Below are 57671 nucleotides of genomic sequence, written 5' to 3' on the forward strand. Positions count from 1 at the left end.
AGTGATGGGAGAGAATGTTCAAGAGTGGATTCTAAATGTTCAGATAAAGACATAAAAAAATGAGCGTATTTACATACACTCTTTTTTACTACATTTTACTAAAATTTGCTTAACTGACTGGCATTACTTTGATGAGGAGCTTTTTTATTTTATTCAAACTTTTAAATCTGATATGGGACATTAATCTTTGCGGTAGCAGGATAGTCCAGAAATTTTTCCTGCACCTGGGTTTTTAGATATTCTGAGCGCCATTGTTGTGGTGTTTGAGCCGTCCACTGCTTGAAGGCACGCTGAAATGCGCTCTGCTCAGAATAGCCAAGCAGCATGCTGATTTCCTGCAGACTCAGATGAGGGTCTTTCAGATATTGCATGGCCATCATGCAGCGGATTTCCTGCATACGCTGCTGATAGGTCTGACCCTGTTTTTGCAGGTAACGTTGTAGCTGACGTACAGAAAAATTCATCTGTTTGGCGATATGTTCAATCTGGAACATATTTTTCTGCAGACCCACCAGAATCGCCTGTTGCAAGCGTTGATCAATCTGGGTGGAGTTCGGGAGTTTTTCCAGCACCGCTTCTGCCTGTTGCATCAGTAATTTCTGTAAGGTCTGATCACCTTTCTTTAAAGGCGTAGACATTTCACTCACAGGAATCAATACCTGATTTTTGGCCTGACCAAAACGGACCTTGCAGCGGAAATACTGTTCATAGACCGCAATATTTTTATTGACCGGATGTTGAAAATGGACTTCATGCAGATGCAGTTGATGCTGGTCAAGAATGCTTGAGCGAATAAATTCTGTCATGAGCGCGATAGCAATCTCATCTGTGAGTTGCGTACTCACTTTAAACGGAATCTCGCTCCAGGAAATAGACAGGTAATCTCGATCCAGACTGACCTGTAAAGGACTGCCATCATAGATCAGGCGATGATAGTCATGATAACGCATAAAGGCTTCGCCCAGCGTTTCACTGGATAATGCCAGATAGCCAATAATACCCAGATGCTTGGCTTGCACCAGTTGCGCGATTTCCAGGCCGAGTGCTGGCCGCTGCAACTCCTGGTCCAGCTGGCTGAGCAGATCACGCCAGAGAATATAATCAAAACGCTCCAGGTTCTGGATCGCAAACAATTTCTTGGGAATGTCCAGTTGTTTGAGCTGGTAATAGTCCAAAAGCAAATGTCCTAAACCACCATATACCGAACCGACATAATCTTGGGGAACGTGCATTTTTTAATTCTTTTGTTCTGTCGTTTTTTGTCAATGATATTGAAATTATCGGTCAATATCTAGCCCTTTGTTTGACCTATAGTGTAAACAAACAGGGAGGAAAAGATCATGTGGAAAGGCTTTCTAGCAGGACTGGTCGTAGCCAATGGCTTTGAATGGTTTGCGCATAAATATGTGCTGCATGGTACGCATCGAGCAGGGCAGACGCGTTATAGCCCAGTGCCGGACAGCATGCGTTCACATTGGGAACATCATCGTGAAGTTCGCAAGACCAGATTTTCTGATTATGCCTATGTGGAAGGTTTGAAAAACTGGCGAATCCGCAATGAAATCGGTTCACTGGCCGTCGCAGCAAGCGTATTCGGGCTGGCTTTTTATCCCTTGTCCAAAGGTATGTTTTTGGCCACGCTGTATAGTGCAGGCAATTATTTCTATATGCATCGGCGAGCACATCTGGAGCCAGAATGGGCCAGAAAAAAAATTCCTTGGCATTATGATCACCATATGAATAGTAACCAAGACGCCAACTGGTGTGTAACCAAGCCCTGGTTTGATTATTTGATGGGAACCCGGGTGATTTCCTCAGCAGATTTACAGGAAAAAAATCCCCTTGGTATTGTCTTGCCGGAACAGATCTCTATGCGCTTAACCCACTTAACCCAGCGTTATTTCCCGGCTAAATGGGCTAAAGATCGTGATTAAATAACTTAAAATTCGAGTAATCTGCCACATAAAATGTTAACCATTTCTCACTTTGGTTAACCCTGTCGTGATTTGTCAATAAATTCTGCATATATTGTCAATATTGCGCTCAGGATTTCACCTATATTTGCGTCTGTTGATGATTGAAAGTCTTATCAACCTGCATACAGATTGAGTTATATTGTAAATGTCAAAGATACCAAGTGCTGTAGTTCTTCTTGGTTTTTATAGGGAGTCGCAAGACTCCTTTTTTTTTGTCCAGAATTTAAATGATTTCTAAGAATAATGCATAAAAAAAGAGCGTGATATTCACGCTCTTTTTCATTTGAAGGCTGTCGTTTAAAGACGCATTTCAATACCTTGAGCAGCTAGATAAGCCTTGGCCTCAGGAATGGTATGCTGGCCAAAGTGGAAAATAGAGGCGGCAAGTACTGCATCGGCACCACCATGGATAATCCCGTCAGCCAGATGCTGCAAGTTGCCTACGCCACCAGAGGCAATCGTTGGTACAGTGACGCGGTCATTGATAGCACGCATGAGTGGAATGTCATAACCTGCTTTGGTGCCATCGGCATCCATAGAGGTAATTAACAGTTCGCCTGCGCCGTAGCTGGCCATTTTTTCTGCCCATTCCAGGGCATCAATGCCGGTCGGTTTGCGTCCGCCGTGGGTAAAGATTTCCCATTTATTCTCGCCAGTTTTTTTGGCATCAATCGCTACCACGATACATTGCGCGCCAAAACGCTGTGAGGCTTCCTGTACAAACTCAGGGTTGAAGACGGCTGCCGAGTTGATGCTGACTTTGTCTGCACCTGCATTTAATAGTAGACGAATATCTTCGACTTTACGCACGCCACCGCCTACGGTAAGCGGTACGAATACAGATTCAGCCATACGCTCAACGGTACGGTAAGTGGTGTCGCGTCCATGATGTGTAGCGGTAATATCAAGGAAAGTAATTTCATCGGCACCTTGTTCATTATAACGGCGTGCCACTTCTACCGGGTCACCCGCATCACGAATATCAAGGAACTGAACACCCTTGACTACGCGACCGTTGTCGACGTCCAGACAAGGAATAATACGTTTAGCTAGCATAAATTTTTCCAATTATTACAGCCGATTATGAAACTCACCCACGCAAGCGCTACACCTTGGTAGATGGAAACGGTATTCTAGCAAAAATATGTAAGTTTTTTCGCAGGTTTTCTATGTCGGTTTATACCACTTTGACTTTAAAGGAAGTTCAGGATTTCGCAGCACCTTATGGACTTGAGGTGATTGATCTGATTCCCATTCAAGGAGGTATCCAGAATACGAACTATTTTCTGGTCTGCGAAAACCAGCAATATGTGCTGACCGTTTTTGAAGATATGGATGAACAGGCCGCTGGAGAACTGGTGCCGGTCTTGCAGCATCTGGGTCAGGCAGGTCTGGCCGTACCTGTGCCTTTATCCCACTCAGGCAAAGCCATTCATACGCTAAAAAATAAGCCGGCACAAATTGCACCACGCATGATGGGCGAGCATCCGATGCCATCTACCGTTGCGCAGGCGGAAGCGATTGCCATTGCTCAGGCCAAAATGCATGTCGCACTGAAAGATTTTAAACTTGAGCGCGCCTTTGTCCGTGACCATGCCTACTGGTATAACGTAGCACAGGAAATTAAACCGAGTCTGAACGCAGCAGATAAAGTCTTACTGGGTAAACTTCTGGGCCTGTATGAAGCTTTAACCGCAGTATATCCGGATCGTCCACGTGGCTTTATCCATTCGGATCTGTTCCGTGACAATACCCTGTTTGAGGGTGACCAACTGAAAGGTATTCTGGACTTTTACGAGCTGAATAAAGATGAATTCCTGTTTGATATTGCAATTACTTTAAATGACTTCTGTACCAATTATCCGGAAGTTACTTTAAATGAAGAAAAGGCCAATGCCTTTTTAAAAGCCTATGAAACTGTGCGTCCATTGACTGAGGATGAAAAATCATGTCTGGAGCTTTACCTGGCAATGGCTGCGGGCCGTTTCTGGATGATGCGTTTACAGGTGGCACAGAAAAATGCTGCTGAAGGCCGCACCGGTGAAGATATTCTGCAAAAAAATCCGGAAGAGATGCGTAACATGCTGATTGAACGTTTAAAATTTGTGACAGCTTAAATTAAAAATAAACAGGAACAGGCAAAATGCGCGATCAGGGACGTTTGGTAGAATGGTTTGATGACAAAGGCTATGGCTTTATTCAGCCCAATGATCCGGCCAAAGATCGCGTGTTTTTGCATATCAAAGATTTTGCCCGTCCCGGTCCACGGCCAATTGTTGGTTGTGCGCTAGATTATCTGGTGATTCTAGATGAGCAGGGACGTTATCGTGCCCAGCAGGTTATGTACCTGAAAGCATCACAAACCAAAACGGCAAAAACAAAAACTAAAACATCAGGCCGAAGCCAGCCAGAAAAACTACAGCCGATGCAGGTTGCTTCTGTGGCCTATATTTTGGTACTGGCAGGACTCAGTTTAGCCGGCTTATTGAGTGGAATGATCCTGTTACTGGTGAGCCTGATGAATGTCCTCAGTTACTGGCTATATGCCCAGGATAAGGAAGCGGCACAACTGGGCAATCGCCGTATTCCTGAAAACACCCTGCATTTGGTAGCTTTTCTGGGAGGATGGCCGGCAGCCTGGCTGGCACAGCAAAAATTACGTCATAAAACACAAAAACAACCCTTCCGGCAAATTTATTTTTGTACTATAGCTTTTAACATCATTTTGATTATATGGCTGATTTCTCCCTTTAACAGCCTGAATATCTAGAAACAACCACAGGAGCGTAGATGAACTATTCAATTGATAAAGACTCAAATCGCACGCTAACCCTGATTCTTTATATCTTATATATCGTGGCCATTTTTAGTGGTGGCTTGCTGGCAGTGATTGCACTGATTATTAACTATGTGAAGCGCTCGGATGTACGAGGCTCGATTTTTGAAAGCCACTTTACCTGGCAAATCCGCAGTTTCTGGTGGTATCTGTTCTGGAATATTGTAGCCTTTGTGCCGTTCCTATTCCTGTTCTTTACCCATGAAGATCCGGACCTGTTTGCAGGGGTTGCTTTTGGTGCATCCACTTTCTGTCTGGTTGTGGTCTTTGTTTCCTGGATCTGGATTGTCTATCGCGCGATTCGCGGCATTATGCGTCTGAATGACAATCGACCGATGTATACCAAATAAGATTAGCTATATTTATTTCTCTAGATAAAAAACTCTCCCTTTTCTAAGAGGGGGAGTTCATAAGCTTAGGAAAGATCTTCCTTCAACTCTTCTATTTTTTCTTTTCTAAAAAACTTTGGCTTCCATTCGCTGGCAATCACCCCAAGTACCACCATCAATCCGCCTAGAAGTGCCAGCGCAGGCAAACGTTCTCCCGCCATACGTCCAAATAAACTTGCCCAGATTGGTTCACCGGCATAAATGATCGCAGCTTGAGAAGGATCTACCATTTCCTGTGCCCAGTTCATTACCAACTGAATACAGGCACTGGCAATACCGAGACCGACCAGAATACCTGCCAGATGCCAGTGAAAGTCAGGTAACTGAGATTCACCCAGTATCGGTGCCATCAGAAAACAAAATAACGAGGCAAAAATGAGTTGTAGCACGGTGACACGCCGAGTATTCACCTTCGGAGCAAAATGACTGATAAAAATAATCTCAAGCGCAATGGCAATCGAGCCGAGCAAAGTCAAAGCCTGACCAAAATTCAGCTGAATGGCACCAAAGCCATTACCGGTTAAAAACACCAGACCGAGAAAGGCAAACAGGGCACCGACCCAGGTCATGAAATATGGTTTTTTACGGAACAGTAGCCACAGCAGTAGAGGCACTAAGGGAACATATAGCGCAGTCAAAAAGGCCGATTCACTGCTGCTAATCGTTTGCAAGCCCACCGTTTGTGTTCCATAACCGATCGCAATCACAGCCCCAATGATGGCACCCGCTGCCACTTCTTTAAGCGTCATGCCTTTCAAGTGCTTCAGCGACAGCAGAGTTACGGCAATTGCCGCCGCTGCAAAGCGTAATCCGACAAAGATCACCGGACTACTAAAATTCAAACCATATTGTACGGTGATAAAACTGCCGCCCCAGATAATCGTAATCAGGATCAGAGCAAGTTGAGGAACTTTCGTCCTCCAGGTAGAGGATGTTTGGGAAACAGATGTCGACATGGGAGAGAGGATCAAAAAAATTGAACAATAAAAAAAGAGGTCCACAGACCTCTTTTTCAGCAGACGCTATTATAGCGCTTCTTGTTCATCCAGCAATAATTGTGCTTCACGTAGATTTAAAGTGCCTTCATAGATCGCACGACCGGTAATCGCACCTAAAATGCCAGGCTGATCTTTCAGGTTACGCACGTCATCCATATTGGTTACACCACCTGAAGCAATTACAGGCAGACCTGAATATTGTGCCAGATGTACAGTTTGCTCAATGTTGACACCCTGCATCATGCCATCACGGGCAATATCGGTATAAACAATACTAGACACGCCAGCATCCGCAAAACGTTTTGCCAGATCAGTCGCTTTTACATCAGTCACATTCGCCCAGCCATCGGTTGCTACCATGCCGTTCATGGCATCGATACCCACAATAATATGGCCTGCAAATTTTTTGCATGCTTCTTCCACAAATTCAGGATTTTGCACTGCTTTTGTACCAATAATCACAAAAGATACACCTGCTTCCAGATAATGCTCGATAGTTTCCAGTGAGCGGATTCCGCCACCAATCTGGATAGGCAATTCTGGCTGTGATTTGGCAATGGCTTCTACCACTGGCTTATGAATCGGTGTACCTGCGAAAGCACCATTTAAATCTACTAAATGCAAGCGGCGAGCGCCTTCATTTACCCAATGCTGTGCTGTTGCCACCGGATCGTCAGAAAATACGGTATCGTCTTCCATACGACCTTGTTTTAAACGGACACATTTGCCATCTTTCAGGTCAATTGCAGGGATGATCAGCATGCTTTCGCTCCTTGCTTAATCTTTAGAATGAATTTCAGTGAGTTCATCTTAGCAAATAAAGTCGAAATTTCTAACTCTTAAACGGTATGAAAAAAGAAAACCTGTCTGAAGATATGCTGGAGTGACAGGATTTTATTCTTCAATTTTTTTATTCTTTGCAATACTCCTGATGGAGTCTGATATCAAAATGATATTTCGCTAGAAAACTGATCTTCTGTTTGTTCAAATTTTTGAATGCGGGCGAATTTTCAATTTTAGTGAAGTATTGGGAACTTCCTTAGGACCCAAGCCACGGTGCAGCAATTCTTCAAAGACCAGTAAAGGTGCATAGGCATCTGCAGCCGCATATTCAATTTGTGCCTGACTGAGATGTTTTTTCGCCCAGTTCGATGTCGTAACCCGTTTTGATTTAGGAAAATTCACCTGAAATAGCAAAGCCATCGCATTTTTTAATCCAAGAGGATTTTTAATGCCGAACGCACCAAAGCACTTTGACAGTTCAATCACACTGTTCAGCTCAATGCCTCTTTTACGGAAAAGATGCGCATCATTTTTCAGGCCAAAACCAACTTTAATCTGGTCTCGATTGGCAAAAATCGGTTTCAGAAAATCCCAAATGGCAGCATTCATCTGAAACAGGTAGGCCTTTTCCAGAGTGGCCAGCTGAATCAGATGCGGACCAGTAGAAACTTCACCGACCTTGAATGTGGGTTTAGATTCAGTGTCCAGACCAAAGACCGCGATCTGCTCAAGTTCTTCGCGTAGAGCTTCACATTGCTGAATGCTGTTAATCACCGCAATATTTTCAGGCGCGATATTTTGAAAAGGTGGAAAAGTCGCTATTGCCTCTTTACTCGGCAGAATATCGTTAAGCTGGGTATCCATGATTAAAGCATCTTCCATTGATGAATATTCAGGTTGAATAGAGCATACCTTAGAGAAGGAAGCTTGGATGTGAATTATTTTTCAAAAATAAAATTTTAAGCTGTAGCCCATAAAAAAGCCCGCATGATGCGAGCTTTTTGAATGTATTGGATTAGATATTCCAATCCACAAAGTTTTTTAGCAATTGAAGGCCTGCAGTATGGCTCTTTTCCGGATGGAACTGGGTCGCAAACAGGTTGTCTTTATGCAGGGCAGTACAGAAATCAATACCATAGTTACAGGTCGCTGCCACGATGCTTGGATCTTGTGGTTCCACATAGTAACTGTGCACGAAATAGAAACGTGCATCCTGAGCAATGTCTTTCCACATTGGATGGCTTGGATCGGCCTGATGTACCTGGTTCCAGCCCATATGCGGTACTTTTAAACCTGCCATTTCCGGGAAGTGTTTGACTTCACCGGCAAAAATGCCCAGTGCATCCGCACCGCCATTTTCTTCGGAACGTTGCATCAGGGCCTGCATACCGACACAGATGGCCAATACCGGTTTGTTGAACACGGCATTACGTACGACTTCATCAATTCCAGCTTCATGCATGCCTTGCATACAGTCACGCATTGCACCTACACCCGGAAAAACGATTTTGTCGGCTTGGGCAATCAGTTTTGGATCATTGGTTACATCTACCGTTGCACCGACGTGTTCAAGTGCTTTGGCTGCTGAGTGTAGGTTTCCCATGCCATAGTCAAGAAGGCCAATACGGGTCATTACAAGGTACCTTTGGTTGAAGCAACAGTATTCGCAGCACGTGGATCAACTTCACATGCCATACGCAGTGCACGGGCAAACGCCTTAAATACACTTTCGATCTGGTGGTGACTGTTTTTACCTTTCAGGTTATCAATGTGTACAGTCATCAGCGAGTGGTTGACAAAGCCCTGGAAGAACTCAGAGAACAGGTCTACATCAAAACGGCCAATCATGGCGCGGGTAAATGGAATGTCCATAAACAGACCCGGACGGCCAGACAGATCCACCACGACACGGCTTAAAGATTCATCAAGCGGCGCATAGAAGTGTCCATAACGACGTAGGCCCTTTTTATCACCCAAAGCCTGAGCGAAGGCCTGACCTAAGGTAATACCACAGTCTTCTACGGTATGATGGTCATCAATTTCCAGATCTCCATCACAATGAATATCAATATCGAACAGACCATGTCGCTTGATTTGATCAATCATATGATCTAAAAATGGAATACCAGTGTTTAAAGTGCCTTGACCAGTACCATCGAGGTTCAAACGAACTCGAATTTTGGTTTCGTTGGTATTTCTTACCACTTCACTGATACGATCTGTCATAGACACGTTCCTCAAATACGTCAAAATGATTGATGTAGAAAATATTTTCGCCGTGACGACGTCACCGCATATTAGATTGCTCAGGAGGGTTTATCAATGCCTATTACCGTACATGCTTATACTTCTCTAGAAAACGACGAAGTGCGCAGCCAGCTTGAGCGACTGTATGACACTAGCCCTGAATTTAGTGATGGGGCAGATGCCATTGAACATCTAGAGCAAAACCTTGCACAGTATACCTTACTTTATACCGCAGAATTTAACACCAAAATCATCGGCGCCATCTGGTGCACAGGACAAGGCGAAAGTCGAACCCTGGAAAACATTGTGGTGCATCCGGCCAACCGTGGACGCGGGGTTGCAGAAAGGCTGGTGAGTGAGGCATGCCGCATGGAAGAGGAAAAAGGAGTAAAAGCATTCGTACCGGGATGCGGGGCCATTCACCGATGTCTGGCAAATCTTGAAAAAATTTAAATATAGATAAATTTCAAGCAGCCTTCGGGCTGCTTTTTTTGTAAATACCAGATTCAATTTGTTTTATTAGTCAGGTATTTGCTGAAAATATTGCTGTATAAATACGCAAATCGATGGAAAAGTAAACATTTGATGATTTTTATACGTTATGTACTTGACGATTAAGAGCTGAAACTGTTTAATACGCGACATCGGCGTGATAGCTCAGTTGGTAGAGCAACGGATTGAAAATCCGTGTGTCCCCAGTTCGATCCTGGGTCTCGCCACCATATTCAAAACGATTTTAAAGTTTTCAATCCCTGATCCCATCAGGGATTTTTTTTAGGCCAAAATTCAGACACTCAATCTTTTTTTTCATAATTTCGATTGACTAATGTGTCCAGATACGGCTTAATACACCGCATCGGCGTGATAGCTCAGTTGGTAGAGCAACGGATTGAAAATCCGTGTGTCCCCAGTTCGATCCTGGGTCTCGCCACCATATTCGAAAAAACCTCAAACAATGTTTGAGGTTTTTTTTCGCCTGTGATTTTTGATTCAGCCTAAGAATTAACTTGTTTTGCCATTCATCTGAGCAGGAATGAGTTCTCAAAATAATCAAGGTAATCTAATAGATAATTAAATACAGACTTTAGCAACCGATAAAGGCACTCAGGTTGTGAAATTTGAAGTAGGGGGAAAGCCCATGAATAGTCTAAAAACATCTTTATTTGGGATTCTGTTAGGTACATTGAGCATAGCAGTACATGCAGAAGAACAGAAACCGGTACTTACCTTACCGACGATGACCATTATGGCTGAACCTGAAATGAGTAATGAGACTGGCTATGTCCCGTTTATTGAGAATGAAGCCAATCGTCTTGCCTTGCAGCATCAGGTAATCCGGGGAACTAAGGATGCAGAAAATTTTATGGTCAATCCAAATGTGCTGGCAAACCTCGATATTAAGCCGACCCAAGCTCCAGATTTGAGTTTACTGTCACCTGCACTGCAACAGTATGTGATGACCATTGCCCAGGGCTTACAATCTGGTGATCCAACCCAGGGGCTATATACACTGCTGGAGAATGTCGGGATCGATCGTAGCAGCAGCTTGCAACCAGGACGCGGTCTTCAACTACAGATTAATCTGGACAAGGTGAATCTGGGCTTATTAGAAAACTACAACAATCCATCTCCTGTAGCGCAATTTCCAAGATCTCCTTAAAGGATGAGCCAGTAATGCAAATCAATCCCCATATTGGGGATTTTTGCTTTTTTAAATCTAACTTCTGAATAATTCATATTTTTTAGGAGCTTTGCTCCTGATTTGCTGGTTGGCTTTATGAGGGTGTAATGGATTCGATTGACCGTTTATCAAACTTAACAATAAGAAGCTGTATTACTTGTAAGATTTAATCTGACGCTTTCCCTTTTCCAACCGAGGGGTAATAAGATGAATCTCCTAAAATCCATTCAAAGCTTGGGCCTGATGCTGACCTGTACTGCTTTTACTCTCCCTGTACTGAGTCATGCAGCTCCTGCTCATTCTGAAGCAACCATACTTCCCACCTTAACTGTCATGGCAGAGCCTGAAATGCGGGCTGTAACTGAAATCACGCCTTATCAGGAAGGTGCCAGCCAGCGTAAGGCTTTGCAGATGCGCCTGATGAAAATTGAACGCGATATCCAGGCTTATAGTGTCGATGGTGATGTCGTTGCAAATATTGACATGGGGGCAGCAGCGCCTAATCCAGATCTGGACAGTCTGCCTACTGTGTTCCGGGAATATGTACTGGCAGTAGCGCAAGGCTTGCAGTCCTCAGATCCAAGAAACGGAATCTATGTGATTTTGCAACCTTTCGGTATTGACCGGAATGCAACCAATGTCCAGATCGTCCGGGAACAGTTTGATCCGAATCGGCTTGAGCTCAGGCTGCCTTTTGGTTCACGCTAGCACACAATCCGATGGGCCAGGCTGATCAGGTCAGTCAGTTTCGGTATAGCCAGATCACGTCATGAAGAAAGGGTGGGTTAAAAACTTATTTCCTTTCTTCAGGCTTTTTACTGGATTCATTTTTTCAGTATTGAGGAAGCACGTTCACAAATGTGAAAAGCTCTATGTCTTGAATTATGCTGGAAAAATAAGCATAGTGTAAAAAATCAACAAGATCTGGATGACAGACCTGGAGCGTGTAGATGCCCCGTGTTTTTATGATTATCGCTGGAGTGGTACTGGCAATTTTGATCTGGTTATTTTATCAAAATTCTGTAGAGCAGAAACAGCAGGCCGATTTGCAAGAATATGAAACGGTACTGGAAGAAAAAACTGGATCTATTTTGCAACAGGCACAGGATTGGTCTAAACCGATTCAGATTGATCTGGAAGATGATCGTCTGGATGGGGATTATGCCGTGATGGCCCAATTTATTCTGGGTCAGATGCGTGATCGTGCCGAGGCTCGCAATCAGTATTTACGTGACCTCAAAGCAGCGGACTGGGATCGTTTTCTGGACATTGACCGTTTAGCCAAAGATCAAGCCCAAGACTATAAAGAAACCGAAGCCATGCTGAAGCGTGTGCATGAAATTGTCGATGGTTATGAACAGACAATTCAACAGCGGGCAACCCAGCAGTTAGAGCAGGTGAAACAGCTGGACATTAAAAACCGCTATCGTCAGCAGCTGGCAGATAATCTGAAAGCCAATCAGCAGCAGGATAATGCCCATGCAATTTTTGAAATTGAAAAACAGAGTCTGGCCAAAGCAGACCAGCTATTTCTGGTGCTGAAAAACAATAAATGGGAAAAGAAAAACCAGACCTTTATGTTCTATGAAGATGCACCCTTAAAGCAATTCAATAAGCTGTATCAGGAAATAGTGCAGCTCAATCAGCAAATGACTCAAGTGGATCAGCAGGCACTTAAAGAGGCAGAGAACAAACTCTAAGTATAAGGATCTTATGATTTCTTATCTCTAAATGACATGATGTTTTTCTGTCAGAATTAGTCTTGTTGCATTGCTTACATCAAAGATGTGCCAGTTCTCATTGGTAAGAGAACCAGCTATGCTTAAGAAAAATGAATATCCAGAAGCATGTTTGCAGACGGAAAGCGAGAAGAGGGAGCACAATCTTTTATGCAACAATTGAAATGTTATAAAGAATTTCCGGTCTGGATGCAGCAAGCTATCCCACAAGGATTCAAGCAGCCACACAATACCAAAGCGGGCACTTGGGCAAAGCTGACTGTGCTCAAAGGTGAGCTGCATTTTGCCATGCTGGATCCGTCAGGTCATATACAGTCTCAACATGTATTTACGCCAGAGCAGCAACCACCGTTCATTGAGCCACAGGCATGGCATAAGATTATTTCTGCCAGTGAAGATGCAGAATGTCAGCTGCGTTTTTACTGCAAACCTGAGGATTACTTTAACAAGAAATATCAGCTAAGCCCGACCCATTCGGAAATTCTGGCAGCTATGCCGTATTTAAAGGGTGGTCGTGTGCTGGATGTCGGTTGTGGTTCAGGCCGCAATTCGTTGTATTTGAGTCAGAACAGTTTTGAAGTCGACGCCTGGGATGTGAATGAAAATAGTCTACAGACCTTAAGACAGATCATTCAGAATGAAGAAATCGGGAATATTCAGGTTCAGCAACGGGATTTAAATCTTGACCCCAGTATTCAGGGTCAATATGACTTCATTTGCTGTACAGTGGTGATGATGTTCCTGCAGGCCGATACCATTCCACCACTTATTGCACAGATGCAGCAGGCGACAGTGCCGGGCGGTTATAACCTGATTGTCTGTGCGATGGATACCGATGATATTCCGGTACAGCCAGACTTTCCGTTTAGTTTTAAGCCGGGACAGCTTAGTGCCTATTATGAAGGCTGGAATCTGGTGAAATATAATGAAAATGTCGGTGAATTACACCGAGTAGATGAGCAGGGCAACCGGATCAAGCAGCATTTTGCGACTATGCTAGCCCGAAAGGTCTAATAAGAGATTTATAGGTCTTTATATTTTTGACTTTAAATCTGAAAGAGCCAAAAAACAAAAAAAAGATGTCACTCGGACATCTTTTTTTATGGATTTAAAATATCTTAAGCAGATTTTTTAAACCAAGAGAACCACCCTTTTTTCTCGGCTTTTACAGCTGCTTCGGCAGGTGCTGCTTTTACTTCTTCAGCTTTTGCTACAGTTGCTTCTTTTACTTCAGCAGTTTTTACAGCTGCATCAGTTTTCACGGCTTCTACTTTAGAATCCGCTACTTTTTTCATATCTGCAGGTGCAGCTTTTGCAGCTTCTACTTTTTGAGCCGCTTCAGTTTTTGCTGCTTCTTTAGTTTGAGCAGCTTGTTGTTGAGTTGCTTCTACTTTAGCGACAGCCGCTTGTTTCTCAGCAGTAGCTTTGGAAGCAGAGTCTTGTGCTTTAACAGTCGCAGTCGCTACTTTTGCTTGTGCAGGCGCAGTTGCTTGTTGAGCAGTTTGAGCGGCAACAGTTTTTGCTTGTTCTTTCATTGCAGCAACAGGAGAAACTGTTGCAGAAGCCATAGCAGAAGCTGAAGTTGCAACGATTGCAGTTGCTAGAAGTGTTTTAAGCATTTTCATGCATAACCCCATAAATAAAGGAGAGAAATGTGGGGTTATGATACGCCTGTCAAATATAAGTGGCTGATGGATAAGTTTTTATTGGTTGAATATTCAACTAAATTTACAAAGGGATAACATTCTTTTAAATAAAAAACCCTGTTATTAAACAGGGTTTTTTATTTATTTCTATTTTAAAGACCCAAAGGTTTTAGCATATTTGGTGTCGTTACGCTAACTGGGCCGGTCTGATAAAGTTTTCCATCGAATTTTTGATGCTTAGACCATAAAATTTGTTTCTTATCCAAATCAACATAAGAAAGTACATAGTATTGGCCTTCTGTAGGTACTGGATCATCTGCTACAACTACACCCATTGTTAAAACTGCGAAAGCAGCTGTGCCGGCAATATTACCAATCCGTTTTCCTAAAGAAGGCTGTTGTCCTAAGACCTGGATGACCAGAACCTTAGATGTGCCTAACACAGGCTTGAGATGGTCAGTTAGGCGATCTGTAATATCAATATCTACAGGTTGATAGTTATTGCTTAACGCATAACGCCCATGGCTGGCTTTAAAACTCTTTTGAAGCAGCAGTTGGATACTTGCACCATCCAGATCAGTAATTGCAGGTTGGTTGGCTGCCAAAACAGGATAAGTGCCTAAATATTCAGGTTGCGACTCTAAAGTATTACGTTTTTTATAAGTCTGAATGGTACGCTTTTCAAAGAAACCGCAATGTGTTGGCTGGAAGGTTTTGGTCACTTGAACCGCATTCTGGTTTAACTGTTTTACCAATGATTGAGATATTGCTTCGGCAGTACGATTAGATTGATCCAGTAAAATATGACTGTCACCAAGTTCTTTACGTAGTAGGCAGGCATCTGTCAAGATAGCCACAGGTTGGGTTTTAAATTCTTTTTGAATTCTTGCAAAGTAATCAGATTGTGGTGCTTTTGGTGTGCTGGCACATCCTACCAAGCTTAGACTCAGAACTGTAAATGCTAAATATTTTTTCATAATTATTTTAAATTTATATTTAATATTCAACTTTATCATAAATAAGGCTATGTGTATTTTACAAAACTTTGAATGAATAGTTCGCAATAAAGAAACCCCGCAATAAGCGGGGTTTTCTGTCTCGAATTATTTAAGAATTAAACACGTTCGATCACTGTTGCAATACCTTGACCTAGGCCGATACACATCGTCGCAAGACCGATTTGCGTATCTTGTTGCTCCATTACGTTTAGCAATGTCGTCGTGATACGCGCGCCAGAACAACCAAGCGGGTGACCCAACGCAATCGCGCCACCGTTATGGTTCACGATGTCTTGCTTGTCATAAATGCCTAAGCCTTTAAGAACAGACAGACCTTGTGCAGCAAAAGCTTCGTTTAACTCAACAGTTTGCATATCTTCAATGGTCAGACCAGCACGTTTCAACGCTTTTTGAGTTGCTGGAACAGGGCCATAACCCATGATCGCAGCGTCACAACCTGCAACCGCCATAGAGCGAATCACAGCACGTGGTTTCAAACCAAGCGCTTGAGCACGTTCAGCAGACATTAACAGCATTGCAGATGCACCGTCAGACAATGCTGAAGATGTTGCAGCAGTCACTGTCCCGCCTTTAGGGTCAAATACTGGACGTAAAGCACGGAAAGTTTCGATGTTGGCATCCGGACGGATCACTTCATCGATATCGCACAGAACTTTATAACCGTCAGCATTATGACCTTCAATGCCTACGATCTCGTTCTGGAACAGACCATTTTCAGTCGCAGCCCAGGCACGGCGGTGAGATTCCACACCAAACGCATCCTGTTCTTCACGAGTAATGCCGTTCATGCGACCTAGCATTTCAGCAGTCAGGCCCATCATATTTGATGCTTTTGCGTAGTGCTTAGATGCAGCAGGGTTCAGGTCGATGCCGTGCATCATACCTACGTGGCCCATATGCTCTACACCACCGATGATGAAGATATCACCCTGGTTAGTCGCAATCTGTGCAGCCGCAGTGTGGATTGCCTGCATAGAAGAACCACACAGACGGTTAACCGTTTGACCTGCAACAGTCTTAGGAAGATCAGCTAACAATGCGATGTTACGCGCAATGTTCATCCCTTGTTCCAGAGTCTGGTTCACACAGCCCCAGATTACATCTTCAACTTCATTCGGGTCGAATTCGTTACGAACCATCAACGCACGGATAAGTTCAGCTGACATGCTGTCGGCACGTACATTGCGGAACATACCGTTTTTCGATTTGCCCATGGCAGTACGTACGCCATCAACAATCACAACGTCACGTGGATTTAAAGTAGCCATTCACGTCACTCCTTAACCGTAGAATTTTTTGTTGTTAGCAGCCATGTCGCGCAATGATTGCGGCGCTTCATAAGCCTTACCTAAGTGCGCGTATTTGTCGCAAAGTGCAACATACTCAGCTACACCAGTTTGGTCGATATAACGGCATGGACCACCACGGAATGGAGGGAAGCCTACACCCATGATCATCGCCATATCTGCTTCAGCCGGAGTTGCAACAATGTTGTCTTCCAGGCAACGAACAGTTTCGTTACAGAAAGCCAGCATCATACGGTCAATGATCTCTTGAGGATCAAATTCACGTTTTTCAGCAGTTGCAACAGATGCCACAAGTTCGTATGCGGTTGGATCAACCACTTTGGCTTTTTTGCCTTTACGGTCAAGTTCGTATTTGTAGAAACCAACGTCATTCTTTTGACCCAGACGGTTGTTTTCGTACATCACTTGGATCGAACCTTTGAAATCAGGTTTCATACGATCCGGGAAGCCTTCAGCCATCACTTCTGCACCGTGAACGCCAGTATCGATACCAACCACGTCCATCAGGTAAGCAGGACCCATAGGCCAGCCGAATTTTTCCATCACTTTATCGATTTGCTGGAAGTCAGCACCATCTTTCAGTAACAGGTCAAATGCACCGAAGTAAGGGAACAGTACGCGGTTTACCAGGAAGCCCGGGCAGTCATTCACTACGATTGGTGTTTTACCCATTTTCTGAGCAAGAACAACAGTCGTTGCAATCGCTTCAGCAGAAGTCTTCTCACCACGAATCACTTCCACCAGTGGCATCATGTGTACCGGGTTAAAGAAGTGCATACCCACGAAGTTCTCTGGACGTTCCAGATTTTCAGCCAGACGCGTGATTGAAATCGTAGAGGTGTTTGACGCAATGATCGTGTTTTCACGTACTTTAGATTCAGTTTCTTTCAGTACGATGCCTTTCACTTTCGGGTTTTCAGTTACTGCTTCGATCACGATGTCGACTTCTTTAAACTCGTCATAGCTTAAAGTAGGACGGATGCGAGCAAGGGTTTCACCCATTTGCGCTGGCTTCATCTTCTTGCGTTCAACCTGCTTGGTCAGCAGTTTGTTTGCTTCAGACATACCCAGTGCAAGTTGCTGGTTACCGATGTCTTTCATGATGATTGGAGTGCCTTTGCTTGCCGCCTGGTAAGCAATACCACCACCCATGATCCCTGCGCCTAGAACGGCAGCCTGGTTCACTGGATGTGCACCTTGTTCATATTTCTTAGAAGTTTTCTTCACAACCTGGTCGTTCAGGAACAGACCGATTAACGCACCTGCTTGTGGAGTTACCGCAGCTTTCGCAAAGCCTTGAGCTTCAACTTTTAACGCTTCATCGCGGTGTAAGCTTGCACCTGCCTGAAGAGAATCAAGCAATAGTTTTGGCGCTGGGTATTGAGCAGGGTTTGCTTTTGCAAGAACCGCACCTTTCGCCGTATTGAACGCCATCATTTGCTCAAGCATGTTCAGCTTGATTGGATCCAGTTTTTCCTGGCGTTTTGTTTGCCAGTCTAAACGACCGTGAATTGCCTGTTTCAACAGGTCAATCGCAGCATCTTTCAGTTTGTCTGCAGCCACAACCGCATCAACAGCACCATCTTTCAGTGCAGCAGCCGGTTTTTTCGGAGTAGCCATGGCCATCCATTCAACTGCATTGTCGATACCGATCAGACGGCTTAAACGAACCGTACCACCGAAACCAGGGAAGATACCAAGTTTGATTTCAGGCAGGCCGACTTGCGCCTGTTCTGACATCACACGGTAGTCACAGACTAAGCACATCTCGAAACCGCCACCCAGCGCCATACCGTTAATCGCGGCAACTTTAGGAATGTCCAGGTCTTCGAAGCTGTTAAAAATTTCATGAACTGGTAGTGCCCAGTCAACAATTGCCTGTTCGCCTTGAGCAAAGTTATCGCCGAATTCAGTAATGTCAGCGCCTACAATAAATGTAGACTTGCCTGAAGTCACGATTAAACCCTGAATGTCAGCAGCGGAAACTGCGTCAATCGCAGCCTTGAAATCTTCAATCGTTGCACGGTTGAATTTGTTAACCGACTCACCTTGTAAGTCAAAGCGGAATTCTGCAATTCCGTCCTCAAGCATTTGGACGGTAATGGCATTGCCAGCGTGGATCATGCCCTGATCTCCTTTATTTTGGAGGACTTCTAAGTTGATGTTGTGAAGCAAGCGCGCATTTCCCGCGCACTTTTTTACTTCGCTAATCTTACGATAACTATATCCAAAAAGAACAACACAAGTTGTATCAAGCCGTGACGCAAGGGTCATCAATTTTCATCGCTCAATCAAGGCGTTGTCATGTCCGGAATACAGTGAGCCGTTATCGCAGTGTAATGAAGTTATTGTTTCAATTTCACTTTTTTATTGCTGTTGCGCTTTTTTTATAACGCAAATTGACCAGATAGGGAATGTTTGCTGTGTGGTGTTTTGGTCAAAATAGTCAATTGAGATTCAAATCATCCGCTATGGATGTAAGAAAATGTATGCAACGCTGTGTTCTACAAGCGGGTAGGAAGAGCAAAAGCAGCTTTGTTATAATGCGGCCCAGATGTGACTTTTTTATTTTTCCCCGTTCTTTTTGGGGCTAGGATTTTTGGGTATTGATATGCTTAAGTGGATTATTTTGGCCATCTTTGTCATTTCAGCGTTATATATTCAGCGACGTGGCACAGTTCGGCATTCTTTTTATCGCCAGTTTTTTGACCATTCAACCTTGTTTGCACCAATCAATTTTTTAATGTACGCCTTTTCACGCGTACCGAATCAGCCTTATATCGATACGCAGCATTTTAAAGACCTAAAAGTGCTGGATGAAAATTGGGAAATGATTCGTGACGAAGCACAGGCACTCTATCAGAAAGGCGGGATCAAGGCTTCGAGCAAATATGATGACCTGGGGTTTAACTCATTTTTTAAGACTGGCTGGAAACGCTTCTATTTAAAATGGTATGACTCGGCGCATCCCTCTGCAGCAGAGCTCTGCCCAAAAACTACCGCCTTGCTCAAAACTTTGCCTACCATTAAAGCGGCCATGTTTACCGAGCTGGCACCCGATAGCCGTTTGGTCCGTCATCGTGACCCTTATGCCGGTTCATTGCGTTATCACTTGGGCTTAATGACCCCGAATGATGACCGCTGCTTTATCGATGTCGATGGCCAGCGTTATTCTTGGCGCGACGGCGAGAGCGTGGTATTTGATGAAACCTATATTCATTATGCCGAAAACAAGACTGACCAGAACCGGATCATTTTCTTTGCTGATGTCGAGCGACCTTTAAAAACCCGCTGGATGGAACGCTTCAATCACTGGTTTGGTAAAAAAGTGATGACAGCAGCCAGTTCACCGAATGAGGTTGGGGATCAGACTGGTGGCTTAAACAAAGTCTTTGGTTATGTCTATCAACTCCGGGTAAAAGCCAAAGCTTTAAAAGCACAGAACCGCCAGCTGTACTATTTCCTGAAATGGTTCCTGATGCTGGGTATTTTCTTCCTGATCTTTATTCGTCCTTATCTGTTTGCCTAAGCTGCAACATAAAAAATAAAGCGCCCACATGGGCGTTTTTTATTACTTGCAGAGATTCACCACATCATTCTGATTTTGTGTAAGATAAAACAAAATAGGGGGAAGATGATGCGTGTATTTCGTTCCAAAAAAGACTGGTGGCTGCTGGCATTTTTGATCTGTATGAGCGGTTTGTTATTGCAATTATTACTGACCATGCAGGCCAAAGGGACGATGGCTCAATATCCGGTGCATACCGCAGTCTATATACTCACAATCCTCTTGGTCTGGTGGCCGGTCTGGAGTACCCGTTATATCGTCCAGGATGGGCAATTGACCATTAAAAGCCTATGGCTGACCTGGCAAATTCCGCTCAGCTCAATTCAGAATATCCAGCCTACAGATCATTCAGAAATTGCACCTGCTTTGTCTTTCAAGCGTTTAAAAGTCAGCTATACATTGGCAGATCAGCAAAAATATATCCTGATTTCACCTAAAGACCCGGATGCATTGATTCAGGCGATTCAAGCACATCAAACAGTTTAATTGGAATCGGAGGCTTGAGGCTGAACTAGCAATTGACCATTAATGCAGTCCAGATGGAGTTGCAGTTGTTCTGGATGGTTCAGGAAATAAAGCGCTAAGATCGGTTCCAGTTCAGTCCGTATTTTTCGGCCCAGATGACGGGCGCCATAACGGATGTCATGACCCTGATAAAAATGGGCCTTGGCTGCATCAGTGAGGTGAATCTGTCGTTTCTGATGTTGCAGACGTTGATTTAATTTATCCAGCTCAATCTCAACCAGTCGTGGCAGGGCATCATTTTGGACAGCCTGATAGTGCAAGGTACGGTCAATCCGGTTTAAAAATTCAGGATCGAACTTGCGCTGCATGACTTTTTCAATAATCTGCTGGGTCGGTACTTTTTTCAGACATAGTTGCTGCATTTTTTGCGGCAGATAGCTGAGCTTTTCCAGATATTGTTGCGCGGCTTGTGCACCGACATTACTGGTCATAAAAATCATGCAATTACGAAAATCGATGGTTTTGGTACCAGCAGTCAACGTCAGTCGACCGGTATCCAGGACATTCATCAGACCACGAATCACTTCAGTACTGGCTTTTTCCAGTTCATCAAACAGCATGATGCCGGGACGGGTATGGCTTCCGGCAATAGCGGTTTCATCAAACAGGCTATGGCCTTCTTTAGAGCCCACATAACCCGGAGGCGCGCCAGTCAGGGCAGCTGCATAATGTTCCTGCGCCAAAGTATTCATATCAATCCGGCAGAAAGCATCAGGACGGCCATAAATTGCTTCGGCAATCAGATGCACGGTCTCGGTTTTGCCGACACCGGTCGGGCCAAGCATTAAGGTAACCGAAAGCGGATGTTCAGGACTGGAAAAGTCAGCCTTGACCACATGCAGCATTTTTTCAATTTCATTTAAGGCGGCATCCTGACCGATGATCCGTTCCCGTAGCAACTGCATCACAGCCAGAGGTTCAAAATGAAAACGCGGTTTCCCAATTAAACGGTCACGCTCAGACTGGCTATGGCTAGAAGTGGCAGGTTGCACAACATGAATACCGGATTGGGAACTTGTCATCTTGGATCATCTCGAGATTGAACCTGTCGAGCATAGCAAAGTTAGTTCAGGCGACTTATAGCTTTTAGCAATCAGACCATATTGGGTTGCTTATAAATACGGCGGTCTGGGCATAACCTGTTTCACTTTCGATGACAGTTCGGGTGAATTTTGTGTCATCGCTTGAAAATGACACATTAAACATCACATATATCTGCATATTGCAGGTGAAAAATAGGTTTTAGGTGAACGAGAACGCACGCCCTCATATTGAAAAAATCTTGGCCAATATGACCACCTTACCCGGGGTCTACCGGATGTATGGCAAAGATGGCGAACTCTTATATGTGGGAAAAGCCAAGAACCTGAAAAATCGGGTATCTAGTTATTTTGTCAAAACCCTTGATCATCCCAAGACTCAAGCTTTGGTGGCACGGATTTATGACATTCAGACCTTGGTGGTGCGTTCAGAAACTGAAGCTTTATTGCTAGAGCAAAACCTGATCAAGCTGCATCGTCCACCGTATAACATCATGCTGCGTGATGACAAATCCTATGTCTATATTTTTGTCTCTGCAGACAAGCCCTATCCGCGGATTGCCAGCGGTCGTGGCAAGGGCAAACATCAGGTCGGCAAGTTCTTTGGACCTTATCCGAGTGCTTACAATGCCCGCGATACTTTGGTTATTCTGCAAAAATTATTCAATGTACGTTCCTGTGAGAATGGTTTCTTTGCCAATCGTACTCGACCTTGTTTGCAATATCAGATCAAGCGCTGTTCCGGCCCTTGTGTCGGCCTGATTTCACCTGAGGATTATCAGGAAGATGTCAATAATTCGATTCGCTTCCTGCAAGGCGATACCAAAGAGTTGAATCAGGAACTGATTGCCAAGATGGAAGCAGCCGCAGAAAATCTGGAATTTGAAAAGGCGGTATTTTATCGTGACCGGATGGCATTACTGCGTGATGTACAGGCCCAGCAGGCGATTTATAAAGTCAAAGGTGAGGCAGATATTCTGGCGATTGCCTACCAGGCAGGAGTAACTTGTGTGCAGATCATGCATGTGCGTAATGGCAAGATGCTCGGCGGTAAAGGCTATTTTCCGGATATGCTGAGTGACGATCTGGGACAAATGCTCTCGGATTTTATTGCCAACTTCTACTTCCAGGTTGCCGATGAAATTCCTTCTGAACTGATCGTAAATATTGAAATGCCAGATCGGAAGGAGCTGGAAGCCGCACTTTCTCAACATTTTGACAAGAAAATTCAGATCAAATCCAAAGTTCGGGAAACCCGTGCCGAATGGCTGGAACTTGCACAGATGAATGTGCAACATGCCATTCAGGGCAAGCTGGCCAATCACTTTGAGCTGAATGAACGTTTCCATCAGTTAGAGGAGGTCGTAGGACGGCCGGTAGATCGGATTGAGTGTTTCGATATCTCGCATACCATGGGTGAAGATACGGTTGCTTCTTGCGTAGTCTTTGATAGTGGAGGCGCGCGCAAACGCGATTATCGCCAGTTTTCTATCAATGATATTCAGGCGGGTGATGACTATGCCGCGATGCGTCAGGCCTTAACCCGTCGTTATAAAAAAGCCATGCTGCCAGATTTGCTGCTGATTGACGGTGGTAAAGGGCAATTGCATATGGCGATGGAAGTCATGCAGGAACTTGGGCTGGATGCCTTTATGGTCGGTGTGTCTAAAGGCGAAGGGCGTAAGCCGGGTCTGGAAACCCTGCATTTTACCGATGGCAGCAAGATCCAGCTTCCAGAAGATCATAAGGCCCTGCATCTGATCCAGCAGGTACGTGATGAAGCTCACCGTTTTGCCATTACCCGCCATCGGGCCAAACGCGATAAAAAACGGGGTTCATCCGTATTGGAAGTGATCCCAGGATTAGGGCCGAAGCGCCGTCGTGATTTATTGACCCATTTTGGTGGGATTCAGGGTGTGCTTAAAGCTTCAGAAAAAGATCTGCAACTGGTACCGGGTCTGGGTTCGGTCATGGCCCGGATGATTTATAAAGTTCTGCATGAGTAATCGTTTTATATCAATTACAAGTGCAAAAATGCACATTGACCTTCGAGTCAAAGGTCATTTCTATTCATAGATTTTTCCAGCAATATATCGGTTCATCAGACAAAGTTGAAGGATCGATATGTCTTTGCAAACACTGTACGCACAAATTGCGCAGCAAGAATGGATTGAAATGCCGCCAGGCTGGGGACAAGGAAGAACCATCTACGGTGGACTTGCAGCTGCAGTCATGATGCAAAAAGCCGTGGTAATAATCAATGATCCTACTAAACGTTTGCTGAGTACCAGTGTGACTTTTGTTGGCCCGGTACAGGAAGGCAAAGCACGCCTAACTGCGGAAATTCTGCGTGAAGGCAAATCGGTCACTACCATCGAAGTGCGTCTATGGCAGGATGAGGCTGTTCAGAGCATTCTGATTGCCAGTTTCGGCGTAGCGCGCGATTCTAGCATTCAGGTACATCAGGAAATCCAGGCTCCGGATTATGCTCCTCCTGAAACCCTGTTCCAGATTCCTGCACAGTTCAAGCTTCCAAAGTGTTTTGATCATTTTGAACTCAGATGGGCGGATTTGAATCTGCCGTGCAGTTCAAGTGTACGTCCTGATTTTGAAGGCTGGTGCCGCTTCCATCCAGATCAACATTCTGACCGTGAATTTCAGTTAGCTGACCTGATGGCCATTTTTGACATCTGGCCACCTGGGGTGTTACCGATGTTTCAGACACTGGCCCCAGCGAGCAGCCTGACCTGGACTGTAACCTATGTGCATCCAGTGCAGCATCAGCTACATGATTGGTTTAAATATAAAGTGATTACCGACCATGCGGCTGACGGTTATTCAACAGAACATGCCTATCTGTGGGATGTAGAAAATCGGCTGATTGCGATGGCCAGACAGACAGTGACGGTGTTTGCCTAGTGACACTTCAAGTCAATTCGTATAAAGTGAAGCGTATTAATGATGGATTAAACCTCGAAAAAAGTGTGCATTTTCATCGTACATGAGGGGAACAATTGGCGGTGTCTATGACTACAGGTCGTATCCTGAATATTCCAAATATCTTGACCTTGGCTCGTATTATCCTGATTCCGGTTTTTTTATTGGTCGCATATTGGCCACCGGCAATGGGATTTAATGAAACCAGTCCTGATGTGACGCGGCATATTATCTTAACGACAATTTTTGTAGTGGCTGCAGTCACTGACTGGTTTGATGGTTATCTGGCGCGTACTCTGAATCAGACGTCTGCTTTTGGTCGTTTTTTGGATCCAGTTGCAGACAAGTTGATGGTCGCTGCTGCGCTTATTGTCTTAGTGCAATGGCAACCTTCGATCTCGATGGCTTTTGCAGCGATTGTGATTATTTCACGGGAAATTACAGTTTCAGCTTTACGTGAATGGATGGCTGAACTCGGTGCGCGTACCAGTGTGGCGGTGTCGACAGTGGGTAAATACAAAACCGCGTTCCAGATGATCGCAATTACGGTTTTCCTGCTGAACTGGCCACCGCTAGAAATGCTGGCTTATGCTTTGCTATATACAGCTGTGGTACTGACCTTATGGTCAATGTTTATTTATCTAAAAGCAGCCTGGCCATATCTGAAACAGCCTTAATCAACAAAAGCTCCTTAAAGGGGCTTTTTTTTATAGCTGAAATAGGAAATATAAAAATAGCAGGCAAAAAAATACCCAGCCTTTGGGGGAAGAACTGGGATGAAATCGGGGGTATTTCTCAGTTATTATTATAGTTATTCAAAGATATCTCATCTTCTTGCTGGTCATTATAGGGAGCACCTTCCACAAAATCATGTGGTTTCTTGTAGCTGAATGTTGTGTTTTGTGAGAGCAATGTATACAGAATTTACAATTGATTATTTTGATACAAATCTGATTGCTTTTCAGTAAGATAATGGCTGCTTAAATTTAAAAAACACGGTAGGAAAATGACAGGTTTTGAGCCTGTTTTTTAGGTCAATAATTTTCGATTTCATGAAAGTTAAAATAGTTTTTAGAGTGCTTTTAAGAGAAATAGAGTATCTATAGAAAAAGAATATCCGAGGAGTCTCTTGTCAGGTATTTAACTCATGATCTGATGAAGAAGTAATTTTCAAATTAAAAAGGGAATTCTTTTTATAGGTTACTTTTTTATAGCATTCGAAGTGATACCTTTCGCTTAATTTACGTAAGAGAAAAGCTTGAGCTTAGATAAAAAAATTTCCATGTAAGGAGTTTTTTTATTCTATGAACTTATAGCTGCTTGTCTTGTGTAAAAAACAAAAAGAGTAGGGCTTTAAACTAAAAGGGGAATCTTTCATAGATTTCCTTTTTGACAAGTAAAATTATGCGCTTGTCTTGCTTAGTTAAAACGCAGTTTAGCTCTTGCAGTATTCATAAAAAAAAGAGCCTTGTCAGGCTCCTTTTTGACATTTGAAACTACGCGCTTCGCTTGTCTTGAGTAATTTTTAGAGCAGTACATAAAAAAGAATCTCCCATAACGGAGATTCTTTTTAAAGCCTACGCGCAGCATAGCTGCTTGTCTTGCGGCGTGGCGGAGCAGTGCTTTTGATATAAGAAAAGCCCCGTTTATGGAGCTTTTCAAATGTTGACCTACGCGCACCTTCGGTGCTTGTCTTGAAGAAAAATAAGGCAGCGCCTTATTTTTCTTCAGGCTTTAGACCTTCAGCTTTTTCCAATGATTCATCATTGTTAAAGAACTTCTCCCGTTGTTCTTCAAGGAACTTTTTCGCATCCGGTTCAAACACGTTTAAACGCTTTTCATTGATCAGCGTGGTCTGGTGTTTCAGCCATTCTTGCCAAGCCTGTTTAGATATCGTATCAAACAGTTCCTGACCCTTTGCACCCGGGAATGGTGCAAAGTCTAAACCTTCCATTTCTTGTTGATACTTACGGCAAAAAACTTGTCGAGACATATCAATACTCCAATTTAAAGCGAAAGCAATTAAGCGTAAAGTTTCTCTAAGCGAGCATGCGCACGTTCGATCGCAGCTTCAACCTGTGCAGGTGCAGTACCACCGATGTGATTACGTGCATTCACAGATGCTTCTAAGGTCAGGGCTTTTTCGAATACATCTGCCTGAATCAGATCAGAGAACTGTTGCAGTTGCTCAAGTGTCAGTTCAGACAGGTCTTTACCTTCCTGTACACCCAGAGCTACCGCTTTACCCACAATTTCGTGTGCATCACGGAATGCTACGCCATTTTTTACCAGATAATCTGCCAGGTCAGTGGCCGTTGAGAAGCCACGAAGCGCTGCTTCACGCATGATTTCAATATTTGGTACTAGAGCAGGAATCATGTCAGCAAATGCCATTAATGAACCACGAACCGTATCGATCGCATCAAATAATGGTTCTTTGTCTTCCTGGTTATCTTTGTTGTAAGCAAGCGGTTGACCTTTCATTAGGGTCAACAAGCTCATCAGATCACCATATACACGGCCGGTTTTACCACGGATCAGTTCAGGTACATCTGGGTTTTTCTTCTGTGGCATGATCGAAGAACCAGTACAGAAACGGTCTGGAATATTTACGAACTTGAACTGAGCCGATGTCCATAGGATCATTTCTTCAGACATACGTGACAGGTGCATCATAATTAAAGATGCCGCAGCATTGAATTCAATACCGAAATCACGGTCAGAAACAGCATCAAGTGAGTTTTCAGCAACAGCTTCAAAACCTAGAAGCTCAGCGGTATAAGCACGGTCAATCGGGTAAGTCGTACCTGCCAGAGCAGCAGAACCGAGTGGCATACGGTTAACACGTTTACGGCAATCAATCAGACGCTCAGAGTCACGTACCAGCATTTCAAACCAAGCCATTAAGTGATGACCAAAAGTCACTGGCTGTGCAGTTTGCAGATGGGTAAAACCTGGCATGATGGTATTGGTGTTTTTAGCTGCCAGACCCAGGATGCCTTTTTGCAATTTTTTCAGTAATTCCAGGATGGCATCAATTTCATCACGGACATACAGACGGATATCTGTGGCAACCTGGTCATTACGGCTACGGCCCGTATGCAATTTTTTACCGGTGATGCCGATACGCTGAGTCAGGCGCGACTCAATGTTCATATGCACATCTTCAAGGTCAATGCGCCATTCGAAGTTACCTGCTTCAATATCTGCTTTAATGGCAGTCAGACCTTCGATAATGTCATCACGTTCCTGTTCGGTCAGTACGCCAACTTTTGCCAGCATGGTTGCATGTGCAATCGAGCCTGCAATGTCTTGTTTATAAAAACGTTGGTCAAATTGAATAGATGCTGTAAATTCAGCAACAAAAGCATCAGTCGCTTCAGAGAAACGACCGCCCCACATACCCGAAGTCTGGGCTTGTGATGGATTTGAGGAATTAGAAGATGTGGTCATGTCGGCTCAATCAGATTAAAAGCAGTAGAACGAAAAAGAGTATAACAAATTCAAAGCCCGTTGCCGAAGTCCAAGTCGATCAATCTTTTACATCTCCGACTAGATCAGCGCAAAGCTCCTATTTTTTTAGCCAGATCGGCAAGCTGCACTATTTGCTGGAAATGTTTATTGGCGGCAATGTGCTGGCCATGGTCTTAGCCTTGGCAAAAGCACAGTCCTGGCAGGCACTCAATCTGGCAGATCTGCTTCAATATATGCTGTATATCAACTGGATACTGTTATGTTTTGCAGCGCTAGTCGAGCTTTTTCATCAGCACTTTCAACGTATGGGGATTAAGCTGGCATTAATCTGCGGATTTTTGCTATTACAGGCGATTGTTTTGGTAACTACGACCAGTCTGAATGTGCTGACTTATTTTGGCAGCAATTTGAATTTTCAGGGACTGAGTCTGGCAGTCGCACTGGATCAGGTCGGCCTACATCTGAGTTTTGGTATCCTGTTAGGCATGTTCTGTTTTCGCTATCTGTATTTGCGTGAACAATGGGCGCAGCAGCAGCACAGTGAATTACATGCACGGATTCAGGCCATGCAGGCCAGGATTCATCCGCATTTTCTGTTTAATAGTCTCAATAGCGTGATTAGCCTGATCAGTATTGACCCGGACAAAGCCGAACAAATGTTGCTGAATTTGTCCCGTCTTTTTCGGGCCAGTTTTCAGGAATTGAAGCTGGTCAAGTTGCAGGAAGAAATTGAACTCTGCCAGCGCTATCTGGAGATTGAACAGATTCGTCTGGGAGAGCGTTTGCAGGTCGAATGGAAATTAGAAAACAAAGACTTATACTCACAAGTCCAAATTCCATTATTGACTTTACAACCCCTAGTGGAAAATAGTATTTTCCATGGAGTTGAAAAAATTTTGACAAAGAGTACCATAAGCATATTGATTGAAATCTTGCAAAATCAAATTAATATCATCATAACAAACCCCTATACGCAGGATAATAAAACATTAAAAAAGGGACATGGTATTGCAATTGAAAATGTCAGACAGCGTCTGGAAGCTTATTACGGACCTACGATGACGTTTCAAACTTTCGCCGGTGGAGGGGTGTTTACCACGGTTGTGCAATATCGCTATAAATAAAAAGAAATCAAGGAAATCACAGTTAACTTATAATCAAATGAATAATGTTGACTGGATTAAGGAGGAGAAATGGACGTCCTGATTTGTGACGATGAGCCTTTGGCTGTCGAGCGACTATCACGTTTAGTCTCTCAACTGGGGCATGATGTGGTTGCAACAGCTACGCATGGTCGTCAAGCAATTGATCTGGCTCACCAGCATGAACCTGATGTCATCTTATTAGATATTCAAATGCCTGAAATGGATGGTTTGACCTGTGCGCAGCATTTGCGTCAGCTCGACCCGATGCCGGCTATTGTCTTTTGTACGGCCTATGACCAACACGCGCTGGATGCATTCAAGTCTAATGCAGACGGCTACCTGCTTAAACCGGTGATGCAACAGGAATTGGCACAGGTTTTAGAGCATCTAATTAAACTTACCCAAGCTCAAATGAGCCAACTAAAACAAAAAGAAAATATGGAAGAAATCAATATCAGCCGCCATCAAATTGCGGCAAAGACCTATCGCGGGGTCGAATTGGTGCCAGTTGAAAATATCTATTATTTTCTGGCGGATCAAAAATATGTGACCGTACGCCATAAAAACGGCAGTGTCCTGATTGATGAAACCCTGAAGGAGTTGGAACAGGAGTTTGGACATCAGTTCATCAGGATTCACCGTAATGCACTGGTTTCGGTTCACTATCTGGAAGGCTTGGAAGTGGTGAGTTCCGGCCAGTATCAGGTGCGTTGTCGTGAACTGGAAGAGCGTCTGGCGGTCAGTCGGCGTCATTTGCCATTCTTGCGGGAACGGATTCAGAAACTCTAAACGGATCAATGAGTTCGTCTGGACCAGTATTGAAACTTGCATAAATTCGCTTGCATTTTCAAGTGAGCAGGTTAAGTTTAGACTATTGTTCTCATTGACTGTTTATTGAAATTTATGAAGACCCTAAAAATTGCTACTCGACAAAGTCCACTTGCGCTCTGGCAGGCGGAACATATCCGTGCACGCTTACAGGACCTGCATGCTGGACTTCAGGTCGAGTTAGTCACTTTTGTTACACAGGGTGATAAAATTCTTGATACGCCATTGGCTAAAATTGGCGGTAAGGGCTTATTTGTAAAAGAATTAGAAGCAGCCTTACTAGATGGTCGTGCTGATCTGGCAGTCCATTCAATGAAAGATGTGCCAATGGCTTTGCCTGAAGGCTTATCTTTGGCAGTCATCTGTGAACGTGAAGATCCACTGGATGCTTTTGTCTCAAATACTTATGCCAGTTTTGACGAATTGCCTCAAGGTGCCAAAGTTGGAACTTCCAGCTTGCGCCGTAAAACCCAGATTTTAAAACAGCGTCCGGACCTTGAGATTATCGATTTACGCGGTAATGTTGGTACACGCTTATCCAAACTGGATGCAGGTCAGTATGATGCAATCATCCTGGCCAGTGCCGGTTTAAAACGCTTGGGCCTTGCAGATCGTATTCGTCATAGTATTGTGCCTGAAGTAAGTTTACCCGCAGTAGGACAGGGTGCACTGGGCCTGGAATGCCGGAGTGGAGATCAAGCAGTATTAGATTTAATCCAGCCTCTGTTACATGTAGAAACTGATGCCTGTGTCCGTGCCGAACGTGCCTTTAATGCCTATCTGGAAGGTGGCTGTCAGGTGCCAATCGCAGGCTATGCCACTTTAAATGAAGGTGTCATTTCGATTGAAGGCCGGGTCGGTAGCGTAGATGGCGCAACTTTGCTACGCGCACAGCAAAGTGGAACCATGGCAGATGCAGAGCAATTGGGCGTGCAGCTGGCCAAAGATCTACTAGATCAGGGTGCAGGCGAGTTACTGAAAGCCCTTTATTCAAAATAATGTTGTTCATTAATACCCGTCCGAGTGATCGTGCTGCAAATTTAACGCAAGCTCTACAGACAGCGCAAATTCCGGTGATAGAGTTGCCCTTGCTAGAACTGGTACAGCAGCCTTATACGGATGAGCTAGCCAGTTTATTTAGGCAGCTACCCCAAGCAAAACTGATTGTCGTAGTGAGTCCGACCGCTGCCCAAATTGGCATGCAATATTTGCAGCAGGCAGGCCTATCATTGCATGATCTTGGAAGTGTCCAGTGGGTCGCTGTGGGTAAAGCTACCGAGCGGGCTTTAGCAAGCTACGGTATCCAGAGTTATGTGCCTGATGTGGAGACTTCGGAAGGGATGCTGCAATTGCCTGTGCTACAGCAATTAGCTACCGGATCAACTGTCGCCTTTTGGCGAGGTGAAGGTGGGCGTCAATTTATGATGCAGCATTTAAAGGATCAGCAAATTCATATATTGAATTTCATTTTATATGATCGTCAGTGTCCGCCAGTGACTTCCGAGATATTAGTTAAACATTTGACGAGCCTTGAAGCTAATCCCCGTTATGCAGTCTTGGTCAGCAGTGAAGCGAGCTGGCTTAACTGGCTAGCCTTGATGCAGCCGTATCCGCATCTCATTAATCGGGCATTGTATTTGGTTTTGGGGCCGCGTTTGGCTGCCATGCTTGGGGAATATCAACAGCAACATCAGGCTGGTTTTCAATTCGCTCAGTTAGAGGACTTAAGCGGATCGACGATTTTGCAGCAGCTACTGATGTACTAGGAAACGCATGAAAAAATTATTTATTGTTTTTTTCATCTTGAGCTTGGCGTGGATTGCCAAGCTGAGCTATGACCTGTTTGGCTTAAATTCAGCACAGACTGAATTGACCCAGAATTTTAAGCAGCTGCAACAGCAGAATGCCAATCTGAATGATCAGCTGGTGGCCTTAAAACGTCAGGTTGCTACGGGCCAAGCAGCAAACCCTGAAACACCGAACAAGGGGACAGTTCAGGATACTCCTAGGGCTAACTTGCAGGATGATCTACCTTTAGTCGAGCAATATCTGGATCTGGTTGAGTTTGCCTTGCAGCAGCAACAATATGCAATGGCGATGGAAAAGTTGAACCAATTATCCAATCAGCTTGCACATCTAGAACTGGCACCTGCTCTTCTGGGTAGCCTGAATCAGGCGATTGACAAGGATCGGGAAGTCCTTAAGCAGTTCATCAACAATCGTTTAGTACAACAGAATAAATTAAAAGAATTACTGCAACAGATTGATATTGAGATGGAAAAGGAAATCCAGATGCAGCATCAGAATCGCGCTACAGCCCAAAGCTCATTTTGGCAGCGCTGGATTCAGATTGAATCAGTCGAGAAACCGAGTGCAGTCTTAATGCAGCGTAATCTGGTCTTAAAAGAAGCTCAGCTGCGTTTACTGATTGCAGAAAATAGTGTGCAGCAAGGACAGCAGGTAGCTTTCCAGCAAGCCCTGAAAAGTGTGATCGAGGTATTGGCTCAACTTCCGGATGCGCAAAGCAAACAATGGATTCAACGACTGGAGCAAATTAAGGCAGCACCTCAAACGCCTACTCCTCAGCTCAATACACGTACCCTGATCGGTTAATTGCTTATGAAACAGATTTTACTTGCTTATTTACTGGTTGGTTTGCTGGGCTTAGCGATCTTGAGCGTACTGAGCTATGGTTATGGTGCGGGCTATGTCTATCTGTATTGGCGCGGACTACAAATCCAGACCACTTTCTGGTTCCTGGTGGGCTTGCTTATCGTAATCAGCTTTCTGATGCATATGCTGTGGTATGCGACCAAGCGTTATCTCAGCTTTAAACAGCGTAAACATGAAACGGTATTCAGCTTTGCCCGCTTGCATCCTTATGAGCAGTTAGCCGTAGTTTGGTTATTAAATGCTGCACAAGATCAACGGGATTTTATCCAGCAGTCTTTTAATCAGTCGGGATTGCTCAAGTATATTATTGATGCCCGATTATCCTGGGGACAGCAACAATATAGCGAAGCATTGAGTAGTTTAAATCAGTCTAATCCTATGGCATTTGAACTGGCAGAATTACAGCGGATTGAAATCTATTTATCGCAGCAGGATGGTCAGCAGGCATTAACGCATTTAGAATTTTTAAATCAACATAAGTTATCTCCCTGGTTAAGACGAGTCAAAACCGCTTATGAGCAGCGTTTAAATGCTTTATGGGGGCAATTTGCCTTACAGTTTCCCTGGTTATATTTACGTTCAACCAAATATGGGCATTTAGACCAAGAAGTAAAAAAAATATGGCTGCAGCAATTATTAATAGCTTATGATCAAGCTACTGAAGATGATTTGGAATATTTAAAACAACGTTATCTGGATTTAAAACAGGACATATTTAATCGTGACTATGAAGTCAAGCTATTATGGTTGAAACTATTATTTAGAATGCCGGAAATGAGCGTTGAGCATGAAAGCCTTGCTAAACACTTACTGGAACTCCAATTTAATCAGGATGTATTCTATTTATGGTTCCAGCAGCAGTTATTAAAGCAGTTTCCAGATTATGCAGATATTGAGCAGCAGATCTCAGTTTGGGATGCAAAATATACTGCACTGCCAATATTAAGTTTTGCCAAATGGCATATTCTACAGGCGACTGGCCGGGTAGAAGAAGCTCAGCAATTGCTGGATCTCTATCCAGATGACATCCGCATGAGCTATTTGAGAATTAAATCTGTATTGCAGGGAAGAGAGGATTTAATACAGCAGTTAAATGCCGTATTTGAATCGAATGTTAATTTTATTGAAATCAGAATTTGAGGAAATAATGTCAGAATTACAACAATATCCGGTGATTTATTCGCAAACTGTTGCATGGGGAGACATGGATGCGTTTGGGCATGTTAATAATGCCATGTATTACCGTTATATAGAAAGTGCCCGTTTGGCTTATTTGGGTAAATTAAATATTTTTGATGAAGATATTTTAACAGTAGTGGCTTCAAATCAATGCCGTTATTTAAAACCTGTGGTTTATCCAGATCAATTAAAAGTGGCGGCACGAATTGATGAAATTCGGAATAGTGCAGTCAGAATGCATTATTTATTATGGAGTGAACAGCAGCAAAGTATCGTGGCCACTTCAGAAGCAGTAATTGTATGTTTAAATAAAAATATGCAGAAAACTGAAATACCTGAACATATTCGAGAAAAAATAAAATCGCTAGAATTAACTGTACAACATGAAATTTAATATTAGAGTTTTTATCTCTAATTTAATGATTAATTTTGTAATGGCCCTTAAGTTTATTGTTATACATTTAAAATTTTATATTGAATATTACACTTAATATAAATATGATGGGTTTGTTATTTATTAAAAGAAATAATGCTATTTATTGGAGAACATGATGCCAGACATTACAAATTTATCAGTTGAAGAGTTAAAACGTTTACAAGCAGAAGCTGAGTCTTTAATTGCTTTGAAAAAAGATCAGGAAATTGAAGATGCTTATCATCAGGTATTGGATATTGCCGACAAAGTAGGCTTAACGATTGAACAGCTTCTTGAATTTGGTGCTTCTAAACGTAAAAAAACTGCACGTAAGTCTGTAGAGCCACGTTATCGCAGTAAAAGCAATCCGGAAGACACCTGGACTGGTCGCGGTAAACAGCCACGCTGGTTAGTTGCTGAATTAGAGAAAGGCGCAAAACTGGAAGATTTCGTGATCTAATCCTTCTGCCGCATTATTCATCATCAGGCTGTTATGCATACGGCCTGTGATTGATCAGCCAAGCACATCCTGCTTGGTTTTTTTATGCCTATGAATTGGCGTCAGAGAAAAAGTGTGCATAATGTGATTATAAAATGACAAAACTATAAATTTAGGGGTTTCGATTGGATAGGTTGGTCGTGGCGGGATGAGCAATAAGCCGAAAACATTAAAATGGTTGATATTTGCAATTCTAGCCTTTTTTGTCTTTGTAATTCTGCAAGTTCCTGCAGCTTGGTTAATTTCAAAATTTTATAAAAATAATCAGGTCTTACATAATGTAAGCGGGAATATCTGGCAGGGAAGTGCGGACTGGAAAAAAGGTAATCTTCGGGGAAGTCTGAACTGGCAGGTTCGTCCTTTGGACCTGTTGTTGCTGAGATTAGGGGCAAATATTGATCTGCATAGCGGTAATACCCAGTTTTCGGGTGTGATGGGCTATGGTCTGAATAAAACTTTAACCGTCAAAAATCTTGAGGGACAGCTTGCACCTGAAACTTTAAAGAAGATTGCTGACTGGCAATGGCCTACCAACCCGATTCAGTTTAAAGAACTCGATTTTAAATATAAAAAAGAGCAAGGCTTTAGTCATGTAGACGGTCAGATGCAATGGAGTGGTGGTGAACTGATTTACACGTTTGCCCAGCGTCAGGAGCGTATGAATGTACCGGTTCTAAGTGGTCAGTTATCTGATGAGAATGGACAGCTGCTGCTGGACGTACGTGATAATCGTGATCAACGTATGTTGAATATTAAACTGGATCCAAGCCTGATGCTGGATATTCAGCTGACACAGCGCTTTTTACTCAATGCTCCTTCTTATACCGGTAAAGCTGGACTGGATACTTATGTGATTAGTACTCGTCAGCCTTTGATGGGGGGCTTCAACTGATGGCAAGCCCACTCGATTATTTTAAAAATATTGATCTGAAACAGACGGAGCGTGTTGCTCCAATTTTATTATTCCTGCTGATTCTGTATTTATGCTGGAAATTGGCCGCCTTATTCTGGCTTCTGGTGGCTCCGCCACAAGCGATGCAGATTGATCAGGTAGAACTGGGGTCACAACAGACTCAAGTGCCAAATATTAGTGCCTTTTCACTATTTCAGGAAACTACTTACGCAGCGAACACTGCTGAAACTGCCAATATTGTCTTGCAGGGGGTTGTGGTGGCGAGCCCAAGCTATAACTCTTCAGCAGTCTTGAAAATTAATGACCAGTCTGACCGTTATCGGGTCGGAGAGGTATTGGGGAATAGCGGTTTTACGCTGGCTGAAGTGTATTGGGACCGGGTGATTTTGCGTAAATCAAGCGGTGCGACCCAAGAAATCCTGTTTAAAGGGTTGGAAAATGGTTTAAACCAGCCAATCGTGCCGGATACCTCAGCATCTTCAAATCCGATGCCTCCGATGCATACGGAAAGTGGTATGCCTGAGCAACCTTCACCGCAGAGTGAAATCAATCGGGCTATCCAGCAGATGCAGGAAAATAAGGACCAGTACTTACAGAATATGGGGGTAAGTGCAGCAGAGGGTGGTTATGAAGTCACTTCACGGACACCGGCTGCACTGCGTAATCGCTTGGGATTAAGACCGGGAGACCGGATTTTGTCTTTGAATGGTCAGACCCTGTCACAGGGACAAACCGAAGCACAATTACTGGAACAGGCTCGACGTGAAGGTCAGGTCAAACTAGAAATAAAACGTGGTGATCAGGTGATGACCATACAACAGGATTTGAAGTGATGTGTCATCACGCATAGGGTTAGGAAACACAAAAGTTTATGGCTTTATTTAATAATAATCGATCAGCATGGGCATTCTGTGTGGCCGCACCATTGGTTGCTATGGTCAGTACGGCAAGTTATGCGCAAACCTGGAAAATCAATCTCCGGGATGCAGACTTAACCGCCTTCATTAATGAAGTGGCGGATATTACCGGTAAAAATTTTGCGGTAGATCCTCGGGTTCGAGGTAATGTCACGGTCATTTCCAACAAGCCACTGAATAAAAACGAAGTTTATGACCTGTTTTTAGGGGTCTTGAATGTCAATGGTGTAGTGGCCATTCCTTCAGGAAATACCATCAAGCTGGTTCCAGACAGCAATGTCAAAAGCTCCGGGATTCCCTATGATGCACGTCATCGTGCGACTGGTGACCAGATTGTCACTCGCGTGATCTGGCTGGAAAATACCAATCCGAATGACCTGATTCCAGCCCTGCGTCCGTTGATGCCACAGTTTGCCCATTTGGCTGCCGTTCCAGGTACCAATGCACTGATTGTGTCGGACCGGGCGACCAATATCTATCAGCTGGAAACCATCATCCGTAATCTGGATGGCACGGGCCAGAATGATATTGAAGCCATTAGCCTGCAATCCAGTCAGGCCGAAGAAATGATCGAGCTGATTGATTCAATGGCAGCGACAGGTGCAGCTAAAGATCTGCGTGGTTCACGGGTACGGGTCATGGCAGATGTGCGTACCAACCGTATTCTGATTAAAGGGGATCCAGCGACACGCAAGCGCATTCGTCAGATTATTGAAACACTGGATGTGCCTGCAGCAGACCGTCTGGGGGGCTTAAAAGTCTTCCGTTTGAAATATGCCAGTGCCAAGAATCTTTCGGAAATTTTGCAGGGGTTAGTGACAGGGCAGGCAGTCAATACTGGTTTGGATAATTCTTCTTCCAGCTCATCTTCTTATAATTCGACTAATAACCTGAATAACAATAATACCACTAGCTCAAATAGCTCAGGTGCATCCAATATTCAGCTCAATACTGGCATGAAAACCGAGCAAGGCGGGATCAGCAGCTTTAATGCCAATGGCGTCAGTATTATTGCGGATGCCACGCAGAATTCTCTGGTGGTTAAAGCAGACCCGCAACTGATGCGTGAAATTGAATCTGCGATTGATCAGTTGGATGTGCGCCGTCAACAGGTTCTGATTGAAGCTGCAATTATTGAAGTAGAAGGGACAGATGCGGACCAGCTGGGTGTGCAATGGGCTTTGGGGGATATCAGCAGCGGAATTGGCTTAATTAACTTCGATAAGTTTGGTACTAGTCTGAGAAATATTGCGGCGGGCTATCTCGCAGGTGGTGGCTTAGGTGCTGCAAGTACTGTGGGTGCGGGTAGTTCCATTGTGATTGGAGATTTTCAGGAAGGCAGTGATGGTTCACGTCGCCTGTATGGTGCGATGATTCAGGCCTTAAAAGAAACCACCAAGTCTAACCTATTATCTACGCCGTCGATTGTGACCATGGATAATGAAGAAGCCTATATTGTCGTGGGTGAGAATGTACCCTTTGTGACCGGTTCGGTTTCGACCAGTGGCTCAGGCGTGGCTAATCCTTATACCACCATTGAGCGTAAAGATGTTGGGGTGACCTTAAAAGTTGTACCGCACATTGGTGAAGATGGTACGGTACGTCTGGAAGTTGAACAGGAAGTCTCTGCGGTCAATCGAGATCGTGGACAAGCACAGGATTTGGTGACCAGCAAGCGTGCAATTAAAACTTCGATTCTGGCTGAACATGGGCAAACCATCGTACTCGGTGGCTTAATCTCGGATAATACTACGTATGGACGTCAGGCTGTTCCAGGTCTGGGAGCGATTCCGGGTATAGGGCGCTTATTCCGCGCTGAAGGTAAGTCTAATCAGAAACGTAACTTATTGATCTTTATCCATCCAACGATTGTGGGGGATAAAAATGAAGTACGTAAACTGGCCCAACAACGTTATGGTCAACTCTATAGCCTGCAATTGGCACTCGATTCAGACGGTAATTTTGCCAAGCTACCGGAAAGTGTTGAAGATGTGTATCAACAGCGTATTCCAGTTTCCAAGACACCACTGACGAATTCGTCCTACCAGAATGTTCCGAGTGCGCCAGCGTCAACGCCGTCAGCCGCAGCAGTGGCTACACCAGTGGCAATTGAGCCAGGGATTCAGCGACAAGTGGTACAGCAGCCAGTCCAGCAGGTTGAAAAAAGTAGAAATACCGTTACAACAACCACACTTAGACCAAAAAGCTAGACCATTCGCATTTGCATACAGCATGTTATGATAATGTCAAAGAGAATAGAGAAGTAGATTTCATGACTTGGAAAATACAGGCAATTACCGATGACTTGACCGGACAGGAAATAGCAATCGACCGTGACATGCTGGTAGGGCGTCATCAGGCGGCTGATATTGTGCTGCAGGCTGCGGAAATCTCGCGTAAGCATGCTGCTTTTCTGCTGAAAAACGATGCACTATGGGTACAGGATCTAGGCTCATCTAATGGCACTTTCGTGAATGACTTGCGTATTGAGCAGGAAACGCGATTAAAACAAGACGATGTAGTCCAGTTTGCCACCTTGAAATTTCTGGTTCTTGAACCTGTAGCGCCTGTTGAAGTGGCGCCAGAAGTTGAAGAAACAGCAGAGCAAGTGGTTGAAGAAATCGAAACGGTTGAGAAAACTCCTGCCCAGCAGATGAATGAGCAGGGCATTCCAGAATTGAAAGAGCGTGATGCTTCAGTCAACTTGACCCGTGATGGTATGCCGACCAATGTCGGTATTCCAAAACCTGCGCCTATTGCTGAAGGGGTAGACCTGAGCTCGGTTAAGCCAGAACCCGCACCGATTCCGGTGGAACAGCCTGTTTCTCGTGTAGAGCAGGAAAAAGAAGCACAGAAAAATGCATCTATTGGACTGATTTCACTAATCGTTCTGATTATTTTGGCGATTATCGCCTGGGTGTTGTTTAAATAAGCCCATGATTGGTTACAATCGAGGCATGCATCACGCATGCCTTTTTTATGGCTGCAAATAAAGAAAATGAGGGGCAGGATGTCAATTGCACAATTGGAACAACGTAAGCTGATTTTATTCGATCTGGATGGTACCTTGGTGGATTCAGCCCATGATCTGTATCGAGCCATGAATATGAGCCTGAATGTCTTGCAGCTACCCCTGGTGACTGAGGAGCAGGTACGGGTGTGGATCGGTAAAGGAACGTCCAAGTTCTGTGAAAGCGTACTCCAGCATTTGGTGGGAGAAGTATTACCTGCCCAGCATCAGGAATTACTTGCGACGTTCCTGGAAATTTATAATGCCGATCCTTGTGTAGATACCAAGCCATTTGACGGAATTATCGAGTTTCTGGAATGGGGTAAGGCTAACGATAAAAAACTGATCTGTGTGACCAATAAACCAGAAGAACCGGCACGCAGTATTCTGGATATTCTGGAAATGGCGCAATACTTTGATGACACGATTGGTGGTGATCGCTTTACCGAGCGTAAGCCAGATCCGCGTCAGTTGTTGCATTGTGTGGAGCATTATGGCGTGACCAAAGAGCAGGTACTGATGATCGGGGACTCAGTCAATGACATCGAAGCTGCGCGCCGTGCGGGTATAGATTGTATTGTAGTCAGCTATGGCTATAATCATGGTGAAAATATAGCAGACTGTGATCCTCAAGAAATTGTCGATGATCTACGTGAGTTGCTTACTTAAATAGGGTACGAAGGAAATAAGATGAATAGTTGTAAGGTTTTTCGATGGCGTCGCTCAGTCCAATTCCATTTCCATACTGAGTAACCCTAATTTAAAGAGAAAAACCGAATGACAACTTCAGCTCAATTCCAGCAACTTGCATCTCAAGGCTACAACCTGATTCCTGTATACCGCCAGCGCCTGGCTGATACTGATACTCCTTTATCTATCTTTGCCCGTCTAAAACAGCACCAACAGGCTTATCTGTTCGAATCTGTGGAAGGGGGAGAAAACTGGGCGCGCTATTCAATTATCGGCCTGGGTGAATCGACTGTATTCTCCTGTAATGCGGGTGAACTGACTGTTCAGCATCCAGATGGCTCTATTGAAAAACAGCACTGTGCCGATCCATTCCAGTATATCCGTGACTTTCAGGCACAGTTTAAAGTACCGACCCAGGCAGAACTTCCAGCCTTACCAAGCTTTACCGGTGGTCTTGTCGGTTACTTTGGTTATGACTCAGTACGTTATATCGAACCTAAGCTAAAAAATGTGCCTGAAGCTGATCCGGTAGGCTTGCCAGATATCTGGATGATGCTGTCCAAAACCGTCATCGTATTCGATAATCTGAAAGATACCCTGTTCCTGATTGTCCATGCCGATGCAGCGGATCAGGCAGCTTATGAGAAAGCGCAGCAGCAGCTGGATGAGCTGGAAAATATTCTGGCAACACCAGTGAGCCTGAAAGCAGAAAAACATACAGCACCGCACTTTGAGTCTTTAACTGGACATGACAACTTTATTGCCTCTATTGAAAAGGTAAAAGAGTACATTCGTGCCGGAGATGTGATGCAGGTCGTGCCGGGTCATCGTATGGTTTCTGATTTCGATGGTGAGCCTTTACAGGTCTATCGCGCATTACGTCATCTTAATCCATCACCTTACCTGTTCCTCGTGCAAGGGCAGACCCTAGAAAATAATACGCCGTTCCATATTGTGGGTTCTTCACCGGAAATTCTTTCTCGTCTGGAAAATGGCATTGCGACTGTTCGTCCACTGGCGGGTACGCGTCCACGTGGCAAGACCAAAGAAGAAGATCTGGCACTGGAAAAAGATTTACTGTCTGATGAAAAAGAAATTGCCGAGCACTTAATGCTGATTGACTTGGGCCGAAATGATGTCGGTCGAGTATCCAAAATCGGTAAAGTACAAGTCACTGATCAAATGGTGATCGAACGTTACTCGCATGTGATGCACATTGTGTCGAATGTACAAGGTGAAGTGCGTGATGATGTCGATGCACTGGATGTTTTTAAGGCAACTTTCCCTGCGGGAACACTTTCTGGTGCGCCAAAAATTCGTGCCATGGAAATTATTGACGAAGTTGAGCCAGTGAAACGCGGAATTTTTGGCGGCGCTGTTGGTTATTTAGGCTGGCATGGTGAAATGGACATGTCGATTGCCATTCGTACCTGCGTGATTCGTGAAAATAAGGTCTATGTTCAGGCTGGAGCAGGGCTGGTTGCGGACTCAAATCCTGAGTCAGAATGGAATGAAACCCAAATAAAAGCTCGTGCAGTGATCAAAGCGGTTGAATTATCATCAAACGGATTGATTTTGTGAGTTTTTGGCGTTTTTTTTGAAAAAAACACTTGCATGGATTCTGAGTTTTGCTAAACTGCACACCGTTCCGATACGAAACGTACGAAACACTAAGAAACGCCGGCATAGCTCAGTTGGTAGAGCAACTGACTTGTAATCAGTAGGTCCACAGTTCGAATCCGTGTGCCGGCACCATCTTAGAGAGTTTGGAGTGCGAAGTAAAGAACGACACTGATGTAAGTGTAAAAATGGTGAGGTTCCCGAGCGGTCAAAGGGGGCGGACTGTAACTCCGCTACGAAAGTTTCGAAGGTTCGAATCCTTCCCTCACCACCAATTTTAAGACTTCAAAGTGGTAAGTACCAACATCGTGCGGGAGTAGCTCAGTTGGTAGAGCGGCAGCCTTCCAAGCTGCATGTCGCGAGTTCGATCCTCGTCTCCCGCTCCATTGTTTGAAGTGCTAATATTTGCTCTTATAGCTCAGTGGTAGAGCACTCCCTTGGTAAGGGAGAGGTCTCGAGTTCAAATCTCGATAAGAGCTCCAGATTACAGTTTGGCAACGTGGTTGCAAAAATATTTCAAAAGCAGGCTATTTAGTCTGCTTTTCAAGTATTTGGTGTTTGGTTTTTTTTAAACGATATGTCGGAGCTGGGTTTTACTCAGAATTGTGTTCGACGTAAACGAGGAAGATTAACATGGCTAAGGCTAAGTTTGAACGTAATAAGCCACACGTTAACGTGGGCACAATCGGTCACGTTGACCATGGTAAAACAACTTTAACAGCTGCGATTGCAACTGTATGTGCGAAAAAATTCGGTGGTGAAGCGAAAGACTACGCTGCAATCGACTCTGCACCAGAAGAAAAAGCACGTGGTATTACAATTAATACTTCACACGTAGAATACGATTCTCCAACTCGTCACTACGCTCACGTAGACTGCCCGGGCCACGCCGATTATGTTAAAAACATGATTACTGGTGCTGCTCAGATGGACGGCGCGATCCTTGTATGTGCTGCGACTGACGGTCCAATGCCACAAACTCGTGAACACATCCTGCTTTCTCGTCAGGTAGGTGTACCTTACATCGTTGTATTCTTGAACAAATGCGACCTTGTAGACGACGAAGAACTTCTTGAATTAGTAGAAATGGAAGTTCGTGAACTTCTTTCTACTTACGACTTCCCAGGTGATGACACTCCTGTAATCCGTGGTTCAGCACTTGCTGCACTTAACGGTGAGGCTGGTCAATACGGTGAAGATGCTGTTGTAGCTCTTGTTGAAGCGCTTGACTCTTACATCCCAGAACCAGAACGTGCAATCGACCAAGCATTCCTGATGCCAATCGAAGATGTATTCTCAATTTCTGGTCGTGGTACAGTTGTAACTGGCCGTGTTGAAACTGGTGTCATCAAAGTTGGTGAAGAAGTTGAAATTGTGGGTATCAAAGATACAGTTAAAACTACTGTAACTGGCGTTGAAATGTTCCGTAAACTTCTTGACGAAGGCCGTGCTGGTGAGAACTGTGGTATCTTGCTTCGTGGTACTAAACGTGAAGACGTACAACGTGGTCAAGTACTTGCTAAACCAGGTTCTATCAAACCGCACACTAAATTCGATGCAGAAGTATACGTACTTTCTAAAGACGAAGGTGGTCGTCACACTCCATTCCTTAACGGTTACCGTCCACAGTTCTACTTCCGTACAACTGACGTAACTGGCGCGATTTCTTTGAAAGAAGGCGTTGAAATGGTTATGCCTGGTGACAACGTAGAAATGTCAGTAGAACTAATTCACCCAATCGCAATGGACCCAGGTCTACGTTTTGCGATCCGTGAGGGTGGTCGTACAGTTGGTGCTGGTGTAGTTGCTAAAGTAACTGCATAATCATAGAATAGAAAATAAGCTGGAGTTTCGGCTCCAGTTTATCTACAGGCCAGTAGTTCAATTGGTAGAGCGTCGGTCTCCAAAACCGAATGTTGGGGGTTCGAGTCCCTCCTGGCCTGCCAAGTTTTTTTCAAAAGACGCTTGATGTCGGCAAAACTGGTCATATAATAAGTCGCGAAACCTACGACGAGTACAAAAATGTCGAATGATAAATCACGCGACGCATTAAGCGAAGCGGCAATTCCTCAAAGAAATAATCCTGCTGTAGATGTAAGTTCTGGTTCTCCATTAGACATTGTTCTATGGGTTATCGCCTTGATTTTATTGGTCGGTGCTATGATGGTAAACCAATATTTACCTGCATACTGGGCGCCTGCGAATGATATTTGGGTGCGCGTTGGGGTAATTTTGGCTTGTATCGTTGTGGCATTCGGTTTATTATACGCCACCCATCAAGGCAAAGGCTTTGTTCGTCTTCTTAAGGATGCACGAATCGAGTTACGTCGAGTGACCTGGCCTACCAAACAAGAGACTGTGACCACATCTTGGCAAGTCCTTGCTGTTGTAGTAATTGCAGCCATTGTTCTATGGTGCTTTGACTATGTTTTAGGCTGGTTAATGAAGTTTATTATCGGGTAAGAGAGCTATGAAACGTTGGTACATTATTCATGCCTATTCAGGTTATGAAAAACAAGTGATGCGTTCGCTTAATGATCGAATCCAGCGTAGCGCTGTTGCCGATAGCTTTGGTGAAGTCCTTGTTCCTACCGAAGAAGTGGTAGAAATGAAGGATGGCAAGAAGCGTAAATCAGAGCGTAAGTTCTTTCCTGGCTATGTATTAGTCGAAATGGAAATGAACGATGACACTTGGCACATCGTGAAAGAGTGTCCAAAAGTGCTTGGTTTTATTGGTGGTACGGCTGAAAAACCGGCTCCAATTACGCAAAAAGAAGCTGATGCAATCCTTGCACGTGTACGCAATACTGGTGAAGCACCGCGTCCTAAGACCATGTTTGAACCAGGCGAAGAATTACTCGTAATTGACGGTCCATTTACTGACTTTAAAGGTGTGGTGGAAGAAGTGCTTTACGACAAGTCACGCTTAACGCTGACGATTAACGTATTTAACCGACCAACTCAGGTTGAACTGGAATTTCGCCAAGTCGAAAAAACAGTTTAATTTGTTCGGGTTGAAAACGCCTGATTTGCGTGCAAATCAGGCATTGTTGTTGTAACGGTATCGTTACTTGAAATCATTGGGGAGCCTAACGGCGTTTGCACCCAGAGGTAATTTGAAATGGCTAAGAAGATTGACGGCTATATCAAGCTGCAAGTTCCAGCTGGTAAAGCGAATCCATCTCCACCGATTGGTCCTGCACTAGGTCAACGTGGTGTTAACATCATGGCATTCTGTAAAGAATTCAATGCTGCTACACAAAAAGTTGAAGCTGGTCTACCAATTCCAGTCGTGATCACTGTGTACAACGACAAGTCGTTCACATTCATCATGAAAACTCCACCTGCTGCTGTTCTTCTTAAGAAAGCTGCTGGTATCCAAAAGGGTTCTTCTGTACCTAACAAAACTAAAGTTGGTAAGTTGACTCGTGCTCAATTGGAAGAAATCGCGACTACTAAAGAACCAGACTTAACTGGTGCTGATTTAGACGCGCGTGTACGTACCATCGCTGGTTCTGCACGTTCTATGGGCTTGGAAGTGGAGCTATAAGACATGGCAAAGTTAACTAAACGTCAAAAAGCCATTGCTGCTGCTGTAGAAGCACAGAAAGTTTACACTTTAGAAGAAGCTGTAGAAGTTCTTACTAGCCTTCCAGCTGCGAAATTCAAAGAATCTTTGGACATCGCTGTAAACCTGGGTGTTGACCCTCGTAAATCTGATCAGGTTGTTCGTGGCGCGACTACTCTTCCTGCAGGTACTGGTAAAACTGTACGCGTAGCTGTATTTGCTCAAGGCGCTGCTGCTGAAGCTGCGAAAGAAGCTGGTGCAGACGTTGTTGGTTTCGACGATCTTGCTGAAAGCATCCAAGGCGGAAACCTTGACTTCGACGTAGTGATTGCTGCTCCTGATGCAATGCGCGTTGTTGGTAAACTGGGTACGATTCTTGGTCCACGTGGCTTAATGCCAAACCCTAAAGTGGGTACTGTAACTCCTGACGTAGCAACTGCAGTTAAAAATGCAAAAGCTGGTCAAGCGCGTTACCGTGTAGACAAAGCAGGTATTATCCACGCTGCGATCGGTCAAGTAGGTTTCTCTGCTGAAGCTGTTCGTCAAAACGTTGAAGCTCTTGTAGCTGACCTTAAGAAAGCAAAACCTGCTACTTCTAAAGGTGTTTACATTCAAAAGATCACTCTAAGCTCTACTATGGGTCCTGGTCTGATCGTTGATGTAGCAAACGTTTCTAAATAAGTTATAAACTTATACAGAATTTTAAAGCCCTGAGTAAGTTTTAAAGCACTGCTTTAAAACTTACGCAAGAAGAAACCGGTTTCGGACTACTTGCGAACTTAGGCAGACTTTGAATTGATAAATGTAAATTTATCAGCGTCAAAGACCTCAGGCGAGGGGAGTTTTATGCTTTCCTCTTAATACTCCAGCCTGCGTAGACGCGGTGGTGTGATTTGTTCATCCTCCGCGTGTGATTTCAGAGATGAATTCACGAATTGGGAGTGTGCTTGTGATCAGGCACATAAATCACCGTTAGGAGGTTTTACAATGGCTCTTCTTATTGAAGGCAAAAAACAGATCGTAGCTGAAGTAAGTGAAATTGCTTCTACTGCATTTGCCGCTGTTGTTGCTGACTACCAAGGTTTAACAGTTGAGCAATTAACTGCTCTTCGTGTTGAAGCTCGTAAACTAGGTGTTAAAACACGTATCGTGCGTAACACTCTGGCTAAACGCGCTCTTCAAGATACTCAATTCAATATCTTGAACGACAGCCTTGTTGGCCCAACAATCTTAGCTTTCTCGACTTCTGAAGACGACATGGGTGCAGCTGCACGCTTGTTCGAAGAATTCGCAAAAACTAACAAAGCATTCGAACTTAAAGCTGCTGCATTTGATGGCAAAGTTTACGAAGGTGCTGAAGTTAGCGTAATCGCGAACCTTCCGAACCAAGAAAAAGCGCTTACTATGCTTGCAAACGTTCTTCAAGCTCCTATTTCGAAATTGGGTCGCCTTATTACTGCGCTCAAAGAGAAAAACGAGTCAGAAGCTGCATAAGCTTAAATTTATTTCCACACCATTCAATTTCCATTTGGAGTTATTCTCATGGCTTTAACTAACGAAGAAATCCTAAACGCAGTTGCAGAAAAAACTGTTCTTGAACTTGTTGAACTAATCTCTGCTTTCGAAGAGAAATTCAACGTATCTGCTGCTGCTGTTGCTGTTGCTGCTGCTCCTGGCGCTGCTGCTGCTGCTGAAGAACAATCAGAATTCAACGTTGAGTTGACTTCTTTCGGTGGTAACAAAGTTGCTGTAATTAAAGCAGTTCGTGAAGCTACTGGTCTTGGCTTGAAAGAAGCTAAAGACATGGTTGAAGGCGCACCTACAGTTCTTAAAGAAGGCGTTTCTAAAGAAGAAGGCGAAGAGCTTAAGAAAAAACTTGAAGAAGCTGGTGCTACAGTTACTCTTAAGTAATTTCTTAAAGGAGCCGGTTTTTTTATAATCGGCTCCAAAAATTGGCTGATGGCTCTTGGGTCATCAGCCTTTTTGCGTTACAATAATCGGCTCGATTTTTGTTTGCATGATATAAAATTCATACAAATTAAAAATAAACATAATGAACAAACGCTTACCAATATTTTTCATTAAAAAAATATTGTTAAGCGTTTTAATACCACTAAAAATTGCAGCATTTGTAAAGAGTGGTGGCCATATCGGCCAGCGTAATTCCTTCTGAGCCCGTTCTGCAGGCGGGCTTGGTTTACACTTTCCGAGGACTCCAGATGGCATACTCATATACCGAAAAGAAACGGATCCGTAAGAATTTTGGTAAATTGCCTAGCGTCATGGATGCTCCGTACCTGCTCGCGATTCAAGTCGACTCGTACAGAACATTCTTACAAGATGGCAAATCACCAAAAAACCGCGAAGATATCGGTCTCCAAGCCGCATTTCGTTCAGTTTTTCCTATTGAAAGTTATTCTGGCAATGCTGCTTTAGAATTCGTTGAGTATAGTCTTGGTAAGCCTGAGTTTGATGTACGCGAATGTATCCTTCGTGGCTCAACTTATGCAGCACCAATGCGCGTAAAAATTCGTTTGATCCTGAAAGATCGCGAAACTAAATCAATCAAAGACGTACGTGAACAAGAAGTCTACATGGGCGAAATGCCGCTTATGACAGACAACGGTACTTTCGTGATTAACGGTACCGAGCGTGTAATCGTATCGCAATTGCACCGTTCACCGGGCGTATTCTTTGACCACGATAAAGGCAAAACTCACTCAAGCGGTAAAGTCCTTTATTCAGCTCGTATCATTCCTTACCGTGGTTCATGGTTAGACTTTGAATTTGATGCCAAAGACCTGGTCTACGTACGTATTGACCGTCGTCGTAAATTGCTTGCGACTGTGGTGCTTCGTGCGCTGGGTTATGCCAACGAACAAATTCTCGACATGTTCTACGAGAAAGTACCTGTGTATCTGGACATGGGTAGCTACCAGATTGACCTTGTTCCAGAGCGCCTGCGCGGCGAAATGGCACAGTTCGACATTGCTGACAAAGACGGCAAAGTCATTGTTGAACAAGGTAAACGTATTAACGCACGTCATGTACGTCAAATGGAAGCATCTGGTCTTGAGAAGCTTTCTGTTCCTGATGAATACCTGTACGAACGTATCACTGCTGAAGACATCCCACTGAAAGATGGTGATGTGATTGCAGCCAATACTGTTCTAAGCCATGAAATTATGGTGAAAATTGCAGAAGGCGGCGTGAAACAGTTCAACATCCTGTTCACTAACGATATCGACCGTGGTCCATTCATTGCGGATACATTACGTGCTGATACCACAGTAAGCCGTGATGAAGCACTTGTAGAAATCTACAAAGTCATGCGTCCAGGTGAGCCACCAACAAAAGAAGCTGCTGAGAACCTGTTCAACAACCTGTTCTTCTCTTCTGAGCGTTATGATCTGTCTCCAGTCGGCCGTATGAAGTTTAACCGTCGTTTGGGTCGTCCTTACGAAGTGGGTACTGATCAGAAGTCACGCGAAGTTGAAGGCATTCTCTCGAATGAAGATATCACTGATGTATTAAAAACATTAGTAGAAATCCGTAACGGTAAAGGTGAAGTCGACGATATCGACCACTTGGGTAACCGTCGTGTTCGTTCTGTGGGTGAAATGACTGAGAACCAATTCCGTGTAGGTCTGGTTCGTGTAGAACGTGCTGTTAAAGAACGTTTGTCTCAAGCTGAAACTGATAATCTGTCTCCGCAAGACCTGATCAATGCGAAGCCAGTGGCTGCTGCAATCAAAGAATTCTTTGGTTCAAGCCAGTTGTCTCAGTTCATGGACCAAAACAACCCGTTATCTGAAATTACCCACAAGCGTCGTGTATCAGCACTTGGGCCTGGTGGTTTGACTCGTGAACGTGCGGGCTTCGAAGTACGTGACGTACATCAAACTCACTATGGTCGTGTATGTCCAATTGAGACTCCTGAGGGTCCAAACATTGGTTTGATCAACTCTCTGTCTGTTTACGCCAAATGTAACAACTTCGGTTTCCTGGAAACTCCATACCGTAAAGTGGTTGATGGCCGCGTAACTGATGACGTTGAATACCTGTCTGCGATTGAAGAAGTAGGTACTGTGATTGCACAGGCCGACTCTGCAGTAGATAAAGACGGCAACCTGTCTGAAGAATTCGTTTCTGTACGTCACCAAGGTGAATTCGTACGTATGCCTCCTGAAAAAGTGACGCATATGGACGTATCTGCTCAACAGGTTGTATCTGTAGCAGCATCACTGATTCCGTTCCTTGAGCACGATGACGCCAACCGTGCATTGATGGGTTCGAACATGCAACGTCAGGCTGTTCCTACGTTAATCGCTGACAAACCACTGGTTGGTACCGGTATGGAAGCGAACGTAGCACATGACTCTGGTGTATGTGTAATCGCGAAACGTGGTGGTCGTATTGAATTTGTTGACGCTTCGCGTGTTGTAATTCGTGTCAACGAAGACGAAATGGTTGCGGGCGAAGCAGGTGTAGATATCTATAACCTGATCAAATACACACGTTCTAACCAGAACACTTGTATCAACCAGAAAGTTCTTGTGAACCTGGGCGATAAAGTAGGTCGTGGCGACGTTCTGGCTGACGGTCCATCAACTGATGGTGGTGAGCTAGCATTGGGTCAAAACATGCGTGTAGCGTTCATGACTTGGAACGGTTACAACTACGAAGACTCTATCTTGTTATCTGAGCGTGTTCTTCAAGAAGACCGTTTAACGTCTATTCACATCCAGGAACTTTCATGTGTTGCACGTGATACCAAACTGGGTGCTGAAGAAATTACTGCCGATATCCCGAACGTGGGTGAAGCAGCGCTTTCTAAACTGGACGAGTCAGGTATCGTTTACATCGGTGCTGAAGTGACCGCGGGTGACATCCTGGTAGGTAAAGTAACGCCTAAAGGTGAAACTCAGTTAACTCCTGAAGAAAAACTGCTTCGTGCAATCTTCGGTGAAAAAGCGGCTGACGTAAAAGACTCTTCTTTACGTGTTCCATCGGGTACTAAAGGTACTGTGATCGACGTTCAAGTGTTTACACGTGACGGTCTTGAGAAAGACGAACGTGCTCAGGCAATTGAAAAAGCTCAGCTGGATGCTTACCGTAAAGACTTGAAAGAAGAATACAAAATCTTCGAAGAAGCAGCACGCGAACGTATTGTCCGTCTGTTGAAAGGTCAGGAATCTAACGGTGGCGGTACTACTAAACGCGGTGACAAACTGTCTGAAGAATTGTTATCTGGTTTAGAGCTGGTTGATCTGCTTGATATCCAACCAAGTGATGAAGCAATTGCTGAACGTTTAACTCAAATTCAAGTGTTCTTAAAAGAGAAGAGCCTTGAAATTGATGAGAAATTTGCTGAGAAAAAACGCAAACTTTCTACAGGTGACGAACTGACAACTGGCGTATTGAAAGTTGTTAAGGTTTACCTGGCCGTTAAACGTCGTATCCAGCCTGGTGATAAGATGGCGGGTCGTCACGGTAACAAGGGTGTAGTTTCTAACATCCTGCCTGTTGAAGACATGCCGCACGATGCCAATGGTGTACCAGTAGATATCGTACTGAACCCGCTCGGTGTACCATCACGTATGAACGTCGGTCAGATTCTGGAAACTCACTTGGGTATGGCTGCTAAAGGTCTTGGCGATCAAATCGATAAGATGCTGAAAGAACAGCGTACAGTTCTTGAACTGCGTGATTTCCTAGACAAGATTTATAATAAGGTTGGCGGTCAGCAAGAAGATCTTGACAGCCTGACTGATGAAGAAATCTTGAAACTGTCTGGTAACTTGCGTAAAGGTGTTCCTCTGGCAACTCCAGTATTTGATGGTGCTGAAGAAGGTCAGATCAAAGAATTACTTGAGCTTGCTGGCTTGTCACGTACGGGTCAAACTGTATTGTATGATGGCCGTACTGGTGAACGTTTCGACCGTCCTGTAACTGTAGGTTACATGTACATGCTGAAACTGAACCACTTGGTTGACGACAAGATGCATGCGCGTTCTACTGGTTCTTACTCTCTAGTAACGCAACAGCCGCTTGGTGGTAAAGCACAATTCGGTGGTCAGCGTTTCGGTGAGATGGAAGTCTGGGCACTGGAAGCATACGGTGCAGCATATACGCTTCAAGAAATGCTTACTGTGAAGTCGGATGACGTTGAAGGCCGTACCCGTATCTATAAGAACATTGTAGATGGTAACCATTATATGGACCCAGGTATGCCTGAATCGTTCAACGTATTGACCAAAGAGATCCGTTCTTTAGGTATCAACATTGAACTGAAAAATGGTGACTAAGAAATCTCCCCCGACCCCTCTTTAAGAAAGAGGGGAGAAAGTCCCCCTTTATAAAGGGGGATTTAGGGGGGATTCTTGAGATTCCCGAATTTCAGTAAAAAACAATATTTGTGACCCAGTCGGGAAGTGAAAATCTCCTCGACACACGGAGAAAAAAATTGAAAGACTTGCTCGATATCATGCGCAAAAAGACGGATTCCGACGGTCATGCTCCTGTAGAGTTTGATCGCATCCGTATTGGTCTTGCGTCACCAGAAATGATTAAGTCGTGGTCTCATGGTGAAGTTAAAAAGCCAGAAACCATTAACTACCGTACGTTCAAACCAGAACGTGACGGTTTATTCTGTGCCAAAATCTTTGGTCCAGTAAAAGATTACGAATGCTTGTGTGGTAAATACAAGCGTATGAAATACAAAGGCGTCATTTGTGAAAAATGTGGCGTTGAAGTAACAACTGCGAAAGTTCGTCGTGAGCGTATGGGTCACATTGAGCTTGCTTCTCCAGTTGCGCACATCTGGTTCCTGAAATCATTGCCTAGCCGTATCGGTCTTTTATTAGACATGACGCTACGTGATATCGAACGCGTATTGTATTTCGAATCTTACGTTGTAACTGACCCAGGTATGACTCCATTTGAGAAATACCAACTTCTGAACGATGAAGAATACTTCAATGCGTTAGAAGAACACGGTGATGAATTCACTGCGAAAATGGGTGCAGAAGCGGTTCAAGACTTGCTTAAAGATATCGATCTTGAAGCTGAAATTGCGCGTCTTCGTGAAGAAATCCCTAACACAACTTCAGAAACTAAGCTTAAAAAAGCCTCTAAACGTCTGAAATTGATGGAAGCATTCAACGATTCGAACAACAAGCCAGAATGGATGGTGATGAACGTACTTCCTGTACTTCCACCAGATCTTCGTCCGCTTGTACCACTTGAAGGTGGTCGTTTCGCGACTTCTGACCTGAACGACCTTTACCGTCGTGTGATCAACCGTAACAACCGTTTGAAACGTCTTCTTGACCTTGCGGCTCCAGATATCATCGTACGTAACGAAAAACGTATGTTGCAAGAATCTGTAGATGCATTGCTGGATAACGGTCGTCGTGGTCGTGCAATTACAGGTTCGAACAAACGTCCGCTTAAATCTTTGGCAGATATGATCAAAGGTAAACAAGGTCGTTTCCGTCAGAACTTGTTGGGTAAACGTGTCGATTACTCTGGTCGTTCGGTAATTACCGTAGGTCCAAGCCTGCGTTTACACCAATGTGGTCTTCCTAAGAAAATGGCGCTTGAACTGTTCAAGCCATTCATCTTTGCGAAGCTGCAAGCATCTGGTCAAGCAACAACCATTAAAGCTGCGAAGAAAATGGTTGAACGTGAAACTCCAGAAGTTTGGGATGTTCTTGCCTCTGTGATTCGTCAGCATCCAGTAATGTTGAACCGTGCGCCGACCCTTCACCGTCTAGGTCTTCAAGCATTTGAACCTATTCTGATTGAAGGTAAAGCGATCCGTCTTCACCCACTCGTATGTGCTGCGTTCAACGCCGACTTCGACGGTGACCAAATGGCGGTACACGTACCATTAACACTTGAAGCTCAGTTAGAAGCTCGTGCGTTAATGATGTCGACTAACAACATTCTGTCTCCAGCGAACGGTGAGCCAATCATCGTACCGTCTCAGGACGTTGTCTTGGGTCTTTACTACATCACTCGTGATGCAGTAAATGCCAAAGGTGAAGGCATGGTGTTCGCGGATACTGACGAAGTGAACCGTGCGCTTGCGACTGGTCAGGTAGATATGCACGCTCGCGTGAAAGCACGTGTACACCAAACCGTGATCAACGAAAACGGCGAACGTGAACAGCAAACGATTATCGTAGATACAACTCCTGGTCGCTGTCTGCTTTGGGAAGTTGTGCCTGAAGGTATGGACTTCCAGCAAATTAACGTTGAGATGACTAAAAAGAACATCTCTAAGTTAATCAACTCTTGCTACCGTAAACTGGGTCTGAAAGACACTGTTATCTTCGCGGACCAATTGATGTACCTTGGCTTCCGCCAAGCGACTCGTTCTGGTGTTTCTGTTGGTATGGAAGACATGGTCATTCCACCACAAAAACAAGCGATTATCGGGAAAGCCGAAGCTGAAGTTCGTGAAATTGAACAACAGTTCGAACAAGGTTTCGTAACTGCCGGCGAACGTTATAACAAAGTGGTCGATATCTGGGCGCGTACAAACGACCAGGTAGCGAAAGCGATGATGGATAACTTGTCATTCACGACTGTTAAGAACAAACAGGGTGAGGACGAGAAACAGAAATCATTCAACAGCATCTACATGATGTCTGACTCTGGTGCCCGTGGTTCTGCAGCTCAGATTCGTCAGTTGGCTGGTATGCGTGGTCTGATGGCGAAACCGGATGGTTCGATCATTGAGACACCAATTAAAGCGAACTTCCGTGAAGGTTTGACAGTACTTCAGTACTTCATTTCAACACACGGTGCGCGTAAAGGTTTGGCCGATACAGCACTGAAAACAGCGAACTCTGGTTACCTGACTCGTCGTCTGGTAGACGTTGCGCAAGACTTGGTCATCACTGAGCCGGATTGTGGTACGTTGTCTGGTCTTGTCATGACTCCGTTCATTCAAGGCGGTGACGTGATCGAGAACCTGGGTACTCGAGTACTAGGTCGTGTAGTTGCTGAAGATGTGAAACGTGCGGGTACTGAAGAAGTTATTCTGCCGCGTAACACATTGATCGACGAAAAACTTGCAAACTACCTGGAAGAGCAAGGTGTCGATGAAGTTAAAGTACGTTCAGTCGTATCTTGTGAATCTACTTTCGGTGTTTGTGCGAAATGTTACGGTCGTGACCTTGCACGCGGTCACTTGGTAAACCCAGGTGAATCTGTGGGTGTTATGGCTGCTCAGTCAATTGGTGAGCCGGGTACACAGTTAACCATGCGTACCTTCCACGTAGGTGGTGCTGCGAGCCGAACTTCTGCTGCAAACAGCGTACAAGTTCGTAATAAAGGTACTGTACGTTTCCATAACGTAAAAACTGTACAACATGCCAAAGGTCACTTGGTATCAACTTCACGTTCAGGTGAAATCGGTATTGCAGATGACTTAGGCCGTGAACGTGAACGTTACAAACTGCCATATGGTGCGTCTATCTTGCTGAAAGATGGCGAAGCTGTAGAAGCAGGCGGTATCGTAGCGACTTGGGATCCGCATACACATCCACTTGTAACAGAAGTAGCTGGTAAAGTTCGCTTCAGCCAGATTGCTGATGGTGTAACTGCAACATCGAAAACTGATGATGCAACTGGTATGACCACTGTTGAAATCTTGCCTGTAACAGCACGTCCTGCTTCTGGTAAAGATTTACGTCCAGCTGTTGTGCTTGACACAGTAGACGGCGGTGAACAGTTCTACTTCTTGCCACAAAACACCATTCTTTCTGTCCGTGATGGCGAAACAATTGGTGTGGGTGACGTAATTGGTCGTGTACCACAAGAATCTTCACGTACTCGTGATATTACCGGTGGTCTGCCACGTGTTGCTGACTTGTTCGAAGCGCGTAAACCGAAAGAACATGCAATCCTTGCAGAAGTTTCAGGTGTTGTAAGTTTCGGTAAAGAGACCAAAGGTAAAAACCGTCTGGTGATTACTCCGGATGATGGTTCTGAGATCTACGAAGAGCTGATTCCGAAATGGCGTACCATTAACGTGTTCGAAGGCGAACATGTTAACCGTGGTGAAACTATTTCTGATGGTCCACAGAACCCGCATGACATCTTACGTTTGAAAGGTGAAGTGGCGTTGACTAACTACATCGTGAACGAAGTTCAGGACGTTTACCGTCTGCAAGGTGTAAAAATCAACGACAAGCATATTGAAGTGATCGTACGTCAAATGCTGCGTAAAGTGGACATCACTGACGGTGGCGATACAAGCTTTATCAAAGGTGAACAAGTGGATTACATCCGTGTGATGCAAGAGAACCAAGCTGTTCTTGCGCAGAACAAGTTCCCTGCGAAGTTTGAACGTCAATTGATGGGTATTACCAAAGCGTCGCTTTCTACTGACTCGTTCATCTCTGCTGCATCGTTCCAGGAAACCACTCGTGTGTTAACTGAAGCGGCTGTAACAGGTAAAGAAGATGATTTACGCGGTCTGAAAGAAAACGTAGTTGTAGGTCGTCTGATCCCAGCGGGTACAGGCCTGGCTTATCACTTAGAGCGTCGTCGTCAGGAAGCAGAAGCTGCAGAATTTGAATTGCACAATGACTTCTCTGATGTAGACCAGGCGTTGAGCCAAGCATTCAGCGATGAATTTAACGGTCTGTAATTAGCCGCTAAATCATTTTAAAAAGCCACCTTCGGGTGGCTTTTTTATTTCCTAAAATTATTCATATTTATATCGCTAGAAAAGATCAGATTATCTGGTGGTTACTTGTCCTAAATATGGAGAAATCATCAATAAAACATGATCTTTCATGCGCTCTTTACAAAATAAATCATGAGGGTTTCAAGATTTAACATCTTGTTATGAATCGCTCCTTAAAATCAGGTTAATCTTAAGTCAAAGCACGAAGGAAGGCCAAGATCATGAAAAAGTTAATGAGCGTAATGGCTGTTGCAACTATCTCCACTTTTATGTTGGCAGGCTGTGAAAATATGTCTGCTAAAGATCAGCGTATTGGCGCAGCTGCGCTCGGTGGTGCAGTGGGTGGTGGTGTAGGTAACAGAGTAGGTGGTGGTGTTGGTGCAGCAGTTGGCGGTGGTGCCGGTGCAGCAGTCGGTAGTAAAGCTCAAGGTGGTTCAAACCGTAATGCGACCTATAGTGGTGTCGGTGGTGCTGTAGGTTCTGCAGTGGGTAAAAGCATCTTTGGCGGTACAGGTGGGGCTGCAATTGGTGGTGCCATCGGTGGTGGTGCTGGTGCAGCGATCGAACAGAATAACCGTCGTCGTTAATCGACAGAACTATCTTCCAGATCGATTTAAAAGCGCCTCCATGGCGCTTTTAGTTTATTCATATTTTGTTATTTAGCCTCTCGAGGCTTGCCTTTGCTCTGTTTAAGGCGGATATAAACGGTTTTTTGTACCTCAGCGATACGCACACCGGAATCATCATAAATATTAAGCTGATACTGGCGATAAACCGGACTATGGTTAGCTGCCAGTTCTTTTACTGTTTGTACTTCCTGCTTGGAAATCCGGATGTCAGCATAGACCGTTCCGCGTCCTGGTGCCAGAAACTGAATGGTAGAGCTTTTATCCCAGACAATATATTTTGGACCCAGATGGTGCATTAGTAACAACATATAAAAAGGGTCGACCATGGAATACAGGCTGCCACCAAAATGTACTCCCACAATATTCTGATTCTTGCGAGTCAGTGGCATTTTCACGCGAACGTGATAATTGGCAAAGTCCATTTCATCAATGACAATGCCTGCTCCACGATAGGGGGCATAGCGATTCAGGATAAATTTGGATAATAAAGGCAGTTGCTGAATTTTTCGTAATAGGCTCATGCGGATATTCTTTTTTCTGGTCTTGTATGCATACTAGAACAACAAAAATAAGCTGGCATTGATAAATCGTGCCTATTTCAACAATAAAAGAGTCAATCAGCGAATAAGGATACATCTATGCAAAGACATAGCCAGTGGGTAGATACCAGCGATCATCAACGTCTCTATGTGAAAACCTGGGGCGAGCCTGAACA

The 57671-nt window shown here is 44.3% G+C and carries 55 protein-coding genes and 7 tRNA genes (1 of these 62 running past the window's edge); 46 read left to right on the plus strand and 16 right to left on the minus strand.

Going from position 1 to position 57671, the window contains the following annotated elements; translation table 11 throughout:
* Positions 1-161: 161 nt before the first annotated feature.
* Positions 162-1232, minus strand: a complete 1071-nt coding sequence (locus tag FTV13_RS10620) for an AraC family transcriptional regulator (protein WP_180002503.1) — start codon at positions 1230-1232, stop codon at positions 162-164.
* Between the two features lie 108 nt (positions 1233-1340).
* Between FTV13_RS10620 and FTV13_RS10625 the strand changes: the two genes are divergently transcribed.
* The gene (locus FTV13_RS10625) at positions 1341-1934 is read left to right on the plus strand and encodes a hypothetical protein (protein ID WP_179991945.1); all 594 of its coding nucleotides are present in this window, start codon (positions 1341-1343) and stop codon (positions 1932-1934) included.
* A gap of 339 nt (positions 1935-2273) precedes the next feature.
* Here the strand turns inward: FTV13_RS10625 and hisF are convergent, their stop codons facing one another.
* Positions 2274-3032 (minus strand): imidazole glycerol phosphate synthase subunit HisF, encoded by a 759-nt coding sequence (gene hisF, locus FTV13_RS10630; RefSeq protein WP_004781588.1) that lies wholly within the window; start codon positions 3030-3032, stop codon positions 2274-2276.
* A gap of 113 nt (positions 3033-3145) precedes the next feature.
* On the opposite strand from hisF, the gene FTV13_RS10635 reads away from it, so the two are divergent.
* From FTV13_RS10635 to FTV13_RS10645, 3 genes are read left to right on the plus strand one after another with little or no spacing between them, the layout of a single operon-like run.
* A complete protein-coding gene (locus tag FTV13_RS10635; RefSeq protein ID WP_034170208.1) occupies positions 3146-4093 on the plus strand; it encodes a homoserine kinase in 948 nt (315 codons plus the stop codon).
* 26 nt (positions 4094-4119) lie between these two features.
* Positions 4120-4746 (plus strand): DUF1294 domain-containing protein, encoded by a 627-nt coding sequence (locus FTV13_RS10640; protein ID WP_034170207.1) that lies wholly within the window; start codon positions 4120-4122, stop codon positions 4744-4746.
* A gap of 20 nt (positions 4747-4766) precedes the next feature.
* Positions 4767-5162: a hypothetical protein gene (locus FTV13_RS10645; protein ID WP_004781593.1), complete on the plus strand. Its 396-nt coding sequence runs from the start codon at positions 4767-4769 to the stop codon at positions 5160-5162.
* Positions 5163-5227: 65 nt separating this feature from the next.
* Here FTV13_RS10645 and FTV13_RS10650 read toward each other — a convergent pair whose 3' ends face one another.
* The 5 genes from FTV13_RS10650 to hisB all read right to left on the minus strand — a co-directional run bounded on the left by FTV13_RS10650 (position 5228) and on the right by hisB (position 9208).
* Positions 5228-6157 (minus strand): DMT family transporter, encoded by a 930-nt coding sequence (locus FTV13_RS10650; RefSeq protein ID WP_180012023.1) that lies wholly within the window; start codon positions 6155-6157, stop codon positions 5228-5230.
* A 69-nt stretch (positions 6158-6226) separates the two neighbouring features.
* Positions 6227-6961 (minus strand): 1-(5-phosphoribosyl)-5-[(5-phosphoribosylamino)methylideneamino]imidazole-4-carboxamide isomerase, encoded by a 735-nt coding sequence (gene hisA, locus FTV13_RS10655; protein WP_005232592.1) that lies wholly within the window; start codon positions 6959-6961, stop codon positions 6227-6229.
* 222 nt (positions 6962-7183) lie between these two features.
* The gene (locus FTV13_RS10660; RefSeq protein ID WP_373686584.1) at positions 7184-7864 is read right to left on the minus strand and encodes a 3'-5' exonuclease; all 681 of its coding nucleotides are present in this window, start codon (positions 7862-7864) and stop codon (positions 7184-7186) included.
* A 133-nt stretch (positions 7865-7997) separates the two neighbouring features.
* Complete coding sequence (hisH, locus tag FTV13_RS10665; RefSeq protein ID WP_180012025.1) at positions 7998-8615, minus strand: imidazole glycerol phosphate synthase subunit HisH; 618 nt, start codon at positions 8613-8615, stop codon at positions 7998-8000.
* On the minus strand, positions 8615-9208 hold the full coding sequence (hisB, locus tag FTV13_RS10670) for an imidazoleglycerol-phosphate dehydratase HisB (protein WP_005232589.1): 594 nt from the start codon (positions 9206-9208) through the stop codon (positions 8615-8617). Before hisB ends, hisH begins: the two co-directional genes overlap by 1 nt.
* A gap of 96 nt (positions 9209-9304) precedes the next feature.
* Between hisB and FTV13_RS10675 the strand changes: the two genes are divergently transcribed.
* From FTV13_RS10675 to tehB, 7 genes are all read left to right on the plus strand, one after another.
* Complete coding sequence (locus FTV13_RS10675; RefSeq protein ID WP_004781604.1) at positions 9305-9682, plus strand: GNAT family N-acetyltransferase; 378 nt, start codon at positions 9305-9307, stop codon at positions 9680-9682.
* A gap of 193 nt (positions 9683-9875) precedes the next feature.
* Positions 9876-9951: transfer RNA gene (locus FTV13_RS10680), tRNA-Phe, on the plus strand.
* Positions 9952-10087: 136 nt separating this feature from the next.
* Positions 10088-10163 (plus strand) — tRNA-Phe (locus FTV13_RS10685).
* 204 nt (positions 10164-10367) lie between these two features.
* Positions 10368-10889 (plus strand): hypothetical protein, encoded by a 522-nt coding sequence (locus tag FTV13_RS10690; RefSeq protein ID WP_179991949.1) that lies wholly within the window; start codon positions 10368-10370, stop codon positions 10887-10889.
* 228 nt (positions 10890-11117) lie between these two features.
* Positions 11118-11618, plus strand: a complete 501-nt coding sequence (locus tag FTV13_RS10695) for a hypothetical protein (protein ID WP_159123718.1) — start codon at positions 11118-11120, stop codon at positions 11616-11618.
* A 242-nt stretch (positions 11619-11860) separates the two neighbouring features.
* Positions 11861-12610, plus strand: a complete 750-nt coding sequence (locus FTV13_RS10700) for a hypothetical protein (RefSeq protein ID WP_159123719.1) — start codon at positions 11861-11863, stop codon at positions 12608-12610.
* Positions 12611-12799: 189 nt separating this feature from the next.
* Positions 12800-13663, plus strand: coding sequence for an SAM-dependent methyltransferase TehB (gene tehB, locus FTV13_RS10705; RefSeq protein WP_180012027.1), 864 nt, complete (start codon positions 12800-12802; stop codon positions 13661-13663).
* Positions 13664-13767: 104 nt separating this feature from the next.
* Here the strand turns inward: tehB and FTV13_RS10710 are convergent, their stop codons facing one another.
* From FTV13_RS10710 to fadB, 4 genes are all read right to left on the minus strand, one after another.
* The gene (locus tag FTV13_RS10710) at positions 13768-14274 is read right to left on the minus strand and encodes a hypothetical protein (RefSeq protein WP_180012029.1); all 507 of its coding nucleotides are present in this window, start codon (positions 14272-14274) and stop codon (positions 13768-13770) included.
* Positions 14275-14447: 173 nt separating this feature from the next.
* Positions 14448-15272 (minus strand): hypothetical protein, encoded by an 825-nt coding sequence (locus FTV13_RS10715; RefSeq protein WP_166136827.1) that lies wholly within the window; start codon positions 15270-15272, stop codon positions 14448-14450.
* Between the two features lie 137 nt (positions 15273-15409).
* A complete protein-coding gene (gene fadA, locus FTV13_RS10720; RefSeq protein ID WP_180012031.1) occupies positions 15410-16582 on the minus strand; it encodes an acetyl-CoA C-acyltransferase FadA in 1173 nt (390 codons plus the stop codon).
* Positions 16583-16594: 12 nt separating this feature from the next.
* Positions 16595-18745 carry a fatty acid oxidation complex subunit alpha FadB gene (gene fadB / locus FTV13_RS10725; RefSeq protein WP_159123725.1) on the minus strand — a complete coding sequence of 717 codons (2151 nt, stop codon included), beginning with the start codon at positions 18743-18745 and terminating at the stop codon, positions 16595-16597.
* A 487-nt stretch (positions 18746-19232) separates the two neighbouring features.
* Between fadB and lpxO the strand changes: the two genes are divergently transcribed.
* Together lpxO and FTV13_RS10735 are read left to right on the plus strand one after the other, a co-directional pair.
* On the plus strand, positions 19233-20150 hold the full coding sequence (gene lpxO / locus FTV13_RS10730) for a lipid A hydroxylase LpxO (protein ID WP_166136817.1): 918 nt from the start codon (positions 19233-19235) through the stop codon (positions 20148-20150).
* Between the two features lie 108 nt (positions 20151-20258).
* A complete protein-coding gene (locus FTV13_RS10735) occupies positions 20259-20675 on the plus strand; it encodes a PH domain-containing protein (protein WP_179991994.1) in 417 nt (138 codons plus the stop codon).
* Here FTV13_RS10735 and FTV13_RS10740 read toward each other — a convergent pair.
* Positions 20672-21736, minus strand: coding sequence for an AAA family ATPase (locus FTV13_RS10740; protein WP_180012033.1), 1065 nt, complete (start codon positions 21734-21736; stop codon positions 20672-20674). The two genes, FTV13_RS10735 and FTV13_RS10740, sit on opposite strands and share 4 nt — an antisense overlap.
* Before the next feature lie 224 nt (positions 21737-21960).
* Between FTV13_RS10740 and uvrC the strand changes: the two genes are divergently transcribed.
* From uvrC to pgsA, 3 genes are all read left to right on the plus strand, one after another.
* Complete coding sequence (uvrC, locus tag FTV13_RS10745) at positions 21961-23760, plus strand: excinuclease ABC subunit UvrC (RefSeq protein WP_166136811.1); 1800 nt, start codon at positions 21961-21963, stop codon at positions 23758-23760.
* A gap of 118 nt (positions 23761-23878) precedes the next feature.
* Complete coding sequence (locus FTV13_RS10750) at positions 23879-24673, plus strand: thioesterase family protein (RefSeq protein WP_180002515.1); 795 nt, start codon at positions 23879-23881, stop codon at positions 24671-24673.
* A 107-nt stretch (positions 24674-24780) separates the two neighbouring features.
* The gene (gene pgsA, locus FTV13_RS10755) at positions 24781-25368 is read left to right on the plus strand and encodes a CDP-diacylglycerol--glycerol-3-phosphate 3-phosphatidyltransferase (RefSeq protein ID WP_004781631.1); all 588 of its coding nucleotides are present in this window, start codon (positions 24781-24783) and stop codon (positions 25366-25368) included.
* Between the two features lie 1040 nt (positions 25369-26408).
* Here pgsA and FTV13_RS10760 read toward each other — a convergent pair.
* Positions 26409-26684 (minus strand): oxidative damage protection protein, encoded by a 276-nt coding sequence (locus FTV13_RS10760; protein ID WP_004781637.1) that lies wholly within the window; start codon positions 26682-26684, stop codon positions 26409-26411.
* 29 nt (positions 26685-26713) lie between these two features.
* Positions 26714-28144 (minus strand): argininosuccinate lyase, encoded by a 1431-nt coding sequence (argH, locus tag FTV13_RS10765; RefSeq protein WP_180012035.1) that lies wholly within the window; start codon positions 28142-28144, stop codon positions 26714-26716.
* Here argH and FTV13_RS10770 point away from each other — a divergent pair.
* The 26 genes from FTV13_RS10770 (at position 28135) to rplL (ending at position 47533) form a co-directional block, all read left to right on the plus strand.
* Complete coding sequence (locus FTV13_RS10770) at positions 28135-29289, plus strand: sensor histidine kinase (protein ID WP_180012038.1); 1155 nt, start codon at positions 28135-28137, stop codon at positions 29287-29289. The two genes, argH and FTV13_RS10770, sit on opposite strands and share 10 nt — an antisense overlap.
* 69 nt (positions 29290-29358) lie before the next feature.
* Positions 29359-30099, plus strand: a complete 741-nt coding sequence (locus FTV13_RS10775; RefSeq protein ID WP_005232557.1) for a LytTR family DNA-binding domain-containing protein — start codon at positions 29359-29361, stop codon at positions 30097-30099.
* Between the two features lie 114 nt (positions 30100-30213).
* Entirely contained in the window at positions 30214-31137 is a 924-nt protein-coding gene (hemC, locus tag FTV13_RS10780) for a hydroxymethylbilane synthase (RefSeq protein ID WP_159123732.1), read from the plus strand.
* A complete protein-coding gene (locus FTV13_RS10785) occupies positions 31137-31904 on the plus strand; it encodes a uroporphyrinogen-III synthase (RefSeq protein ID WP_166136799.1) in 768 nt (255 codons plus the stop codon). Before hemC ends, FTV13_RS10785 begins: the two co-directional genes overlap by 1 nt.
* A gap of 7 nt (positions 31905-31911) precedes the next feature.
* Positions 31912-32751 carry a hypothetical protein gene (locus tag FTV13_RS10790; RefSeq protein WP_180012040.1) on the plus strand — a complete coding sequence of 280 codons (840 nt, stop codon included), beginning with the start codon at positions 31912-31914 and terminating at the stop codon, positions 32749-32751.
* 6 nt (positions 32752-32757) lie between these two features.
* The gene (locus FTV13_RS10795; protein ID WP_180012042.1) at positions 32758-33951 is read left to right on the plus strand and encodes a heme biosynthesis protein HemY; all 1194 of its coding nucleotides are present in this window, start codon (positions 32758-32760) and stop codon (positions 33949-33951) included.
* Between the two features lie 7 nt (positions 33952-33958).
* Positions 33959-34384 carry a thioesterase family protein gene (locus tag FTV13_RS10800; RefSeq protein WP_004781650.1) on the plus strand — a complete coding sequence of 142 codons (426 nt, stop codon included), beginning with the start codon at positions 33959-33961 and terminating at the stop codon, positions 34382-34384.
* A gap of 154 nt (positions 34385-34538) precedes the next feature.
* A complete protein-coding gene (locus FTV13_RS10805; RefSeq protein WP_079281036.1) occupies positions 34539-34865 on the plus strand; it encodes an H-NS family nucleoid-associated regulatory protein in 327 nt (108 codons plus the stop codon).
* A 187-nt stretch (positions 34866-35052) separates the two neighbouring features.
* Positions 35053-35796, plus strand: coding sequence for a type II secretion system protein N (gene gspN / locus FTV13_RS10810; RefSeq protein ID WP_004781653.1), 744 nt, complete (start codon positions 35053-35055; stop codon positions 35794-35796).
* Complete coding sequence (locus tag FTV13_RS10815; RefSeq protein WP_180012044.1) at positions 35796-36650, plus strand: type II secretion system protein N; 855 nt, start codon at positions 35796-35798, stop codon at positions 36648-36650. Before gspN ends, FTV13_RS10815 begins: the two co-directional genes overlap by 1 nt.
* 38 nt (positions 36651-36688) lie before the next feature.
* Positions 36689-38944 carry a type II secretion system secretin GspD gene (gspD, locus tag FTV13_RS10820; protein WP_180012046.1) on the plus strand — a complete coding sequence of 752 codons (2256 nt, stop codon included), beginning with the start codon at positions 36689-36691 and terminating at the stop codon, positions 38942-38944.
* Positions 38945-39006: 62 nt separating this feature from the next.
* Positions 39007-39666 carry an FHA domain-containing protein gene (locus FTV13_RS10825; RefSeq protein ID WP_179991964.1) on the plus strand — a complete coding sequence of 220 codons (660 nt, stop codon included), beginning with the start codon at positions 39007-39009 and terminating at the stop codon, positions 39664-39666.
* 78 nt (positions 39667-39744) lie between these two features.
* Complete coding sequence (gph, locus tag FTV13_RS10830) at positions 39745-40413, plus strand: phosphoglycolate phosphatase (RefSeq protein ID WP_180012048.1); 669 nt, start codon at positions 39745-39747, stop codon at positions 40411-40413.
* Positions 40414-40521: 108 nt separating this feature from the next.
* Positions 40522-42015: an anthranilate synthase component I gene (gene trpE, locus FTV13_RS10835; RefSeq protein WP_179991966.1), complete on the plus strand. Its 1494-nt coding sequence runs from the start codon at positions 40522-40524 to the stop codon at positions 42013-42015.
* Positions 42016-42113: 98 nt separating this feature from the next.
* Positions 42114-42189 (plus strand) — tRNA-Thr (locus FTV13_RS10840).
* A 55-nt stretch (positions 42190-42244) separates the two neighbouring features.
* Positions 42245-42328: transfer RNA gene (locus FTV13_RS10845), tRNA-Tyr, on the plus strand.
* Positions 42329-42364: 36 nt separating this feature from the next.
* Positions 42365-42440, plus strand: a tRNA-Gly gene (locus tag FTV13_RS10850).
* Positions 42441-42461: 21 nt separating this feature from the next.
* A tRNA-Thr gene (locus tag FTV13_RS10855) sits at positions 42462-42536 on the plus strand.
* A gap of 151 nt (positions 42537-42687) precedes the next feature.
* Positions 42688-43878 carry an elongation factor Tu gene (gene tuf / locus FTV13_RS10860; protein ID WP_179991967.1) on the plus strand — a complete coding sequence of 397 codons (1191 nt, stop codon included), beginning with the start codon at positions 42688-42690 and terminating at the stop codon, positions 43876-43878.
* A gap of 46 nt (positions 43879-43924) precedes the next feature.
* Positions 43925-44000: transfer RNA gene (locus tag FTV13_RS10865), tRNA-Trp, on the plus strand.
* Positions 44001-44076: 76 nt separating this feature from the next.
* Positions 44077-44517 (plus strand): preprotein translocase subunit SecE, encoded by a 441-nt coding sequence (gene secE / locus FTV13_RS10870; protein WP_179991968.1) that lies wholly within the window; start codon positions 44077-44079, stop codon positions 44515-44517.
* Positions 44518-44524: 7 nt separating this feature from the next.
* Positions 44525-45058 carry a transcription termination/antitermination protein NusG gene (gene nusG / locus FTV13_RS10875; RefSeq protein WP_005232530.1) on the plus strand — a complete coding sequence of 178 codons (534 nt, stop codon included), beginning with the start codon at positions 44525-44527 and terminating at the stop codon, positions 45056-45058.
* Positions 45059-45175: 117 nt separating this feature from the next.
* Positions 45176-45604: a 50S ribosomal protein L11 gene (rplK, locus tag FTV13_RS10880; RefSeq protein ID WP_004781668.1), complete on the plus strand. Its 429-nt coding sequence runs from the start codon at positions 45176-45178 to the stop codon at positions 45602-45604.
* 3 nt (positions 45605-45607) lie between these two features.
* Entirely contained in the window at positions 45608-46303 is a 696-nt protein-coding gene (gene rplA, locus FTV13_RS10885) for a 50S ribosomal protein L1 (protein WP_004781669.1), read from the plus strand.
* 306 nt (positions 46304-46609) lie between these two features.
* A complete protein-coding gene (gene rplJ, locus FTV13_RS10890; protein ID WP_004781671.1) occupies positions 46610-47116 on the plus strand; it encodes a 50S ribosomal protein L10 in 507 nt (168 codons plus the stop codon).
* A gap of 48 nt (positions 47117-47164) precedes the next feature.
* Positions 47165-47533, plus strand: coding sequence for a 50S ribosomal protein L7/L12 (rplL, locus tag FTV13_RS10895; protein WP_159123444.1), 369 nt, complete (start codon positions 47165-47167; stop codon positions 47531-47533).
* Between the two features lie 63 nt (positions 47534-47596).
* Here the strand turns inward: rplL and FTV13_RS10900 are convergent, their stop codons facing one another.
* Entirely contained in the window at positions 47597-47848 is a 252-nt protein-coding gene (locus tag FTV13_RS10900; protein WP_034170979.1) for a hypothetical protein, read from the minus strand.
* On the opposite strand from FTV13_RS10900, the gene rpoB reads away from it, so the two are divergent.
* The 3 genes from rpoB (at position 47842) to FTV13_RS10915 (ending at position 56914) form a co-directional block, all read left to right on the plus strand.
* On the plus strand, positions 47842-51930 hold the full coding sequence (gene rpoB, locus FTV13_RS10905; protein WP_004781674.1) for a DNA-directed RNA polymerase subunit beta: 4089 nt from the start codon (positions 47842-47844) through the stop codon (positions 51928-51930). The genes FTV13_RS10900 and rpoB overlap by 7 nt on opposite strands.
* 158 nt (positions 51931-52088) lie before the next feature.
* Positions 52089-56288 carry a DNA-directed RNA polymerase subunit beta' gene (gene rpoC, locus FTV13_RS10910; RefSeq protein ID WP_004781676.1) on the plus strand — a complete coding sequence of 1400 codons (4200 nt, stop codon included), beginning with the start codon at positions 52089-52091 and terminating at the stop codon, positions 56286-56288.
* Between the two features lie 260 nt (positions 56289-56548).
* Positions 56549-56914: a DNA transfer protein p32 gene (locus tag FTV13_RS10915; protein ID WP_034170980.1), complete on the plus strand. Its 366-nt coding sequence runs from the start codon at positions 56549-56551 to the stop codon at positions 56912-56914.
* A gap of 68 nt (positions 56915-56982) precedes the next feature.
* Here FTV13_RS10915 and FTV13_RS10920 read toward each other — a convergent pair whose 3' ends face one another.
* Entirely contained in the window at positions 56983-57477 is a 495-nt protein-coding gene (locus FTV13_RS10920; RefSeq protein ID WP_159123442.1) for a DUF4442 domain-containing protein, read from the minus strand.
* A 117-nt stretch (positions 57478-57594) separates the two neighbouring features.
* On the opposite strand from FTV13_RS10920, the gene FTV13_RS10925 reads away from it, so the two are divergent.
* Positions 57595-57671, plus strand: the 5' end (the start) of a protein-coding gene (locus FTV13_RS10925) for an alpha/beta fold hydrolase (RefSeq protein WP_180012050.1). The gene runs 805 nt beyond the window's last position; the window shows 77 of its 882 coding nt (coding positions 1-77); its start codon is at positions 57595-57597; the stop codon falls past the right edge of the window.

This window comes from Acinetobacter sp. YH12235 (assembly GCF_013417705.1).
Lineage (GTDB): Bacteria > Pseudomonadota > Gammaproteobacteria > Pseudomonadales > Moraxellaceae > Acinetobacter.

Coding starts and splice junctions, on each gene's coding strand:
- FTV13_RS10635 (WP_034170208.1), top strand. CDS start 3,146: ATGTCGGTTTATACCACTTTGACTTTAAAGGAAGTTCAGGATTTCGCA.
- FTV13_RS10900 (WP_034170979.1), bottom strand. CDS start 47,848: ATGCCATCTGGAGTCCTCGGAAAGTGTAAACCAAGCCCGCCTGCAGAA.
- FTV13_RS10625 (WP_179991945.1), top strand. CDS start 1,341: ATGTGGAAAGGCTTTCTAGCAGGACTGGTCGTAGCCAATGGCTTTGAA.
- FTV13_RS10740 (WP_180012033.1), bottom strand. CDS start 21,736: ATGACAAGTTCCCAATCCGGTATTCATGTTGTGCAACCTGCCACTTCT.
- FTV13_RS10660 (WP_373686584.1), bottom strand. CDS start 7,864: ATGGAAGATGCTTTAATCATGGATACCCAGCTTAACGATATTCTGCCG.
- FTV13_RS10790 (WP_180012040.1), top strand. CDS start 31,912: ATGAAAAAATTATTTATTGTTTTTTTCATCTTGAGCTTGGCGTGGATT.
- FTV13_RS10620 (WP_180002503.1), bottom strand. CDS start 1,232: ATGCACGTTCCCCAAGATTATGTCGGTTCGGTATATGGTGGTTTAGGA.
- FTV13_RS10795 (WP_180012042.1), top strand. CDS start 32,758: ATGAAACAGATTTTACTTGCTTATTTACTGGTTGGTTTGCTGGGCTTA.
- tuf (WP_179991967.1), top strand. CDS start 42,688: ATGGCTAAGGCTAAGTTTGAACGTAATAAGCCACACGTTAACGTGGGC.
- FTV13_RS10800 (WP_004781650.1), top strand. CDS start 33,959: ATGTCAGAATTACAACAATATCCGGTGATTTATTCGCAAACTGTTGCA.
- FTV13_RS10700 (WP_159123719.1), top strand. CDS start 11,861: ATGCCCCGTGTTTTTATGATTATCGCTGGAGTGGTACTGGCAATTTTG.
- FTV13_RS10825 (WP_179991964.1), top strand. CDS start 39,007: ATGACTTGGAAAATACAGGCAATTACCGATGACTTGACCGGACAGGAA.
- FTV13_RS10760 (WP_004781637.1), bottom strand. CDS start 26,684: ATGTCTCGACAAGTTTTTTGCCGTAAGTATCAACAAGAAATGGAAGGT.
- hemC (WP_159123732.1), top strand. CDS start 30,214: ATGAAGACCCTAAAAATTGCTACTCGACAAAGTCCACTTGCGCTCTGG.
- lpxO (WP_166136817.1), top strand. CDS start 19,233: ATGCTTAAGTGGATTATTTTGGCCATCTTTGTCATTTCAGCGTTATAT.
- FTV13_RS10770 (WP_180012038.1), top strand. CDS start 28,135: ATGTGGTCATGTCGGCTCAATCAGATTAAAAGCAGTAGAACGAAAAAG.
- rplJ (WP_004781671.1), top strand. CDS start 46,610: ATGGCTCTTCTTATTGAAGGCAAAAAACAGATCGTAGCTGAAGTAAGT.
- trpE (WP_179991966.1), top strand. CDS start 40,522: ATGACAACTTCAGCTCAATTCCAGCAACTTGCATCTCAAGGCTACAAC.
- gspD (WP_180012046.1), top strand. CDS start 36,689: ATGGCTTTATTTAATAATAATCGATCAGCATGGGCATTCTGTGTGGCC.
- secE (WP_179991968.1), top strand. CDS start 44,077: ATGTCGAATGATAAATCACGCGACGCATTAAGCGAAGCGGCAATTCCT.
- FTV13_RS10675 (WP_004781604.1), top strand. CDS start 9,305: ATGCCTATTACCGTACATGCTTATACTTCTCTAGAAAACGACGAAGTG.
- hisH (WP_180012025.1), bottom strand. CDS start 8,615: ATGACCCGTATTGGCCTTCTTGACTATGGCATGGGAAACCTACACTCA.
- rplK (WP_004781668.1), top strand. CDS start 45,176: ATGGCTAAGAAGATTGACGGCTATATCAAGCTGCAAGTTCCAGCTGGT.
- rpoB (WP_004781674.1), top strand. CDS start 47,842: ATGGCATACTCATATACCGAAAAGAAACGGATCCGTAAGAATTTTGGT.
- pgsA (WP_004781631.1), top strand. CDS start 24,781: ATGACTACAGGTCGTATCCTGAATATTCCAAATATCTTGACCTTGGCT.
- fadA (WP_180012031.1), bottom strand. CDS start 16,582: ATGGCTACTTTAAATCCACGTGACGTTGTGATTGTTGATGGCGTACGT.
- rplL (WP_159123444.1), top strand. CDS start 47,165: ATGGCTTTAACTAACGAAGAAATCCTAAACGCAGTTGCAGAAAAAACT.
- FTV13_RS10775 (WP_005232557.1), top strand. CDS start 29,359: ATGGACGTCCTGATTTGTGACGATGAGCCTTTGGCTGTCGAGCGACTA.
- FTV13_RS10695 (WP_159123718.1), top strand. CDS start 11,118: ATGAATCTCCTAAAATCCATTCAAAGCTTGGGCCTGATGCTGACCTGT.
- FTV13_RS10915 (WP_034170980.1), top strand. CDS start 56,549: ATGAAAAAGTTAATGAGCGTAATGGCTGTTGCAACTATCTCCACTTTT.
- argH (WP_180012035.1), bottom strand. CDS start 28,144: ATGACCACATCTTCTAATTCCTCAAATCCATCACAAGCCCAGACTTCG.
- gspN (WP_004781653.1), top strand. CDS start 35,053: ATGAGCAATAAGCCGAAAACATTAAAATGGTTGATATTTGCAATTCTA.
- tehB (WP_180012027.1), top strand. CDS start 12,800: ATGCAACAATTGAAATGTTATAAAGAATTTCCGGTCTGGATGCAGCAA.
- FTV13_RS10690 (WP_179991949.1), top strand. CDS start 10,368: ATGAATAGTCTAAAAACATCTTTATTTGGGATTCTGTTAGGTACATTG.
- FTV13_RS10785 (WP_166136799.1), top strand. CDS start 31,137: ATGTTGTTCATTAATACCCGTCCGAGTGATCGTGCTGCAAATTTAACG.
- FTV13_RS10640 (WP_034170207.1), top strand. CDS start 4,120: ATGCGCGATCAGGGACGTTTGGTAGAATGGTTTGATGACAAAGGCTAT.
- FTV13_RS10650 (WP_180012023.1), bottom strand. CDS start 6,157: ATGTCGACATCTGTTTCCCAAACATCCTCTACCTGGAGGACGAAAGTT.
- FTV13_RS10715 (WP_166136827.1), bottom strand. CDS start 15,272: ATGAAAAAATATTTAGCATTTACAGTTCTGAGTCTAAGCTTGGTAGGA.
- hisA (WP_005232592.1), bottom strand. CDS start 6,961: ATGCTGATCATCCCTGCAATTGACCTGAAAGATGGCAAATGTGTCCGT.
- FTV13_RS10645 (WP_004781593.1), top strand. CDS start 4,767: ATGAACTATTCAATTGATAAAGACTCAAATCGCACGCTAACCCTGATT.
- hisF (WP_004781588.1), bottom strand. CDS start 3,032: ATGCTAGCTAAACGTATTATTCCTTGTCTGGACGTCGACAACGGTCGC.
- FTV13_RS10920 (WP_159123442.1), bottom strand. CDS start 57,477: ATGAGCCTATTACGAAAAATTCAGCAACTGCCTTTATTATCCAAATTT.
- FTV13_RS10815 (WP_180012044.1), top strand. CDS start 35,796: ATGGCAAGCCCACTCGATTATTTTAAAAATATTGATCTGAAACAGACG.
- nusG (WP_005232530.1), top strand. CDS start 44,525: ATGAAACGTTGGTACATTATTCATGCCTATTCAGGTTATGAAAAACAA.
- gph (WP_180012048.1), top strand. CDS start 39,745: ATGTCAATTGCACAATTGGAACAACGTAAGCTGATTTTATTCGATCTG.
- FTV13_RS10710 (WP_180012029.1), bottom strand. CDS start 14,274: ATGAAAATGCTTAAAACACTTCTAGCAACTGCAATCGTTGCAACTTCA.
- FTV13_RS10805 (WP_079281036.1), top strand. CDS start 34,539: ATGATGCCAGACATTACAAATTTATCAGTTGAAGAGTTAAAACGTTTA.
- fadB (WP_159123725.1), bottom strand. CDS start 18,745: ATGATCCACGCTGGCAATGCCATTACCGTCCAAATGCTTGAGGACGGA.
- FTV13_RS10750 (WP_180002515.1), top strand. CDS start 23,879: ATGTCTTTGCAAACACTGTACGCACAAATTGCGCAGCAAGAATGGATT.
- FTV13_RS10735 (WP_179991994.1), top strand. CDS start 20,259: ATGCGTGTATTTCGTTCCAAAAAAGACTGGTGGCTGCTGGCATTTTTG.
- hisB (WP_005232589.1), bottom strand. CDS start 9,208: ATGACAGATCGTATCAGTGAAGTGGTAAGAAATACCAACGAAACCAAA.
- rplA (WP_004781669.1), top strand. CDS start 45,608: ATGGCAAAGTTAACTAAACGTCAAAAAGCCATTGCTGCTGCTGTAGAA.